The 57,671-nt window shown below is 62.2% G+C and carries 38 protein-coding genes and 1 pseudogene (1 of these 39 running past the window's edge); 18 read left to right on the top strand and 21 right to left on the bottom strand.

Going from position 1 to position 57,671, the window contains the following annotated elements; all coding sequences use genetic code 11:
- Positions 1-99: 99 nt before the first annotated feature.
- On the bottom strand, positions 100-2,382 hold the full coding sequence (locus ACTHNE_RS00840) for an NADP-dependent malic enzyme (RefSeq protein ID WP_440268326.1): 2,283 nt from the start codon (positions 2,380-2,382) through the stop codon (positions 100-102).
- Positions 2,383-2,676: 294 nt separating this feature from the next.
- On the opposite strand from ACTHNE_RS00840, the gene ACTHNE_RS00845 reads away from it, so the two are divergent.
- A complete protein-coding gene (locus ACTHNE_RS00845; protein WP_440268327.1) occupies positions 2,677-3,171 on the top strand; it encodes a DUF2165 family protein in 495 nt (164 codons plus the stop codon).
- A 121-nt stretch (positions 3,172-3,292) separates the two neighbouring features.
- On the opposite strand, the gene ACTHNE_RS00850 is transcribed toward ACTHNE_RS00845, so the two are convergent.
- Positions 3,293-4,570, bottom strand: a complete 1,278-nt coding sequence (locus ACTHNE_RS00850) for a flavohemoglobin expression-modulating QEGLA motif protein (protein ID WP_440268328.1) — start codon at positions 4,568-4,570, stop codon at positions 3,293-3,295.
- Positions 4,567-5,634: a ribosome small subunit-dependent GTPase A gene (rsgA, locus tag ACTHNE_RS00855; protein ID WP_324946615.1), complete on the bottom strand. Its 1,068-nt coding sequence runs from the start codon at positions 5,632-5,634 to the stop codon at positions 4,567-4,569. Before rsgA ends, ACTHNE_RS00850 begins: the two co-directional genes overlap by 4 nt.
- A gap of 189 nt (positions 5,635-5,823) precedes the next feature.
- Here rsgA and ACTHNE_RS00860 point away from each other — a divergent pair, with 189 nt between their 5' ends.
- The 4 genes from ACTHNE_RS00860 to ACTHNE_RS00875 all read left to right on the top strand — a co-directional run bounded on the left by ACTHNE_RS00860 (position 5,824) and on the right by ACTHNE_RS00875 (position 12,826).
- A complete protein-coding gene (locus ACTHNE_RS00860; protein WP_440268329.1) occupies positions 5,824-7,071 on the top strand; it encodes an aminotransferase class I/II-fold pyridoxal phosphate-dependent enzyme in 1,248 nt (415 codons plus the stop codon).
- Positions 7,072-7,073: 2 nt separating this feature from the next.
- Positions 7,074-7,688, top strand: a complete 615-nt coding sequence (locus ACTHNE_RS00865) for an SGNH/GDSL hydrolase family protein (RefSeq protein WP_440268330.1) — start codon at positions 7,074-7,076, stop codon at positions 7,686-7,688.
- Positions 7,689-8,007: 319 nt separating this feature from the next.
- Complete coding sequence (locus ACTHNE_RS00870; protein ID WP_324942228.1) at positions 8,008-10,893, top strand: TonB-dependent receptor plug domain-containing protein; 2,886 nt, start codon at positions 8,008-8,010, stop codon at positions 10,891-10,893.
- 52 nt (positions 10,894-10,945) lie between these two features.
- Positions 10,946-12,826, top strand: coding sequence for a tetratricopeptide repeat-containing sulfotransferase family protein (locus tag ACTHNE_RS00875; protein WP_440268331.1), 1,881 nt, complete (start codon positions 10,946-10,948; stop codon positions 12,824-12,826).
- 65 nt (positions 12,827-12,891) lie between these two features.
- Here the strand turns inward: ACTHNE_RS00875 and ACTHNE_RS00880 are convergent, their stop codons facing one another.
- Positions 12,892-14,097, bottom strand: coding sequence for an aspartyl/asparaginyl beta-hydroxylase domain-containing protein (locus ACTHNE_RS00880; RefSeq protein ID WP_324947757.1), 1,206 nt, complete (start codon positions 14,095-14,097; stop codon positions 12,892-12,894).
- 170 nt (positions 14,098-14,267) lie between these two features.
- On the opposite strand from ACTHNE_RS00880, the gene ACTHNE_RS00885 reads away from it, so the two are divergent.
- On the top strand, positions 14,268-15,128 hold the full coding sequence (locus tag ACTHNE_RS00885; protein ID WP_324947759.1) for a UDP-2,3-diacylglucosamine diphosphatase: 861 nt from the start codon (positions 14,268-14,270) through the stop codon (positions 15,126-15,128).
- Positions 15,129-15,284: 156 nt separating this feature from the next.
- Entirely contained in the window at positions 15,285-16,211 is a 927-nt protein-coding gene (gene grxD / locus ACTHNE_RS00890; RefSeq protein WP_324947762.1) for a Grx4 family monothiol glutaredoxin, read from the top strand.
- A 122-nt stretch (positions 16,212-16,333) separates the two neighbouring features.
- On the opposite strand, the gene ACTHNE_RS00895 is transcribed toward grxD, so the two are convergent.
- Complete coding sequence (locus ACTHNE_RS00895) at positions 16,334-17,041, bottom strand: Fe2+-dependent dioxygenase (RefSeq protein ID WP_440268332.1); 708 nt, start codon at positions 17,039-17,041, stop codon at positions 16,334-16,336.
- 100 nt (positions 17,042-17,141) lie between these two features.
- Here ACTHNE_RS00895 and ACTHNE_RS00900 point away from each other — a divergent pair, with 100 nt between their 5' ends.
- Positions 17,142-18,704 carry a tetratricopeptide repeat-containing sulfotransferase family protein gene (locus ACTHNE_RS00900; RefSeq protein ID WP_440268333.1) on the top strand — a complete coding sequence of 521 codons (1,563 nt, stop codon included), beginning with the start codon at positions 17,142-17,144 and terminating at the stop codon, positions 18,702-18,704.
- A gap of 89 nt (positions 18,705-18,793) precedes the next feature.
- Here ACTHNE_RS00900 and ACTHNE_RS00905 read toward each other — a convergent pair whose 3' ends face one another.
- Complete coding sequence (locus ACTHNE_RS00905; RefSeq protein WP_440268334.1) at positions 18,794-22,096, bottom strand: TonB-dependent receptor; 3,303 nt, start codon at positions 22,094-22,096, stop codon at positions 18,794-18,796.
- Positions 22,097-22,401: 305 nt separating this feature from the next.
- On the bottom strand, positions 22,402-23,190 hold the full coding sequence (locus ACTHNE_RS00910; protein WP_324945279.1) for an AMP nucleosidase: 789 nt from the start codon (positions 23,188-23,190) through the stop codon (positions 22,402-22,404).
- Positions 23,191-23,543: 353 nt separating this feature from the next.
- Between ACTHNE_RS00910 and ACTHNE_RS00915 the strand changes: the two genes are divergently transcribed.
- Positions 23,544-24,704: an alpha/beta fold hydrolase gene (locus ACTHNE_RS00915; protein WP_324945284.1), complete on the top strand. Its 1,161-nt coding sequence runs from the start codon at positions 23,544-23,546 to the stop codon at positions 24,702-24,704.
- Positions 24,705-24,765: 61 nt separating this feature from the next.
- On the opposite strand, the gene ACTHNE_RS00920 is transcribed toward ACTHNE_RS00915, so the two are convergent.
- Positions 24,766-26,082, bottom strand: coding sequence for an aspartyl/asparaginyl beta-hydroxylase domain-containing protein (locus tag ACTHNE_RS00920; protein ID WP_324945287.1), 1,317 nt, complete (start codon positions 26,080-26,082; stop codon positions 24,766-24,768).
- A gap of 113 nt (positions 26,083-26,195) precedes the next feature.
- On the opposite strand from ACTHNE_RS00920, the gene ACTHNE_RS00925 reads away from it, so the two are divergent.
- On the top strand, positions 26,196-27,767 hold the full coding sequence (locus ACTHNE_RS00925) for a sulfotransferase (protein WP_440268335.1): 1,572 nt from the start codon (positions 26,196-26,198) through the stop codon (positions 27,765-27,767).
- Complete coding sequence (locus ACTHNE_RS00930; protein ID WP_440268348.1) at positions 27,764-29,350, top strand: tetratricopeptide repeat-containing sulfotransferase family protein; 1,587 nt, start codon at positions 27,764-27,766, stop codon at positions 29,348-29,350. Before ACTHNE_RS00925 ends, ACTHNE_RS00930 begins: the two co-directional genes overlap by 4 nt.
- Positions 29,351-29,401: 51 nt before the next feature.
- Here the strand turns inward: ACTHNE_RS00930 and ACTHNE_RS00935 are convergent, their stop codons facing one another.
- The 3 genes from ACTHNE_RS00935 to ACTHNE_RS00945 all read right to left on the bottom strand — a co-directional run bounded on the left by ACTHNE_RS00935 (position 29,402) and on the right by ACTHNE_RS00945 (position 36,071).
- The gene (locus ACTHNE_RS00935) at positions 29,402-31,054 is read right to left on the bottom strand and encodes a M28 family metallopeptidase (protein ID WP_440268336.1); all 1,653 of its coding nucleotides are present in this window, start codon (positions 31,052-31,054) and stop codon (positions 29,402-29,404) included.
- A 157-nt stretch (positions 31,055-31,211) separates the two neighbouring features.
- Positions 31,212-33,029, bottom strand: coding sequence for a sulfotransferase (locus tag ACTHNE_RS00940; RefSeq protein WP_440268337.1), 1,818 nt, complete (start codon positions 33,027-33,029; stop codon positions 31,212-31,214).
- An 81-nt stretch (positions 33,030-33,110) separates the two neighbouring features.
- A complete protein-coding gene (locus ACTHNE_RS00945) occupies positions 33,111-36,071 on the bottom strand; it encodes a TonB-dependent receptor domain-containing protein (protein ID WP_324938198.1) in 2,961 nt (986 codons plus the stop codon).
- Positions 36,072-36,646: 575 nt separating this feature from the next.
- Between ACTHNE_RS00945 and ACTHNE_RS00950 the strand changes: the two genes are divergently transcribed.
- Complete coding sequence (locus ACTHNE_RS00950; protein WP_440268338.1) at positions 36,647-37,591, top strand: DegV family protein; 945 nt, start codon at positions 36,647-36,649, stop codon at positions 37,589-37,591.
- A gap of 51 nt (positions 37,592-37,642) precedes the next feature.
- On the top strand, positions 37,643-38,248 hold the full coding sequence (locus tag ACTHNE_RS00955) for a DUF4124 domain-containing protein (protein ID WP_324938190.1): 606 nt from the start codon (positions 37,643-37,645) through the stop codon (positions 38,246-38,248).
- A 109-nt stretch (positions 38,249-38,357) separates the two neighbouring features.
- Here ACTHNE_RS00955 and ACTHNE_RS00960 read toward each other — a convergent pair whose 3' ends face one another.
- A complete protein-coding gene (locus ACTHNE_RS00960; protein WP_324938187.1) occupies positions 38,358-39,140 on the bottom strand; it encodes an SDR family oxidoreductase in 783 nt (260 codons plus the stop codon).
- 112 nt (positions 39,141-39,252) lie between these two features.
- Here ACTHNE_RS00960 and ACTHNE_RS00965 point away from each other — a divergent pair, with 112 nt between their 5' ends.
- Together ACTHNE_RS00965 and ACTHNE_RS00970 are read left to right on the top strand one after the other, a co-directional pair.
- On the top strand, positions 39,253-39,465 hold the full coding sequence (locus ACTHNE_RS00965; RefSeq protein WP_324938184.1) for a hypothetical protein: 213 nt from the start codon (positions 39,253-39,255) through the stop codon (positions 39,463-39,465).
- Between the two features lie 81 nt (positions 39,466-39,546).
- Positions 39,547-40,371, top strand: a complete 825-nt coding sequence (locus ACTHNE_RS00970; protein WP_440268339.1) for an ABC transporter ATP-binding protein — start codon at positions 39,547-39,549, stop codon at positions 40,369-40,371.
- Between the two features lie 42 nt (positions 40,372-40,413).
- Here the strand turns inward: ACTHNE_RS00970 and sppA are convergent, their stop codons facing one another.
- A complete protein-coding gene (gene sppA, locus ACTHNE_RS00975) occupies positions 40,414-42,297 on the bottom strand; it encodes a signal peptide peptidase SppA (protein ID WP_440268340.1) in 1,884 nt (627 codons plus the stop codon).
- Between the two features lie 36 nt (positions 42,298-42,333).
- Positions 42,334-43,740 (bottom strand): MATE family efflux transporter, encoded by a 1,407-nt coding sequence (locus ACTHNE_RS00980; RefSeq protein WP_440268341.1) that lies wholly within the window; start codon positions 43,738-43,740, stop codon positions 42,334-42,336.
- Between the two features lie 377 nt (positions 43,741-44,117).
- On the opposite strand from ACTHNE_RS00980, the gene ACTHNE_RS00985 reads away from it, so the two are divergent.
- Together ACTHNE_RS00985 and ACTHNE_RS00990 are read left to right on the top strand one after the other, a co-directional pair.
- The gene (locus tag ACTHNE_RS00985; protein ID WP_440268342.1) at positions 44,118-45,275 is read left to right on the top strand and encodes a DUF3667 domain-containing protein; all 1,158 of its coding nucleotides are present in this window, start codon (positions 44,118-44,120) and stop codon (positions 45,273-45,275) included.
- Positions 45,276-45,676: 401 nt separating this feature from the next.
- A complete protein-coding gene (locus ACTHNE_RS00990) occupies positions 45,677-47,851 on the top strand; it encodes a primosomal protein N' (RefSeq protein WP_440268343.1) in 2,175 nt (724 codons plus the stop codon).
- 72 nt (positions 47,852-47,923) lie between these two features.
- Here the strand turns inward: ACTHNE_RS00990 and rpoH are convergent, their stop codons facing one another.
- From rpoH to maiA, 3 genes are all read right to left on the bottom strand, one after another.
- The gene (gene rpoH, locus ACTHNE_RS00995; protein ID WP_324943302.1) at positions 47,924-48,781 is read right to left on the bottom strand and encodes an RNA polymerase sigma factor RpoH; all 858 of its coding nucleotides are present in this window, start codon (positions 48,779-48,781) and stop codon (positions 47,924-47,926) included.
- Between the two features lie 217 nt (positions 48,782-48,998).
- On the bottom strand, positions 48,999-49,712 hold the full coding sequence (gene ung / locus ACTHNE_RS01000; protein ID WP_324943305.1) for a uracil-DNA glycosylase: 714 nt from the start codon (positions 49,710-49,712) through the stop codon (positions 48,999-49,001).
- A gap of 66 nt (positions 49,713-49,778) precedes the next feature.
- Entirely contained in the window at positions 49,779-50,438 is a 660-nt protein-coding gene (gene maiA / locus ACTHNE_RS01005; protein ID WP_324943311.1) for a maleylacetoacetate isomerase, read from the bottom strand.
- A gap of 126 nt (positions 50,439-50,564) precedes the next feature.
- Between maiA and ACTHNE_RS01010 the strand changes: the two genes are divergently transcribed.
- Positions 50,565-51,743, top strand: a complete 1,179-nt coding sequence (locus ACTHNE_RS01010; RefSeq protein WP_440268344.1) for a phosphoglycerate kinase — start codon at positions 50,565-50,567, stop codon at positions 51,741-51,743.
- Between the two features lie 94 nt (positions 51,744-51,837).
- Here ACTHNE_RS01010 and ACTHNE_RS01015 read toward each other — a convergent pair whose 3' ends face one another.
- From ACTHNE_RS01015 to imuA, 4 genes and pseudogenes are all read right to left on the bottom strand, one after another.
- Positions 51,838-52,431, bottom strand: coding sequence for an alpha-ketoglutarate-dependent dioxygenase AlkB (locus ACTHNE_RS01015; RefSeq protein WP_324943318.1), 594 nt, complete (start codon positions 52,429-52,431; stop codon positions 51,838-51,840).
- A gap of 6 nt (positions 52,432-52,437) precedes the next feature.
- Positions 52,438-55,515 carry an error-prone DNA polymerase gene (locus ACTHNE_RS01020; RefSeq protein WP_324943321.1) on the bottom strand — a complete coding sequence of 1,026 codons (3,078 nt, stop codon included), beginning with the start codon at positions 55,513-55,515 and terminating at the stop codon, positions 52,438-52,440.
- The gene (locus ACTHNE_RS01025; protein WP_440268345.1) at positions 55,512-56,912 is read right to left on the bottom strand and encodes a Y-family DNA polymerase; all 1,401 of its coding nucleotides are present in this window, start codon (positions 56,910-56,912) and stop codon (positions 55,512-55,514) included. The genes ACTHNE_RS01020 and ACTHNE_RS01025 overlap by 4 nt, the downstream gene beginning before the upstream one ends.
- 174 nt (positions 56,913-57,086) lie before the next feature.
- A pseudogene (gene imuA / locus ACTHNE_RS01030) lies at positions 57,087-57,671 on the bottom strand (translesion DNA synthesis-associated protein ImuA); its annotated part runs 27 nt beyond the window's last position; the annotation flags it as partial.

The following is a 57,671-nucleotide window of genomic DNA, read 5'->3' on the forward strand; positions in this document are numbered from 1 at the left end:
GGCCGCGGCAGGCCCCCAAGGCCCCGTTTGGGTGGGCCCAACCCCCAAACACCCCCCCCCCGGCAACCCCGTGGTGGGGGTGCCCACCCCAACCTACGGTTACCCGCCTTGCGATGCGCGGATCTGCGCGTCCACCACTGCGATCGCCGTCATGTTCACAACGCGGCGCACCGAGGACGAAGGGGTGAGGATGTGCGCCGGCTTGTCCACGCCCATCAGGATCGGGCCGACCGCAACGCCGTCGGTCATCACGCGCACCATGTTGTAGGCGATGTTGGCCGAGTCGAGATTGGGCATCACGAACAGGTTGGCGCGACCGCTCAAGGTGGTGTTAGGGAACACGCGCCGGCGCAGTTCTTCATCCCATGCGGTGTCGCCCTGCATTTCGCCGTCCATTTCCAGTTGCGGCGCGCGGGTGCGCAGGATCTTCCACACTTCGCGCATCTTCGCCGCGCTGGCGTTCTCGTGGCTGCCATAGTTGGAGTGCGACAGCAACGCCACCTTTGGCTCCACGCCGAACAGCTTCATGCGATAGCTCGCCTGCAGCGTGGCCGCGGCGATCTGTTCGGCGGTGGGATCGCATTGCACGTGTGTGTCGAGGAAGAACCAGGTGCCCTTGTCGTTGATCACCGCCGTCATTGCGGAGGTGCACTGCACGCCCGGATCGAGCCCGAACACACTGCGCACGTAGCCCAGCTTCTTGTGGTAACGACCGACCAGGCCGCAGATCAGTGCATCGGCTTCGCCGCGCTTGACCATCATCGAGGCGATCAGCGTAGGGCGCGAACGCATCAGGTTCTTCGCCGCAGCCGGCGTCACGCCGCGGCGCTCGGTGATGGCGTGATATTGCTGCCAGTATTCGTTGAAACGCGGGTCGTCGTTGATGTTGGTGAGTTCGAAATCCACACCCGGGCGCAGGCGCAGGCCCAGGCGCTCGATGCGCGTCTGGATCACGTCCGGACGGCCGATCAGGATCGGGTAGGCCAGTTTTTCGTCCACCACCGTCTGGATGGCGCGCAGTACGGTTTCTTCTTCGCCTTCGGCGTAGACCACGCGCTTGCGGTCGCTGCGCGCGCGATCGTAGACCGGCTTCATGATCAGGCCGGTGCGGTAAATGAACTGGCTGAGCTTCTCGATATAGGCTTCCATGTCCTCGATCGGCCGCGTGGCGATGCCCGAATCCATCGCGGCCTGCGCCACGGCGGGCGCCAGCATCACCAGCAGGCGCGGATCGAACGGACGCGGAATGAGATATTCGGCGCCGAAAGTGGGGGCGTCGCCGCCGTAGGCGCCGGCGAGATCGCCCGCTTCCATCTGCGCCAGCGCGGCGATCGCGCGCACGCACGCGAGCTTCATCGCTTCATTGTTGCCGGTCGCGCCCACGTCCAGCGCGCCGCGGAAGATGTACGGGAAGCACACCGCATTGTTGACCTGGTTCGGGTAGTCCGAACGACCGGTGGCAATGATGCAATCCGGACGCACCCGCTTGGCATCTTCCGGCAGGATTTCCGGATTCGGATTGGCCAGCGCCAGGATGATCGGCTGCTTGGCCATGGTGGCGACCATCTCCGGCTTCAGGATGCCGCCTGCGGAGAGACCCAGGAAGACGTCGGCGCCTTCCACGATTTCCGCCAGCGTGCGTGCCTTGGTGTCGCGCGCATAGCGCTGCTTGTCCGGGTCCATCTGGTCGCGCCCGGTATACAGCACGCCCTCGCGATCGAACGCCAGGATGTGTTCGGGCTTCACGCCCAGCGCGACAAGCATGTCCAGGCAGGCGATGCCTGCTGCGCCGACGCCGGTGGTGGCGACCTTCACGTCTTCGATGTTCTTGCCGACGACCTTCAGCGCGTTGCTCACCGCCGCGCCGACGATGATGGCGGTGCCATGCTGATCGTCGTGGAAGACCGGAATCTTCATCCTTTCACGCAGTTTGCGCTCGACGATGAAGCATTCCGGCGCCTTGATGTCTTCCAGGTTGATACCGCCGAAGGTGGGCTCCATCGCGGCGATGATGTCCACCAGCTTGTCCGGATCGCGCTCGTTGAGCTCGATGTCGAACACGTCGATGCCGGCGAATTTCTGGAACAGCACACCTTTGCCTTCCATCACCGGCTTGCCGGCGAGCGGCCCGATGTCGCCCAGGCCCAGCACCGCGGTGCCATTGGTGATCACCGCCACCAGGTTCGCACGCGCGGTGTACTGGCTGGCGTTCTGCGGATTGGCGACGATCGCCTCACAGGCATACGCAACGCCGGGCGAGTAGGCCAGCGACAGATCGCGCTGCGTCACCAGCGGCGTGGTGGGCGTGACCTTGATCTTGCCGGGACGCGGCAGGCGGTGATACTCGAGGGCGGCTTGGCGGAAGTCGTCGGAATGAGCCATGAGAGTACTTGGGACGAATGAGGATGGGAAAAGAGTGCAGCCTGACGGCATGCCGCGCATGGTAGCACCCGCCTGCTTTCCTACGGTTCTTCGCAACACGAAGGTACAGGCTACCCACGATGCGTGATGGGCGCGATTACTACTTTCGTATTAATCCGCAGCGTGGGATGCCGTGAAGAGTACCGGGTTCATGCTTATCGCAAGCTTGCGCCGCGTCATGGCACGGTCGGCGGCATGTCAAGGCCATGCCCATCGCATGCTATACATCACGCTTCCGGCCAGCCCAGGCTTATCATGATCAATCGCCTCGCCAAGATCCTTCTGCCGCTCGTGCTGGCGGCGTTCGCCTTCATCGTGACGTACGACAACATCGTCGACTACGGTTCCAACTTGCTGTTCGTGCAGCACGTGTTGTCGATGGATACGACTTTTCAGGGCAATGCGCTGATGGATCGCGCCATCACCCGGCCGGCGCTATGGCGCGCGGGCTACGGGCTGATCATTGCCGGCGAAGGCATTACCTGCCTTTTGCTGCTGGGTGGCACCTACGCACTGTGGCGAGCTCGCCGCAAGGACGCTGCAAGCTTCCATGCGGCCAAAGGCCTGGTCATCGCAGGATGCGTGGTCGGCTTCCTGGTGTGGTTCTTCGGTTTCATGGTAGTGGGCGGGGAATGGTTCGCCATGTGGCAGTCGAAAACCTGGAACGGGCAGGATGCCGCGTTCAGGTTCTACATGGCGATCCTGGGCGTGCTGATCTTCGTCAACCAGCCCGATGCGGAGTTGACGTAACCCTTGGTCATTCCCGCAGAAGCGGAGGCGCTTTACAACAGCGAACCTGGTCAACCCATTTTGACCCGATGTAAAAAGCGAAGATGGATGCCCACCCTCGCAGGAATCGCTGTCATGCAGGTTACACACCCGCCGACAGCGTGCCCGCTTCCACCTTCGACATGCGCACGCGATTGATGAACAGCGAAAACGCCAGCTTGCCCGCCAGGCCATGCACGTGCTGCATCCACGGCGGCAGCCAGCGCGGTGACGCCAATGCGCCGGATTGGAAGTAAGGCTCCAGGCTGATCACGTCGCCCAGCGTCAGCTTGCCGGCGAACAGATAACGCAAAAGGTCCATGCGCCTTTCCTTCAGCGCCCAACGAAAAAAGGTATGCACGTCGAGCAGGCCGGACAGATAGACGTTGTCCTTCGCGAAGGCGAAGCCGCCGGTCAGCGGCACGCCGCGGAACACGCGCTGCGTGGAATGAAAACTATCGGCCACCGATTGCCCGCAACGGTTGAAGAAGCGGTACACCTCGACGAAATCCGCACCGTTGAGCGCCATGTCCAGCGCCAGGATGCGCAGGCTGATGCGCTTGAGCCGGGCGATGTCGATCGCGCCGGACATCAGCTCGGCAAACACCGCCAGCCCCTCCTGCGTGGCGGTAACCCGCGGCGAAGTGCGTGCCAGCGAAGCCAGCACCGGCTGCTCGCGTCCGTTCAAGGCGGTGAGCGAGTGCACGAAAGCTTCGTGATTGAGCAATTGGTGGCGATCGTACTGGCTGAAGCGCGTGCCGCCGCGCAAGCGGATGCGCGTGGCGCCGGCCGCCGCCTTGGCGGTGAGATCCGGATCCACTTCCACCGCGATCACGCCTTGGCCGAAGAAACCATCCAGTTCCTTGGACAGGTCTTTGCGTAGCACTTCGGACGAAATATTGGTGAGGATGTCGCTATCGGCCAGGTCCGCGCCCAGCTCGTCGGACAACTCCGCGAAATAATGGGCCGCATCGAGATTGCTGTAATGGCTGCCGGGGATCGCATCGCCCGGGCGTCCGTACAACTGGATGGACGGCGCAGTCACGCCTTCGGTGCCGACCGCTTCGAGCATTTCGGCGGCGATGCGCCAGGATTCGGCGGTGCGGCGCAGGTAGTCGCGCATCGGATCGCCATCGCCGGCTTCGCGCTCGATCGCGGCCAGTTCCTCGCGCACCTCGGAGTGGTCCGGCTTTTTGTAGCTCACTTCCGGCAAGGTGTATTGCCCTTTGCCGTAAGCCTCGATCATGCGGTCTTCCAGCGAGGCCGGCCAGCTCACTGTCGAAAGAATGTTGATGCCTTTCACTGCCGCCAGCAGCCGCTTGTCGAGCGCGGCATAGGCTTCCAGACCAGCAGGAATCACCTTCTCGGCAGACGTACTCACCACCCTTCCTTCTCGCGCGAACCGCGCGGACCATGCGGATGCGGCTTGCTGGCCGGCCGCCCGCCACGCTGGCGGCGCAGGCGCGATTCGAGCATGGTGGCCTGTTCTTCGCGTTCGTCGCGCAGCTTCAGGTAATTGCGCCAGCGCTCGGGCGTCAGTTCGCCGTCGTGCAGCGCCTCCTGCACCGCGCAGCCCGGTTCGCTGCCGTGGCCGCAGTCGGCGAAGCGGCAGTTTTCGGCCAGTACTTCGATATCGGCGAACAGGTCGAGGTTTTCCTCGCCGGTGAGCTTGAGCTCGCGCATGCCTGGGGTATCGATCAGGCAACCGCCGCTGGGCAACTGCAGCAGGGCGCGATAGGTGGTGGTATGGCGGCCGCGGCTGTCATGACTGCGCACATCGCCGATGGCCATGTGCTGGCTGCCCAGCAGGGTATTGGTGAGGGTGGATTTGCCGGCGCCGGAAGAACCCACCAGCACCGCGCTATCCCCCGGTTTGAGGTAGCCCGCCAGCACCGCGGCGCTGGCCGGGTCCTTGCCGTTGACGGCGTGGATCGGCGTGCCCTCCGGCAGGCGCGCCTTGAGTTCGGCCATGCGGATGTCAGCGCCATCGGTACGGTCCGGCTTGCTGAGCACAACCACCGGCTGCGCCCCGGACCCTTCCACCAGCGACAGATAGCGCTCGATGCGGGCCGGATTGAAATCGCCGTCCAGGCCGGTCAGCACCAGCACATAGTCGATATTGGTGGCGATCACCTGCCGCTCGTAGCGCTCGCCGGCCGCCGCGCGCGACAGCACGGTACGGCGCGGCTGTACCAGCACGATATGCGGCGGCTTGCCCGCTTCGATCTCGACGAAATCGCCCACCGCCGGGCGCTCGGCCGGGTCCAGTCCGCGCTTGAGGAAATGGCCCGCCGGCTGGGCGCCGAAGACCTGTTCCCCATCGTGCAATTCGTAGCCGGCCCGATGCTGCGCCACCACGCGGGCAATGCGTCGCCCTTCCTCAGGCAAGACCTGGCCCCGCCAGCCGATGTGGCGGAGCCGTTCGATGGTCTGGGTCTCGCTCATGGGGCGGATTATGCCCATCTTCGCCGGGCGCCGGGAAAGGCCCGGAGCCAGAAAGCCATATGCCATGAAGTGCAAACGCTTTTCCGTTTTTTGCCTTATTCCATCCCCACGTTGCCCTAACTCGCTGTTAGGATCGTGAAAACCGGCGGCAGGCCGGCTTTTTTTCCATCCGAAAAGGACGAGAGACCGTTGTTCCCGATCAAGCCCAGCGCGCACCTGGCCGAAGTGCGCTATGAAATCCGTGGTGCGCTGACCCGCCGTGCGCGCGAACTGGAAGCGGCGGGCACGCCGATCATCAAGCTCAACATCGGCAACCCGGCCCGCTATGGTTTTTCCGTGCCGGCCCATCTGCGCGAGGCGATCGCCGCGCACCTGCACGAAAGCGAAGCCTACGGTCACGAACAAGGTCTGGAAGAAGCCCGCGAAGCCATCGCCGCCCAGCAGCGCGCCCGCGGCGCGCGTCATGTGCAGGTGGAACGCATCTTCATCGGCAACGGCGTCAGCGAACTGATCGACCTGAGCCTGCGCGCCCTGCTGCAACCGGGCGACGAAGTGCTGCTGCCCAGCCCCGATTACCCGCTGTGGAGCGCCGCCACCATCCTCAACGGCGGCGTGCCGCGTTATTACCGCTGCCTGGCCGAGAACCGGCACATGCCGGATCCGGAAGAAATGGAAGCCCTGATCAGCCCGCGCACGCGCGCGCTGGTGCTGGTCAATCCGAACAATCCCACCGGCGCGGTGTATCCGCGCGCCTTGCTGGAGCAGATCGTCGAGATCGCAGCGCGGCATCGCCTGCTGCTGTTGTGCGATGAAATCTACGACCAGATCCTCTACGACGGCGCCGCGTTCCAGCCGCTGGCCGAAATCGCCGGCAACACGCCATGCCTCAGCTTCGGCGGCTTGAGCAAAGTGCATCGCGCTTGCGGTTATCGCGTGGGCTGGCTCAGCCTTTCCGGCGATCCGGCGCGCACGCACGAATACCGCGATGCGCTGCAATTGCTTGCGGCCTTGCGCTTGTGCGCCAACGTGACTGCGCAATGGGCGGTGATTCCTGCGCTACAGGATGCCCCGACCATCCATGCGCTCACCGCGCCCGGCGGCCGCCTGCATCAGGCGCGGCAAGCCGTGCTCGATGGCGTCGCCGCCAGCCGGTTCCTGGACGTGGTCGCTCCGGAAGGTGCGATCTACGCCTTCCCGCGTGTACGCAGCGACGGCATCGCCAATTTCGACGACAACGCTTTTGCCTTGCGCCTGCTGGAAGAGGAATCCGTGCTGCTCGTGCCTGGTACCAGCTTCAACGTACCCAACAGCCGCCACATGCGCCTCACCCTGCTGCCGCAACCGGCGCAATTGCGCGAAGTGTTCGTGCGCATGGAGCGCGTGCTGGAACGCATGGCGGCCGAGGAAACGCCGCGAGCCGCCGTCGCTTCGGCCTGACCATGCCGCTGCGCTACCTCGCCCTGGGCGACTCCTACACCATTGGCGAGGACGTGCCCGCCCAGGCGCGTTGGCCGATGCAACTGGTGGAAAAGCTGCGCAAGCAGGGCACCGCCATCGACGATCCGCAGATCGTCGCCGTCACCGGCTGGACCACCGACGAACTGTCGGTCGGCATGGACCAGGCCGCATTCGCGCCCGGCTACGATCTCGTGACGCTGCTGATCGGCGTCAACAATCAATATCGCGGTCGTCCGGCAGCGGAATACCGCGAACAGTTCCGCGCCTTGCTGATGCGCGCCGTGGCCTTGGCCGACCACCGCGCCGAACGCGTGGTGGCGGTGTCCATTCCCGATTGGGGCGTCACGCCGTTCGGCTATGCCAGCGGACGCGACCGCGGGCAGATCGCCCATGAGCTGGATGGTTTCAATGCGATCGCGCACGACGAAGCGAGCGCAGCTGGCGCGCCGTTCGTGAACATCACCGGCATTTCGCGCGAGCACGCGGGGCTGGTTGCCTCGGACGGATTGCACCCCTCTGGCGCGCAATATGCATTGTGGACGGAAGCCATCGAACCGGTGGTGGCCGAGGCGTTGCAGCGCGCTGCCGTGCCCTAAGCAAGTCCTGATCTAACCGGCGAGACCTTCGTCTGGCCGTAGTTGGGGTGCAAACCCCAACGTTTCCATGTGCCTATGCATCACATGTTGGGGTTTGCACCCCAACCTGCACGTATTTGCACCGCTTTGGGCGCAGGAAATGACGAACGGCATCCTTTACTCTTCGTTAAAATTTTGAAACAGTTGTACCGGGAGAACACTGGGGCAACATCGCGAGGGATGTCCAGACGTTCGCGCGTCTAGCCGTATGGAGGGAAAAAACGGCAGGCATTTCCCCGTTGCGCCGGTGCTCTCTATCGCCACTATTCGGGGAGTCACCATGCAAGCCCATTACAATCGCCTGTCCATTGCAGTCCGCCTGGCATTGTCCGTCGGCATCGCTTCAACGGCCGCCATCGCCCACGCCCAGGACACCAGCACCCAACAGAACAATCCGGCGCCGCAGAGCACCGCGCAAAACGCCAACGAACAACCGCAGGCGTCGAAGGCCAAATCACTGCAGGCCGTCACGGTCACCGGCTCGCTGATTCGCCGCGTCGATACCGAAACCGCCAGCCCGGTGATCACACTGGACCGCACCGCGCTCACCGCCAACGGCGCACCGACGCTGGGCAACGTGCTGCAACAATTGCCCAGCGTTTCCGGCTACGCCACCAACCCCGCCAACAACAGCAACGGCGGCGGCGGCGCCAGCCCCACGCTGGAGGGGGGCGACGGCGCTTCGCGCGTATCGCTGCGCGGCATGGGCGCCAACCGCACCCTGGTGCTGGTGGATGGCCAGCGCATGGCCAACCAGGATCTCAACATGATTCCGCAGAACATGATCCAGAGCGTGGACGTGTTGGCGGAAGGCGCATCCACGGCTTATGGTTCGGATGCGGTCGGCGGCGTGGTGAACCTGCATCTGCGCAAGGATTTCAAGGGCGCCGAATTCAGCATCAATGACGGCATCTCCAGCCATGGCGACAGCCAGCGGCGCGGCTTCAACTTCACCACCGGCGCCAGCGGCGAGGCCGGCAACATCGTGGCGGGCATCGACTGGAATAAGTACACCCCGACGCTGGCTCCGCGGCGCGGCTTCTCTCAGCGCGCGTTGTATCTGTCCAGCGGCGTCGCCGTACCGCAAGGTTCGGGCACCATTCCCACCGGCCGCGTCCTGGTTCCGGCCGCGCTCACACCTGGCGGCTGCCATGTGAACGCTGCGGGCAACGCTTACGTCACCCTGGCCAGCGGCAACGGCAGCAGCCTCGGCGACTACCGCTGTTATGGCGGCTCCAACGACACCTTCAACTACAACGCCTACAACTACATCCAGACCGAGCAGAAGCGCGTGAACTTCTTCGTGCTCGGCAACTACAACATCACGCCGAACCTCACCGCGTTCGCCAACGTGTTCTACAACCGCACCAATTCCTCCGGCCAGGACGCCCCGGCGCCCACCAGCACCAACGACGGCTGGTACGTGGCGGCGAACAATCCGATCAATCCGTTCGGCGTCACCTTCGGCGCACCTCCGGGCTACACCGGCACCAGCTACGTGATAAGCGAGCGCCTCACCGGCCTTGGCACGCGCCTGCACACCTTCGACACCGATAACTTCCAGCTCAACACCGGCCTGCGCGGCCACTTCGGCCAGACCAGTTGGCTGTGGGACGCGAGCCTCAACTACGGCTACTCGAACCGCAAGCAGACCAACTACAACGAAGTGAACATCGCCGACCTGCAAGCGGTGATCAATGGCGGCGGCAACATCTTCAACCAGGCCGATCCTGCGGTGTCGTCGCAATTGGTCAAGGGCGTGGATGCGCCGGTCTACACGCTCACCAACACGATGAAGCAGGTGCAGTTCAACGCCTCTGGCGAACTGTGGGATCTGCCTGCAGGCGCGATCCAGCTTTCCACCGGCGCGTTGTATCGCTGGAACTCGATGAACTACACGGTGACGCCGGACGCGATTCTCAATCCGGGCACCGCCACCTGCGCCGTGCTGGCCGAAGCCTGCGGCTCGCCCGGCCGCGGCAGCATCAACGTGAAGGAGCTTTACGCCGAATCGCTGATCCCGCTGCTGTCGGAAAAGCCCGGCGCTTACTCCTTGAACCTGGATGTGGGCATCCGCGCCTCCGACTACAGCACTTCCGGCACCACCACCAACAAGAAGATCGCGCTGGAATACAAGCCGATCGCCGATCTGTTGATACGTGCCACCGCCACCCAGGTATTCCGCGCACCCAACCTCAACGAGCTGGACGATGGCCTCACCATTGGTGGGCCCACGGTCAACGATCCCTGCGTAGGCCTCAGTGCCGCCACGCTAGCGGCGCATCCTAACGCCTGCCAGTTCGTGCCGCCGAATTGGGCGGGCAATCCTATCCCGCAGATCACCTCCTATTCTTCAGGCGGCAAACCTGCCGGCGTCAACCTGAAGCCCGAACATGGCAATTCGTTCGACTTGGGATTGGTGTACTCGCCAAGCTGGCTGGAGGGTTTCTCCACCACCGTGGACGCGTGGCGCATCAACCTGCACGACATGCTGACGCCGCTGGCCGCGCAGACGGTGTTTAACGCCTGCTTTGCCAACGACAGCAGCCCGTATTGCAGCTTCATCCACCGCTACCCCACCAGCAATGCACTCGCCGGTGCGATCTATTACATGAGCACGCCGGTAGTGAACCTGGGCAACCTGAGCACCAGCGGCATCGATTTCAGCACCAGCTACGCCATCCCGCATTTCGATGTGGGCAGCTTCAACCCTGGCAACTTCAAGGTGGGGCTCAACACCACCTACACGAGCTCGTTCTACAACGACGCCACGCCAGGCCAGCCGGGTCAGAAGACGATCGACTATGCCGGCACATACACGCAACAGTTCGGCAGCATCCCCCGCTGGCGCGGTACGCTGACGCTCAACTGGTCGCTGGGCAACTGGAGTGCGCAGTGGCAGACGCGCTACATCCATCGCATGACGAACCTCAGTGCCGACTACGTTACGGGTGCGCCCGCACCGGTGGCATCAGTCCTGTACCACTCGGCACAGATCGCCTACACCGTGCCGGCGATCAAGACACGCTTCGAGTTCGGCGTGGACAACATCGCCGACAAGGTACCGCCGCTGATCTACCAGAACGGTCCGAACTACAACGTCGATACGTCGACCTATGACGTGCTGGGCCGCTACTACTGGGCCAGGGCCACGGTGAAGTTCTAATTGCGGAACCAGGCAAGCAAGACGCTCCCTCCCTTGCACAGGGGAGGGAGCCATGCACCACGCAGTACGCACAGCGCGGATACACCCCCTGAGCATTCCCGATCGCGAACGAGAAGCCGCCCTGCTCACCGCCTTCAATCAGGGCGACATGGACCGCGTGCTCGCCTTGAGCGAAGCGCTGCCTGAAACCGAAACCACGCTGCTGCTGCGCGCATTGGCGTTGCGTGCGGCCAACAGGTTGCACGAAGCACGCTCCCTGCTCACGCGCCTCACTCAACTGGCGCCACGCACTTTCGAATACTGGAACAACCTAGGCCTGGTCGCGCGCGAATCCGGCGATGTTGAAACTGCCGCCCAAGCCTTGCAGCAGGCCTTGACACTCGCGCCGCAAAGCGCCGATGCGCACTACAATCTGGGCCTGCTCCATCTGCAACTTAAGAACTGGCCGGCCGCCCGCGAATCGCTGCTGGGGGCCGTGCAGCTCGCGCCGGATTTCATCGAGGCGCGCCTGTATGCCGCGCATGCCAGCCATCTATGCGGCGACAATTTCGCCGAAGAAGCGATGCTGGAGAATGCCGCCAGCTGGCCGCCGCTACCTGCGGAGCAGGCATTGATGCTGGCGAGCATGCTGTCCACGTTAGGCCAGCAAGAAACCGCCTTGCACGCGCTGGACCAGGCGGCGCTGCCCCAGGACGACACGGCTCAAGCGCTGCGTGGACGCATCATTGCCATGCGTGCCCTGCTGCATGAACGCGGCAACCGGCTCGACCAAGCCGAACGCGAGCTGGCGCAACTGCCGTTGGACGATGTATCGACACAGCAACCGGAACTGGCGTGCGCCGCGTGGCTGGCCCATGCCGCCGTCGCCGCGCGTCGTGGCGACCGGGAACGCGCAGCAGTGCTGTACGAACGCATCCTTGCTCTTGCCGGCGATACGGAAGTGCGCATCCAAGCCGCCTTCGGTTTGGCCGCCGCACGCGACAAGCAGGCGCGCCACAGCGACGCATGGAAGGCCCTGCAACACGCGCATGCCACACAACTCACCGTGGCGCGCGCCATCGTTCCCGAACTGATGGCCCACGATAGCGAGCCGCTGGCGATGGCCGATCTTTGCGTCAGCCGCATCGAGCACGATCGCTGGAAACCCCTGGCATCGCCGCGCGCCGACCAGAGCCCGGTGTTCGTGGTCGGCTTTCCGCGTTCGGGCACCACGCTGCTGGAGCAGATGCTGGATGCGCACCCCGATTTCTGCGCGATGGACGAGCGCGCCTTTATCCACGAACTGACCGAGCGCATGAACTTCGCCGGGCAGCCCTATCCTGCTGCCCTTGCCGGGCTCACCCAGATCGAAGCCGATCAGTTGCGCGAGGTGTATGCGGCGATGGTGCGCAAGACCGTTCCCAACCTTGGAACGCGACGGCTGGTCGACAAAAACCCGCTCAACATGCTGTGCCTGCCGATGATCGCGCGGCTGTTTCCGGAAGCGCGCATCATCCTGTGCCTGCGCCACCCGTGCGACGTGTTGCTGAGCTGCTACATGCAACCGTTCCGCTCGCCGGCCTTCATGGTGCTGTGCAGTTCACTGGAGCGCCTGGCGCGCAGCTATGTGCGCGCATTCGAGCATTGGTTCAATCAGGCAGAAATATTTGCACCACGCGTGCTGGAATGGCGCTACGAATCCGTGGTCACCCGTTTCGACGAACACGTGCAAAGGCTCGGCCATTTCCTCGATGTCGAAGATGCTGCGCCGATGGCGCGCTTCGCCGAACACGCGCGCAGCAAGGGCTACATCAGCACGCCAAGCTATGCACAGGTGACGCAAGGCATCCACGGCCGCGCGGTGCATCGCTGGCATGCGTACCGCGAGATGTTCGAGCCAGTGTTGCCGATCCTGCGCCCGATGATGGAGCGCCTGGGTTACACCGATTCGTAGGTTGGGGTGCAAACCCCAACATCACCATGCATGTTGGAGCGGAATGTTGGGGTTTGCACCCCAACCTACACGGCTGCCGCGTTGAAATCGCCAATCGCTTCGATCAACGCGCTGACCGCCTCGCGTTCGGCTTCCGTCAAATCCGGATTCCAACTGTCCAGAATCAACACCGCGCGCGTTTCGCTACTGCGATTCCAGGCCTCGTGCTCGAACGTGTCATCGAATGTGACGCAGCGCCCTTCCTGCCACGCATGCGTCTCGCCACCCACGCGCAAGGCGCAGTCGGGCGGCACGATCAACGGCAGATGGGTGACCAGGCGCACGTTGGTCACGCCGGTGTGCGGCAGGATGTGCGTGCCGGGGCTGAGCACGGAGAACAGCGTTTCCGGCGCGTGCTCGCGGATGTGCGTGAGCGGCAGACTGTCCAGCAGCGCCGCGGTGCGCGGGCACGCCGCCGCGTGTTCATCATAGCGCTCGCCGTGCCGATAGAAGAAATACGCATCCCAGGCGGCAGGTTGCGGCCCGGAGGATTGCAGCATCGCCTGCTGCGATTGGCCCGGTGGCGCCGCGCCGAGAAACGCTTCCAGGTTTTGCTCCTGCGCCAGCACGACCCGCAGTTCGTCGCGTACCTCGTCAGCGGCGGCTTCCAGCGCGTCATGCCAGGGAAAGCGTTCGCGCGGGTAATAGGGTCGACTGGGGATGTCCGGAAAGTACAGAAATTTCGGCCGCTGGCGCGGATCGGCCATGGCGACGGCGCGCTCGCCCAGATAGCCGTCCAGGCAATGCTGCACCCGTCGCATCTCGCTGGCGCCATAGCGTTGCAGCAAAGGCTCCAGCACGCGATGGAACCAGGCCAGCCGCCCGGCATCGACATAATGCATGGCGTGCTTCACCGCCTCGCGCAGGCCGGGTGCGGTAGTGTCGTCGCTCAGCCAGCGCCCTTGGGCTTGCGCAGTGCGCAAGGCGCCGAAATACGCCGTCAATGCCTCGTGCGGCTGGCCCAGGCGTTCCAGCGCGATGCCCAAGCGCAGGCGCACCACGAACAACCCCGGCGCCACGCGCAAGGCACGACGCAGGGTATGGGCGGCAGCGGAAAAGTCGGCGTCGACCAATTGCGCCGTGCCGAGTACCTGCAAGGCCTCCACGTCATCCGGCGCTTCTTCCAGCACGCGCTTGAACAGCTGCGCGGCCTGCTCCAGATCGTCACGTTCCAGGCACGCACGCGCGGCATCCCGCCATTGCGCAAGCGGCGTTGCAGTGGGCGTGTTCATACTATCGTTCCCCTCCCCGGCCTGGCCTTTATCGCATACCAGCGGGCGCTTTCCCATCGTATTCGAGAGGAAAAATGGCCACGGCAATCGTTCTGCAACGATTTCGCCATGGCTCGGTGACCTTGCCGCATCAGACTGCACTCCCGGCGACCAAACCGGGGAGCGATGCCATGGCTATTCTTCGTTGCCGAAGCGCCTTCATTTCCGACGTCCATCTGGGCACACCGGACTGCAAAGCAGCCTACCTGCTGGATTTCCTGCGCAGCCTGCAATGTGAAAAGCTGTACCTGGTCGGCGACATCATCGACCTGGAAGCCTTGAGCCGCCGCCGCTGGTGGCATCCGGACCACGGCACGGTGATCGCCGAGGTGCTGGACATGGCGCGCCGTGGGATCGAGGTGACCTACATTCCCGGCAACCACGACTGCGCCTTGCGCGGCCTGGTGGGCCAATCCATCTGCGGCGTGCGCATCGAGTTGAACGCCATCCACGTGGGCGCCGACGGCCGCCGCTACCGCGTAAGCCACGGCGACGAATACGATCCCGAACAGATCGGCCGCAGCTGGATGCTGCACCTGGGCGAGGCGATGCATCGCTTCGTGTGCTGGGGCAACCGCCGCATCAACGCCTGGCGCCGCCGCATGGCGATGCCGTACCTGCCGCTGTCGATCATCGTGAAATCGCACGTCGGCAAGGCGCTGGCCTATATCCGCGCCTATGAGGAACGCGTGGCCGCCGGCGCGCGCGAACACGGCGTGGATGGCCATATCTGCGGCCATATCCATTTCGGCCAGGTGCGCACCATCGACGGCGTGGTCTATCTCAACGACGGTGACTGGGTCGAGCACTGCACCGCGCTGGTCGAGGACGAACACGGCGCGATGGAGCTGATCCACTGGAGCGAGCAGCCAACCGCCTTGGGCCACGCCAGCCTGGAGCAGGTGCAGCCTTCGCCGATGGCAGCATTGGCGCTGGCGCCGCTGGCGCGACGCAAGAAACCACAAGACATCGAGCTGCCGTCCGCCGCCTGAGCCGTAGGTTGGGGTGCAAACCCCAACATCGGAATGTATGGGGTGCGGGAAGTTGGGGTTCGCACCCCAACCTACGAAAGGGCCTTGATCCCCGCCGCGTCGCCTGCATTTCGGAAGGGCTACAATTGCCCCTTCTTTGCCGGAGTTCCCTTCCCCATGTCCCTCGAAACCGCCACCCGCGACCGCATCGAAACCCTGCTGAAAGACCACCGCGTGGTGCTGTTCATGAAGGGCACGCGCCACCAGCCCATGTGCGGCTTCTCCGCCGCCGCCGTCAACACGCTCAACGAGCTGCTGCCCGACTATCACACCGTGAACGTGCTGGAAGACCAGGACATCCGCGAAGGCATCAAGGCGTTCGGCAACTGGCCGACCATTCCGCAACTGTATGTGGAAGGCGAGCTGGTCGGCGGCGCCGACATCATTCGCCAGATGTACGGCAGCGGCGAACTGCACCAGTTGTTCGGCGCCACGCCGCCGGATCGCACGCCACCGGAAATCACCATCACCGACAAAGCCGCCGAGGCCATCCGTTCCGGCACCGCCAACGCCCAGGGCATGGCGCTGCATCTTGAAATCGGCCCCGACCACAGTGCCGGCTTCCAGCTTGCCCCGGCCGGCGACCACGACATCGTGGTCACCGCCAACGGCATCGAGGTCCATTTCGACCCCGCCAGCGCCCAGCGCGCCAAGGGCATCGTGATCGACTGGGTCTCCACCATGCAGGGCGAAGGCCTGAGCCTGAAGTTTCCCGGCGCCGGCGGCAGCGTCCAGTCGATGAGCGTGCAGGAGCTCAAGAACCGCCTGGCCGCCGGCAATATCGCCCTGATCGATACCCGCCCCGCCCAGGGCCGCGCCATCGCCAAACCCTTGCCGCAAGCGCGCATCCTGGAAGAAGAAGGCTACGCCGCACTCGCCAACCTGCCCAAGGAAACCCCGATCGCATTCATGTGCCATCACGGCATCTCCAGCCGCGGCGTAGCGGAGCAGTTCGTGGCGCATGGGTTTACGCAGGTGTACAGCGTAGATGGCGGTATCGATGCGTGGGCGGCGGAAGTCGATACGAGCGTGCCGCGGTATTGATCCGGCCGCACGCATCGCGGATCAAAGGCAAGCTCCCGGCAAATCCACCGGAAACCACCATTGCGCGGTCGATGCCGCGCAATGTGAGGACAAACCCAGGCGCTTTAATGCATGGGCGCCTGTCAAACCTCCGCCCACATGCGGACCAGGTTCGCACGGGATTTACTGATCAGATCGAACGTCGCGCTCTTGCCCTCGCGTTTGAAGGTCAGATGCTTGGCGTTCTCCATATCCCACAGGATCTCCCGCTGCGCAGGGTCGCGGATCTGGCTTTGCACCCACAGGACCGCCGCATCGCGCACGCCGCGGGTAACCGGCGTTACGTGATGCAACGTATGGGCAGGATAGGCAATTGCCGCACCCGCCTCGAGCTTGAACTGGCTGCCGACGCCATTCATGAATACGGTCAACTCGCCGCCGTCGTAGCTGCGGGGATCGGAGAGAAAAATGGTGATGGCAATATCGCTGCGTACCGCATTGCTCATACTGCCCATCACCGGCGTATCCACGTGCGGGCCGTATTCCATGCCTTGCGCATAACGGTTGAACAATACCGGAGTCGCCATGGCCGGCAGCAAGGCCGTCTGCAATTCACCGCTGCGCATGAACGCTTCGCGCACGATGCGAGCCACCTGCTCATATTCGGGCATACCCGGCGTTACTTGCAGATTCCGCTTGACCTCGCGCGCGGACCAGCCGGCGGTACTGGCGCCATCAGCAAAAGCTGCATTCTGCAGTTTGGATTGAATAGCCGCCAGCTCATCCGGACCGAGAATTGCGGGGATGCAGTGAATCAAGGCACTAGCCCTCTGTGGCGCAACGCCATCCATGGTAATCGCCCACCCCAGGGAGTGAAATGCCCGCTAGCTCTTTATCGCGAAGAACATGCAAGACTAGGCACCGGCACTAAAAAACAGTATCGGGTAACCCATGTCGTCACCGGCCCTCTCCCCCGCAGCACAGCAATGGCTGAGTGAAGCAGGAAAGGCGTTATCCCAGGGACGCGCGGATTTGGCCGAGCCACCGTTGAAACGCGTGCTGGCCGAGGCACCTGACTTTGCTAACGCGCAATTCCTGTACGGCATAGCCTGTCAGATGCGGGGCGACAGTCATACCGCCGCCCAATACATGCGCAAAGCCGCCCAGCAACGTCCGAATGACGTGAACATTCTCACCAATCTAGGGGGCGCGCTCTACGATTCGGGCGCAACCGATGAAGCATTCATCCATCTACGCCGCGCAACCGAACTGGCTCCCACGCAAGCATCAAACTGGTACAACCTTGGCAAAGCGCTGAAGCTGCATTGGCAACTGGACGAGGCTGCGGACGCTTTGCGACGCACGCTTGAGCTGGACGGGGGACATGTCAATGCACGCACGACGCTTGCCGATATTTTTACGATACGCGGCGATATACCCGCCGCGATTGCGCTATACCGCAAAGTGCTGGAGCTGCGGCCAGATCACGCGCTTGCCTGGCATTCGTTGGCCAACCTGAAAACGGTACCACTCACCCCGGACGACGCCAGGCAGATTCGGCACATTCTGCAAACCCGACAGCTTGCGCCCGATGATCGCGTATCGCTCGGCTTCAGCCTTTACAAGGCCTTGGAAGACCAGCACCAATACAGCGATGCGTTTCAGGCATTGCGCGAGGCCAATGCACTCAAACGACGCTTGGTGCAATGGGACGCCGCAGAGACACACGCGCATATCCAGGCCATCATCGAAGCATCCCGCCGCCCGCTAGCGGCACCGGTCGACCCCAACCTCGGAAACGAGGTGATTTTCATCGCCAGCCTTCCACGCTCCGGATCGACACTGGTTGAGCATATTCTTGCCTCTCACCCTCAGGTGGAGGGCGCCAACGAGATCGGCGATCTGCCACAGGTGCTCGACGAAGAGTCGAAACGGCGCGGTAAAGATTTTCCGCAATGGGTGGTTGATGCGACCCCTGGGGATTGGGCGCGCCTGGGTAAAAACTATCTTGCCCGCACTGCATGCTGGCGCAACAGACGCCCTTATTTCACCGACAAAGGCTTGCAGAACTGGCAATGGATCGGCGCCATTCGCGCCATGCTGCCGGGCGCCAGGATCATCAATTGCCATCGCGATCCGCTTGAGACTTGTTTTGCTTGCTATCGGCAGTTGTTCAGCGAAGGCGCTTACTTCAGCTATGACCTGAAAGATCTCGCCAGTTATTACAACGACTACCAAAAGCTCAGTGACTTTTGGCAAGGACATTATCCAGGCAAAGTGTTCGACCTCGCTTACGAGCAACTGGTGCAAGAGCCCGAAGCGCAGATTCGACGGCTTCTTGCGTTCTGCCAATTGCCGTTCGACGTAGCGTGCCTCTCACCACATCAAACGCAACGCGATGTGCACAGCACAGCCAGCGCGGCGCAAGTACGCCAGCCCATACGTGGCGATACCGCACGCAGCCCGCACTATCGGAACTTCCTGGCACCGCTGATGGAGCATCTCGACCATTGAAATGAAGACGGCCGCCGGTTGCCCGGCGGCCTTCTTGATTAGTCCGACAACCGACACCTTCCATGGCGCCGGTACATCGTCTTTCGCTGTTACCAATCGTACTTCACGCTGAAATCCATATAGCGCGGCATTTCCGTCGCCTGCGCGGTGTGATAGACCGGGCTCCAGTAACCCGTACCCTGGTTGCCACCATTCGCGCCTGGGCCAATACCAATAGCGTATTCGGTGTAGTAAAGGGTTGCGGCCTGCTCGTTGAACACGTTGTGGATTTCCCACTGCATGGTGAGGTGCTTGTTCGCCCAGGCCGGGGTGTAGGTCAACGCCAGGTTGAGCTGATGCGTCCACGGCGTATGGCCGCTCGTGCCCGGAGGAGACGGCTGGCCGCCGGCGCCAACCAAGGAGTACTGACTGCCCACAGGCTGGGTTGGATCAAACTTGACAATAGTCCCGTTGTTGGCCGGCGTACCACCGCAGAAATGCTGATACGGACCGGTGTACAAGCTCGGACTAATCTCGCTGCCGTAGCCGCTCAAGCAGACATTCGGCGCGCCCGACTGGATGATATACGTGCCGCTGATCATCCATTCCGGCGTGATGGCGTAGGAGCCGAACGCCTTCAAAGTGTGGCGATGGCTATTGGCCTGCTCACCGTTGGCGTATTGCATCAGGTCAGGGAAGTCCCACTGCGCCGTGGTCGAACCGGAGGCAGCGTTAATGCGTTGGTTCGTGATCTGTCCGATCGGCGTATCGGTGGGACCTTCGGTGCTGCCGTACGACTTGGAGAACACGTAGTCCACCTTGGCGTACCACTTGCCGTCCCAGCTGTGTTCCAGATAGCTCTCCAGCGCGTAGTAGTCACGCGACGGTTTCGGCATCGAGCAGTTCGATGACGTACCGGCAATACCGCCGCAGACAAGACCTGCACCCGTGTTCGGATTCCAGATGGCGTAACCGTCTGGTTGCGGGATGTAGTTGGTCTTGCCTGGATTGACCAGCCCCGGAATGATGCCACCTTCATAGAGAATGTCGGTATCGTCGACAAGATTGCCCGCCTTCTCCCAGGTCGCCTGCTCACCCCACACCAAGCCGGTATCGCCGAGCTGCTTCTGCATGCCCAGCACGTATTCGTCCTGATACTGCGGCTTGAGGTTGGTCGAGGCGTAGTTCTTGATGTTGCCGTGGGCACCGCCATTCTCGCCATCGGACGAGAAGAAACCGGGTACTGGACCACCGGTGTCCGCAACAGGAACCACACTCAACCCGGTCGGCTGGCCATTCGACGTGATGCCCGTGTAGGTATAGATAACGGAGCCGTTGATGGAACCGAATTGCGGGTTACGTCCGGCCAGACCCGCCGGCAACGCGAGATAGTAACGCCCTGCGTTACCGAAGATCTTGAAGGTGTTGTCGCCGAACACGTCCCAGCTTGCACCGATGCGCGGCGCCCATTGCGGGCTAGTTTCCTTCACGTAGGCTTCGCCACCGAAGCCGGTGTTTTTGAACTGGTCGTTGCGCAAACCAAGATCGAGCAACAGGTTGGGCATGACCTGCCAGCGGTCTTCGATGTACTGCGCTTTTTCGCGCAAACCAATCGAGACGTCCGTCTGCACGAGGGCTTGCTGAACGTAGTTGCCCGTAATGTTGCCCGCTCCATTGAGGAATGGCGCAGCAGAGATGCTCGATGGCGTACCGGTGAAGTAGTTCCAGGTGCCGCCACCAATGGTCGTGGCGCCGTCGTTGTCGTCGCGGTATTGGACGTTGTCGATACCGAACTTCAGATCGTGACTGTCGGTGACCTTCCAATCCAGGTCGATGCGCAGGTTCTCGGTCTTGGTGGTGTGTTGTGGATTGGGAAGGGTCTGAGTAACCAGTTGGGGAGCGGCAACACCCGGCGGCACGACAAACCCGGTGCCGAACGTGACGGGAGAAACATTGCCACCCGCGAAGCTGCTGTAGTAATCCGCACCCATCAGGCCGTACATCACTTCGAGCGTGAGGCTGTCGGTGATGTAGGAGGTGTACTTCAGGATTCCGATGTTGTAGGTATTCTTGAACAGCACATTCGGGGAGTAGTAATTGCCAACCGACTGGTTCGAGTAGTTGTACTGGTAGAAATTGCTGCTGGTTTCATTTTGCTGGCTTCTGACGCCCGTCAATTCCAGCACGTTGCTGTCGTTGATGTTCCAGTCCAACTTGCCGTACAGCTTGGGACTGTTCGTGGCACTCGTTTCATAGTAGCCAGAAGGCGACACCATACCGAAGTTCCCCGCCGCACCAGTCACCCCAGCATGATTGTTGCTGTCGTGCTGCCACTCGGCCGTCAGGAAGAAGAACAGCTTGTCCTTGATCAGCGGACCGCTGATGTAGGCGTCATACACGTTTTCCCAGTCGCTATCCTGCTTGCGGCCCCTTTGGATCTGGCCGTAGCCGGGCTGATAGTTCGTGGTGCCTTGCGGCGCCATGTAAGGCGCGCCGGGACTGACAACGCCGGTGCGCGGGTCGACGGTATAACCAAGCGCGCCTACCGGCGTCAGCGGATTGCTGTAATAAATGTTGTCGTATCGGCTTTCAGCAAAGGACGGAGCCCAGGATACGTACACACCAGCGTGCCACTGGTTACCACCGCGCTGGCCGACCTGGCTGATCACGCCGCCGGTCGAACGCCCGTATTCCGGGCCGTAACCGCTGGTGATGGTCTGTTGCTCGGCAATGGCGAAGTACGGCAGCCCAATGCCACCTGCGCCACCGATCGGATCGGTGGTGTTGAAACCATTGAGGTAATAGGCGTTTTCCACAACGCTGTTGCCGCCCATCGAAACCAGCGGCGAACCGGTCGGACCGGTACCGAGGCTGGAGCCGCCCGTGGCCACTCCGGGGGCCAGCAGCGCAATGGCTTCAGCACTGTGAGCGATCGGCAAGTTCTTCAGCTGCGACGCGGTGAGCACCTGCGTCTGGCGGGTGGAGGACACGTCGATCGCCGGCACCGAGTTGGCTGTCACCGTGACGGTCGCGAGGTTCTTCGTGTTCTCGGCAGAAGCCGCCGTAAATGGCACTGCCGTACCACCAGACACCGTAACTTGCACATGGTCCTGCTTGGACACCACGTTGCCGCCCTGCATCAGCGACACCGTGTAGTCGCCCGTCGGCAATTGATTGGCACCGAAGCGACCATCGCTGCCGACCGCTACTACGCGAGTCAAGCCAGTCTGGTTGTTGACGATACGAACCGTCTCGCCCGCCGCCACAGGTGCGGTACCAAACACCGAACCGGTAGTGGCCTGCGCAAGCAATTGCCCAGAAAAGCCGAACCCCATCGCCACTGCAACAGCCAACGCAGTGTGGCGCACGGGTGCTCTGTTCGACGCACGCGTGAACTTATTGCTCATACTCATTGAATGCTCCCCAGCAGCTAGAGTCAAAAAAAAAGCAAAAACCGCCAACAAACGTCCTGTCCCGGCGAGGTCCCACCCTGGCCAGATCACGAACGGACGGTTTTTTCCTCCCCATCCCCGACAAATACCCAAGCCAGAAGCAACACTTAACGGCTCTTTAGCATTTGTTATCCCGAAATTAAGGGCTCGAACGACTGAAAGTCAACGACAAATAATTACGGATGAAATCAAATAACTTGCGCTTCGCAAGTTATTGCGAAGCTGGGAGTCCAAACAGTATTTTTGCGCGGCCAGAAAGCCTGCACTCACTCTCCCAACTCATCCTCGAACCGAAGATGCTTCACGCTCCGTCCGTTCCTGCGCACCAACTTCAGTGCCTCGATGCCTATCCGGATATGCGCTTGGACATAGTCCGCAGTGATCTTGCGATCGCTCAATTCAGTCTTGACGCCTTCCGGAATCATGGGCTGATCGGAAACCAGCAATAGCGCACCGCAAGGGATGTGGTTGGCGAAACCGGCGGCAAAGATGGTGGCGGTTTCCATATCCACTGCCATGCAACGCGTGCGCCGCAAATATTCCTTGAAGGTTTCGTCGTGTTCCCACACACGCCTATTGGTGGTGTAGACGGTACCGGTCCAGTAGTCATGGCCAAGATCGCGAATCATGGTCGAGACGCCGCGTTGCAACTGGAACGCCGGCAGTGCCGGCACTTCGACAGGCAGGTAATCATTGCTGGTGCCTTCGCCACGGATGGCGGCAATCGGCAAGACCAGATCCCCAAGCTGGTTTTTCTTCTTCACGCCCCCGCACTTGCCCAGGAACAGCACTGCGCTTGGCTGTATCGCGCCAAGCAGATCCATTACGGTGGCGGCATTGGGACTGCCCATGCCGAAATTGATGAGAGTGATGCCGTCAGCCGTGGCGCTGGGCATGGGCCGGTCGCGTCCCTGTACCTCCACCCCGTGCCATTGCGCAAACAGGTCTACGTAATGGCCGAAGTTGGTCAACAGAATATGGGAGCCGAATTGCTCCAGCGGCACACCGGTGTAGCGCGGCAGCCAGTTGGTGACGATGTCGTGTTTGGTCTTCATGGATGCTCTTGGTTTCGGCACAGCTTATCTTTGCTGCGCGTGACCGGCGACGCCACGCCGGCAGAATGCCAAATCTCAAGCGCGTCTATCTTATCGGGCTTTTGGCGATGCACGACAACGAAATATGCATGGCACTCATAGGAACGCTCGCAAACCGGCATCGGTACTTGCTTTGACGACTCGGCCTGATTGAAATGCATGATTGAAATGCACGCCCGGACGTCCGCGCCCCTGTCCGCGGACTATGGTGTGCCGTCATACGCTTGTCCAAGCCTTTGATTTGCAGCGCCATCACGCTGGCACGCGATTTGCTGACCAATTCGCCGTGACATCACCAACCAGGGAGAACCCTTTTGAGTACGTTTCGCACGACGCTAGTTTTCATGCTCGCGATGATGGGATACATCGCCATTCCCCATGCATATGCGGCGGAGGAAGCGCAAGGCAAGTCATCATCACTCTCGCGCGAACAAGTCACTCACATCCTCGACAGCAACCGCATGATCAACACACCGCAAGGCGTGGACGAACAGATCAAAGTGCATATCGGAGGCATCGATCAATGGATATCCGTCCGCGGCAAGGATCGCCGCAATCCCATCCTGTTGTTCCTGCATGGTGGCCCGGCATCACCCGCCATGCCAGAGGCCTATACGTTCCAGACGCCCTGGGAAGATTACTTCACCGTGGTGCAGTGGGATCAGCGCGGCGCGGGCAAGACATATCGCGCCAATCCGGAAGCTGCCATGGAACCGGGCATGAGCGTTGATGGCATGACCAACGACGCGGCTGAACTGGTGCAGTACCTGCGCCAGCGCTATGGCAAGCAAAAGATCTTCCTGCTCGGCCATTCCTGGGGTTCGATCCTGGGCGTCACCCTTGCGCAGCGGCATCCGGAGTGGTTCTACGCGTACATCTCCACCGGCCAGGTGGTGAACGGCCGCCACAATGAAGAGCTGGGCTACGGCTTCGCTCTGCGTCGCGCCAAGGAGGAAAACAACCAGGCGGCCATCCGTGAACTGGAAGCCCTGGCGCCTTACCCGGGCCCCGGCAAAATGACGATCGAACGCGTCGGAATCCGCAGCAAATGGGAGATGTATTACGGCGGGCTCGCATGGGGCCGCAAGGATTATCAGTTCGAAGACGATGCCGAATCACTGTCACCCGACTACAGTCGCGAAGACCTCGATGCCATCGGCAAGGGCAGCCTGTTCTCGCTCAATCATCTACTGCCGGCGTTGCTCGATACGAATTTCGACAACGTCACGCACTTCGGTTGCCCCGTGATCGTCTATGTCGGCGCACACGACTACACCACCTCACATGAACTGGCCGAGGCGTGGTTCACGCACATCCAGGCACCGTCGAAAAAATTGGTGGTATTCGCCGACTCCGCACACATGATGATGCAGGAGCAACCCGGCCGCTTCCTGATGCATCTGGTAACGGATGCGTTGCCGCTGGCGCAAAAGGCAGCCGATGCAGCGCCGCCCGAGCTCGTGCGCACGAATTGAAACGACGAGCATGCCCGGCTGATGGTTTTCCGCCGGGCAGCTCCTGTGACCACAAGGACATCTACGTGGAAGCGGGTTCACATTCCCGGTTGAAGTCGCCGATGGCAACTACAAGATCGGTTACCGCTGCGCGCTCAGCCTCGGTCAGGTCAGGGTTCCAGCAGTCGAGAATCAACACCACTCGCGTATGCTCGCTGCGGTTCCACGCTTCATGCTCGAACGTATCGTCAAAGGTGACGCATCGGCCCTTCTGCCACGAATGCACCTCGCCACCCACGCGCAGCGCGCAATCGGAAGGCACGATCAAGGGAAGATGCGTGACCAGGCGTGTATTGGTGACCCCGGTATGCGTAAGGATGTGCGTGCCCGGCTGCAACACCGAAAACAGCGCCTCGGGAGCGTGCTCCCGAATGCGGGACAAGGGCAGCTTATCCAGCAGCGACGACGTACGCGGGCATCTCAGGCAATGCTCGTCGTAGCGTTCGCCATGCCGATAAAAGAAATAAGCCTCCCACGCGGCCGGCTGAGTGCCCGATGCGCGCAGTATCTCCTGAGTATTGTCCTCGGAGGTTTTGCCCAAAAAAGCTTCGAGGCTCGGCTCGGTTGCCAATACGGCACGCAGTTCCTCGCACACATCTTCAGTAGCCGATTCCAGCGCCTCGTACCAGGGAAAACGTTCCCGCGGGTAGTAGGGCTGGCTCGGGATGTCTGGAAAGTAGAGAAATTTCGGCTTTTGGCGCGGATCGGAAATACCTGCAGGCTGTAGTCCCAGATAGATATCCAGGCAGCGATCCACGCGGCGCAGCTCGGCTGCACCATAGCGTTGCCGCAACGGCTCCAGCGTCTGCTGGAACAATTCTTTGCGGCCGGCAATGGCATAGCGCATGGCGTGCTTCACCGCATCGCGCAGGCCGGGCGCCGTGCTTTCGTCGTTGAGCCAGCGCCCGTGTGCCTGCGCCGTGCGAACCGCGGTGAAGTAGGCCATGGTCGCTTCGCGCGAGCGGCCCAGTTGCTCCAGCGCCAAGCCCAGGCGCAAGCGCGCCTGGAACATGGACGGTTCAATCTGCAGCGCACGATGCAGGTTGTCGGCGGCAGCTGCGAAATCCGCCAAGTCCAGTTGCACTGTACCAAGCAACTGAATCGTGGTCGCATTGGAAACCTCAAGCTTTGCCGTGGCCTGCAGATGAGCAAGCGCCTGCACCAACTCACCGCGAGAAAGGTGGCAGCCAGCCAGAAACTTCAGCGCTTCCAGGTCATCCGGTGCGCGTTGCAATATTTCGTTGAATGCGCGCTCCGCTTGCGGCAACTCTTGCCGATGCAAATGCGCGTGCGCAGCCTCGCGCCAGCGCGCGAGATCCGCCCCCCACGGTACGTTCATCTTTTCTACCCTCCCCAGGGTCGGGGCGCCCGCTTCGCAACGCGAATGAATCCAGGCGCCCTTGGTGCATACTAACTGTAAAATTTTTCCGCACAAATCCGGGGGAATGGTTGGTGGAACGGTTGAAAGCCTTGGATGCACGCACCGCCCAGTCCGTACGGGCCGCTGGCGCGGCGCTGGACGTGGGCAAAGCGGATGAAGCGGCCCGTCATCTGGCCGATGCGGCAATCCGCCACCCGCTGCATCCGGAAGTGCTGCGCATGCGCGCCGGCCTGCTCAGCATGCGCGGCGAGCACCCGCAAGCGCTGCAGTGCATGCGCCAGGCGCTTGAACAGCGGCCTGACGACGCGCTCTATCACAATACCCTCGGCACACTGCTGGGCCAGGCCGGGGATTACGACGGCGCCGTTCAAGCCCTGCGCCAGGCCTGCACCATGCAGCCGGACTTGGCCGACGCCTGGTACAACCTTGGCATCATGCTGACGCGAAGTGTACGCAACGAGGAAGCCGCCGAAGCGCTGCAACGCGCCGTGACACTCGCGCCGCAATACATGACAGCGCGCGCGCAGCTCGCCGATCTGCTGCGCATGCAAGGCCATAGTGCGCAGGCCGTCGAACACTATCGCTGCATCCTTGCCGAAGCGCCCTGGGCGGGCATGGCGTGGTGGGGTCTGGCGGATATGAAAACCCTGCGCATGACGGAGGACGACATCCGGCAAATGCAAGGCGCGCTCAGCGCCCCGCAGGCCACCGACGACGACAAAATGGCCATCGGCTTCGCGCTCGCCAAGGCGTTCGATGACCAGGGCCGCTACGCACAAGCGCTTGATGCACTGGCCGGCGCCAACGCCATTGCGCGCCGGCGCTACAGATGGCCGCGCGAAGCATTTTCCACTGGCATCTCCATGGTGCTGCAAGCCTTCGAAACGCCGATGGCCAGCGCGCCCGAATCGCTTGGGCGTGAAGCCGTCTTCGTCGTAGGCATGCCGCGCTCCGGCACGACGCTGGTCGAACAGATCCTGGCGTCCCATTCGATGGTCGAGGGCGCCGGCGAGCTGGCGGATTTGCCCACCGTGCTGGCCGAGCAATCCAGGCAAAGCGGGCTGCCGTTTCCCAGATGGGCGGCATCCATGACATCGGCCGATTGGACGCGTCTTGGGGAGCGCTACCTGCAGCGCACTGCACATTGGCGAAAGGCACGCCCGATTTGCATCGACAAGATGCCCGGCAACTGGATGTATATCGGCGCCATCCGCGCCATGCTGCCCGCAGCGAGGATCATAGGCTGCCGACGGGATCCGTTGGAAAACTGCTTCGCCTGCTATCGCCAGCGCCTGAACAACAACGAGTACACCCGCGACTTCGACGACTTGGCAGGTTTCTGGCGGGACTACGACCGCAGCCTTTCCTTCTGGCATGCGCGCGCTCCCGAACGCGTGCTCAAGCACGATTACGAAGCGTTGCTTTCCCAGCCGGAAACGCAGATCCGCGACCTACTGGCATTCTGCGATCTTCCGTTTGAGCCGCAATGCCTGCGCTTTCACGAAACCCAACGTGAAGTACGCTCACCCAGCGCCAACCAGGTACGACAGCCGCTGCGCGCCGACACCGCGCGAGCGCCGCAATACGGCGCACTGCTCGATCCGCTGCGGCGCGCCCTGGGATTGTCGCCGTGGCAGGCATGACCGATCCGGCCGTGCATCCGTACATCGCAAACCTCACAGGCGCCGTGGAATCGGAATGGCTGGCCTGCGCGCGCATGCTGGTCTCGCAGAAGAAGATGGCTGATGCGTTGGCGGTGTTGCGGGCAGGCATCCAGGCATATCCTTCGTCCGCGGAATTGCGGCTTGCCCTGGCCGGCTCGCTGCTGGAGCAAGACCTGCCGCGCGAAGCCGAAAGCATCTTGCACGCCTTGCTGGCCGAGCATCCCGGACACGCTGCAGCCGCGTTTCTGCTGGCGCGGCTGCTGCATGGCGAGGGCCGCATGCGTGCGGTGGCGGAGACCTTGCGCGCTCTTTTCGCGCAGCCCGGACAGGACATAGAACATCGCATCCAGGCGATCGAGCTGCTGGACGACTGCGGACGGCCGCAGGAGGCACTCGCGCTATGCGAAGAAAGCATCGCGGCCGGCTGCAACGATTCACGCCTGCATGTACATGCCGGCAGGCTTGCATCCCAGCTCGGTCAATTCGAACTGGCCCGGCGCCGACATTCGTTCGTACTGGAGCATAGCGAGCAAGCACTAGCCTGGCATGTTCCGCTGGCGCTGGCCGAGCTGCAGCGCTACGCCGACCGCACGCATCCGGATTTTGCGCGCTTTTCTGCATTGCTGCAGCGTACGGATGCCAATACGCCGGAGCGTGCCGGCGTGCTGTTTGCGCTGGCCAAGGCATACGACGACACTGGCGATTACGCGGAAGCCGCCGGCTACCTGCGGGATGCAAACGCGATTCGCCATGCCAGCGTGCGCTGGTCGCGCAAACTATGGCGCCGGAGCGTCGAGGCGCGCTTGCAGCGCGCTCCGCCCGCTTACCAACATGCAGCCTCCACCGCGTGGACACCCATCTTCATCGTTGGTGCACCGCGCTCGGGCACCACGCTGATCGCGGAGCGACTGGCGCGCCATCCACTAGTCTGCCTGCGCGGAGAACAGAACTGGTTTCCCCAGCTGGCGAGCGCGTTGGACGACGAGGCCCGCCCCAGTCGTGCCTTGATCGATCAGGCAGCGAACATTTACGCCAGGCAATTGCATCAGGATGACTCGGATGCGCAATGGTTCATCGACAAGCAGCCCTTCAATTTCATGCATGTCGATCGCATACTCGCGCTCTTTCCTAACGCCCGCATCATCTACTGCGTGCGGCACGCGCGCGACAACGCGCTGTCCTTATGGATGCAATCGTTCCCCGCAGGCGTTCAGGACTTCGCCTACGATCTCAACGACATTGCAGCGGTCATTCATGATGCACAACGCTTGTGTGTGCATTGGATGCAACGGTATGCAGCATCCATCCATGTACTCCGTTACGAGGATATGGTTGCCGACGCGGGTGCATGCCTTGCCAGCATTTCCGCATGGCTGAATCTTCCGCCGCACGATTTGCTGGCCACATCGGCCAGCACAAGCACCCTGCGCACTGCCAGCCTGTGGCAGGCGCGCCAACCCGTTCACAATCGCTCGGTAGGCCGATGGAAACATTACGCACCGTTCCTGCCGGAGCTTGGACGAATACGGGATCTCGCTCCCTTTTCGTCCCCTCTCCCCTGAAGGAAAGGGGATTGCGGTTTCAACATTCCCGATGCCGATTCGGCAACGGAATTACTTCCGATCCGTCGCCGTCGCATCGCGGGCAGCGCGGAATTCGGAATCCTTGGCCCAATTCGGCCACTGCTCGCTGTTGGCCAGCTCGTTACCGAGCGCGTAGAGAATCTGCAGGTCGTGCGCCATGCCGGTAAACGGCCAATTTGACTCCCACTTGTCGGAAGGCTGGTGGTAATGCTTGGCGACGTAGAGATCCTCGTAGGCTTTGCCAGCGGCCAGGCCACCGTTTATCCAATCGTCGCCAGACTGAAACGAGATGGCGGGCACGCCACGTTTGGCGAAGGAAAAATGATCGGAACGGAAAAAGTGCCCAGCCTCCGGTTTCGGGTCGGCCGAGTACGTAACGTTCCAGCGTTTGGCGGTAGCGATCAGGTCATCGAGCAAATCCAGCTTCGCGCTGCCGGAAATGGTGAAGTTGCGTGTGGGACCATAGGGATCAAGCGCATCCATATTGATGACGCCTACGGTTTTGCTCAGCGGATACAGTGGATTGGCCGCGTAGTATTCGGAACCGAGCAGCCCCTTCTCTTCCGCGGTGAAATTGAGGAACACCACCGAACGTTCCGGCTTCGGCCCCTTCGCAAAGACGCGCGCCAATTCCAGCACCGCAGCGGTGCCGGTGCCATTGTCGACGGCGCCGTGATAGATGCGGTCACCGCTGGCATCGGGCTGACCCACGCCAAGATGATCCCAGTGCGCGCTGTAGATCACGGTTTCGTCCGGACGTTTGCTGCCGGGCACACGCGCGACGACGTTGTAGCTGGTAATGGTCTTGCGATTGACGTTGAAGTGCGCGGAAAAAGATTCGCCGTTCAACACGACCGGCTTGAACTCGCGCGTCTGCGCCAGCTTCTTTTGCGCTTCGAAATCCAACCCTGCACGTTTGAACAAGTCGACGGCCACGTCACGCTGGATCCAAGCTTCCAGTGCCGGGTGCACATCGCCGGGCTTTGCACGCACGACGTCGAACATCGCATTCGTGTTGGAATTCTTCACCGTATCCCAGCCGTAGGACGCAGGACCGGATTCATGCACGATCAATATGCCGGCGGCACCCTGGCGCGCCGCCTCTTCGTATTTGTAGGTCCAGCGACCGTAATAGGTCATCGCCTTGCCGCCAAAATCACCGACGCCGGTTTCGTAATCGGGATCGTTGATCAGCACCACCGCGATCTTGCCGTGCAGATCCACGCCCTTGAAATCGTCCCAGTTCCGCTCCGGCGCCTTGACGCCATAACCGACGAAAACCAGCGGTGCATTTGCGATGTTCACCGATTGAGCGCCATTGAGCGCGGCGCGCGCAGCGATCTGCTCGCCCTGCTTCCAGCTCTCCGCCTTGCCGTTGATCGTAACCTTGAACGTCGGCGTGCCTTCGATCTCCGAACGCAACAACGGCACCGCTTGGGTCCAACCGCGCTTGCCGTCCTTGAGATCACCACCGGGCTGCAGGCCGGCCGCCTTATATTGCGCAATGAGAAAATCCAGCGTCTTCGTTTCCCCGGCCGTAGCGGGGCCACGGCCTTCAAAGGCATCCGAGGACAGGGTTTTCACATCGGCGGACAGATGCGCGGGATTGAATGTTGATGTGTCAGCGGCCGCAACGGCCATGGTGACGGCGAGAGCAAGCGCAGAAATAACAAGTCGTTTCACTGGCGATTCCCTATGGCTGGGGATATGTCGATGGTATGGGGCAGAGCGAGGCAAGTCCATGCGTTTCAGACATCCCTATTAGTGCCAGTCCACCGATTGCTGCTCATGGACTTGGCGTGCGCATATTTGGTCGCCCAGCATCAAAGCCAGCGCCTTTCTAGACGTCAACCGAATACCCCCAATGGTCCAGCATCGGTTTCAGTATTGGAAAAACAGGCTCCAATGCATCGCGGTAACGTAGCCAGCGATTCAAACCTTTTTTGTTTACCGGCTGGATCACCTGCGAATAGCTTGGCGTTGCGATGAAACCCTTGTTGCGCGCATGCTGGTCGAACTGCATGAGCGGGGCCGCATCGTCCAGGCCGAGGAACGCAGCAATCTTGCGTGTCTGCCCTTCCGGATCGGCCACCAGGTCCTCGTAACACGAAACGAACACGTTCGGCTTGAACACTTCCACGTGATGAAGCCAGTGCTCCATGGCAGAAACGTAAGCTGTTGCCAGGCGATCCAGTGACGTACATGCTGATGCCAATACGGCTGCGCGGAAATTTTGCATGTAGTTGCTGATCATCACATCACATGGATGGCGGAGCGCCAGGATGAACTTTGCGTTCGGGAACAAACGATAGATCAACGGCAGCCAAGACATGTTCAAGGGATTCTTGTCTACCAGGCGAGCATCCCAGCGACGGGTGATCTTCGAGCGCACCAGGCTCAAATAGCCTTTGCGGAGCTCATCGCAAATGTACTGGTCGAGCTTGTGCAAATCGCCCGGCAATTCGAAACCATGATCCTCGAGCTGATCATCGAGGATATTGAAAAACGGCCGCTCGTCCATGGATTGCAACGCCGGATGTGCATCCAGCATCTGTTCCAATAGTGTGGTCCCCGAGCGAGGAAAGCCCACGATAAAAATAGGCGAATCGGCGGCAGCGGGCGCGTCCAGCACGGGCCAACGCTGATATTCCTCAAGGCTGACGCGCGATGCCGTCAAAGGCAGCACGGGGGCATCGGGCTGGAAACGCTCTGCCACCGTCGTCTTCAATTCATCCAATTTCAACGCATGGCCGTGCCTGAGCGCATCGAGAGCGCGCTTGGTATCGCCCAGCTTGTCATACATCTCCGCCAGCACGAAATAGTGCGCGAAACCGTCATTCCAACGCGGCCCTGCCTCCTCCAACAGGACGCGGGCTTCGGCGACATTGCCGGCACGCATATACAACAATGCGCGTTGACGCGTAATTTCCAGGCGCGCGCTTTCATCCGAAGGGTCACAGGCTGCGTCGATATCGTTTAGCAACGCCCTGGCCGCATCCAGGCGATTCATCCGCTCGAGCGCGGCGGCCAGCGCCAGCTTGGCCGGCATCCACGTCGGCGAGCGAGCAACGATATCCTGCAATAGTTCGCATGCAATGGCTGCTTCGCCGTCCAGCTGAAACAGGTCGGCCAACTCCATTTGCTGCGCGTCATCCAGGGGCAGCCACTCGCGCCACGGACGCAGCAGTTGTCCGACACGGTGATCGCGACAGGTCGCGCACGCGCGCGCAGCCAACATCCGGGCCATCATCGATGAGGGTTCCAGATGGCAGGCGTACAGCAGGGTTTCCCGCGCTTCGTGGTACCGCTTCAATTGCAATTGAAGCTGGCCGAAGTTGATCAATTGATCCACATTGTCCGGTTGTAGCTCCAACGCCCTGGCGTAGGCCTGCGCCGATTCGTCCAGGCGACCGAGGTCGCGCAGAATCGTGGCGTAATTACCCCAGTGCAGGCTGCTGTCGGAGTGCCTCTGCGCAAGCTCTGCATAAACGGAAAGCGCCTCGTCCAACCGTCCCTGCCGATGCAGGCTCATAGCGAGCAGCAGCGCAAAGTCATCGTTCGCAGGCGTGCCCTGCCAGGCCGCTCGGCTCCATTGCTCCGCCTCGGTCAACTGTCCTGCCTGCAACGCCATCAGGATGTCTTGGATCGAACGAGTCATGCAACACCAGTAAAGAAAAGGGCCGCGCGGAAAAATCCCGCGCGGCCCTTGAGTTGAACACACCTACATGCTTGACGTCGATCAGAAGGTCAGCGTGACGCGGGCGTAGTAATAACGGCCGATCAAGTCGAAGTCTGTCGGGTCGGTGTTGGCGTTGAGCGTGTTGTTCGCATACAGGAACGGCGGCTGCTTGTCGCTCAGGTTGTTGACGCCGACGTCCACACGAGTGTGGTACGGCTCGAAGTTATAGCCGAACGAGATATCGTGGTACACCGTGGCGCCGTACTTGAACACCTGGCCCGGAATCGGCGAACCGCCGCCGTTGTTGGCGACCGGGTGGGTATCCTGGCTCGGGCTCAGCGAACCGTTCTGGAAGCGCCCGATGTAGCGCGTACGCCACGATGCCGACCAGTTGCCCATCGTCCAGTTGACAAAGGTCTGACCGCGCCAGCGCGGGAACAGGCAGATGCCGCCACCGCTTGGGCAAGTAGCCGCCTGCGGAGAACCATACGGCGCAAGATGCCCAGCGTCGTAGAAGGTGACGTTGGCGGCCGTACCCGGTGCGGTCTGCTGGTTGTAGTACTTCAGGTAGGTGGCATCGATACCGACGACGAAATCACCGAAGCTGAAATGCGGCACTTTGTAGCGGGTCGAGAAGTCGATGCCGCCGGTGGTGGTGGTGCCCAGGTTGGCGGTCGGCTCGATGATCTGATTGATCTGGCCGGCGTTGACGCCACTGGTGAAACGCGAGATCAGCGGACAGAACTGCGTGAGGCCGTCATAGCAGCTGTTGAGCACGGTCTGCGCGCCCACTGCCGAAATCGTATCGTTGATGTAGATGTGCCAGAAGTCGGCACTGAGCGACAGGCCATCCACGTAGCTGGGCGAGTACACGAGGCCGAAATCGAACGACTTGCCTTTCTCCGGCTTGAGTGCGAGGCCCGCATACTGCGCACCAGTGGCCAAGGCTTTGATCTGCTGACCCAGCGCCACGTCGGTGTTCACGAAGCTGCCGTTCAGAGGCACGCCTACGCAGGCCGGATTGGCGGCGGTGGCGCCGTTGCAGGGGTCATTCTTGAGCAAGGGTGCGTCGCTGATCGGCGAACCGAATACGTCGGCGACGTTCGGCGCACGGAATACCGTGGCCACCGTGCCGCGCAACAGCAGGTCGGAGATCGGATGGTATTCGATCGCAAACTTGGTGTTGTTGGTGTTGCCGATGCGGCTGCTGCCAAGGCTGCTGTACGAGGAGTAACGGTCGCCGACAGTGACGTTCAGCGACTGCACACCAGGCAGATTGGCCAACACCGGTACGAACAGCTCGAAGTAACCTTCCTTCACGTTGTAGCTGCCGGACAGCGGCGAACTACACTGACTGCCGAGGATACAGTTGCCGGTGCTCGGATCGATGGTAAGCAGCGGGTCGATATGGCTGCTGACTGTTTCCCTGCGGTAGTCCATGCCTGCAGCAAGCTGCACCGTACCGGCTGGCAGGTCGAACAGACCGCCGTTGGCCTCAAGCGTGTAAACCTGCTGGGTGTTGAGCGTACGGCTGTACGCCGGCCGTGCAGCTTCCCTCAGCGTCTTGGACGAGGCAGGGTCGAACTGGTTGAAGATGTTCAGCGGAGTACAGCCATTGCTGGCCGAGGTACAGGCCAGGTCCGCATTGATCACGTTCATGTTCGGCAAGTTCAACGTGGTGAGATCCTGCGCCGAACGACCGTAGTCGATGTTCAGGTCCCAGGTCCAGTTCTGGTTGAAAAGGCCAAAATCGCCCTTCAAGCCGCCGTCCCACTGATCAGTAGTGTTCTTGGAATCGGCCTGGCGATTGCCAATCGACACGGCACGCAGGCGGAAATCGTTGTGCGTGGGATCGAATGCGACGCCGAAAATGTTGTACGGGTTGTTCTGCGGGATCACCAGGCCGTAAGCGACACCCAGCAAGGCCGGCGCCAACTGGAAGCTGGCGGTGGTCTTGTTGTGGTAACCCTCGACATAGGCGGTCAAATGATCGTTGAACTTGTAATCGCCCTTCAACCAGACGCTGGTGCGCTTCTGCGGGGTATCGATCAGGTTGACCGAGGCGTAGTTGTATTTGTCGCTGTTGCCGAAGCAGTGGTAGTCGCTGCCGCTCGCACCAGAGGCCCCGGCGTTCAATGCAACGTTGCCGCAGCTTGGGAAGCCATTCGTTCCCTGCAGTGATTTTGGTACCTGGATGTGGCCGTACTGGCCAAAGCTTGAACCGCCGACAAACGAATGCACCGGCGTGTAGCTGCCACTGGACGTCGGACCGCCGCTGATCGACACCGAATTCTTGGAGAACTTGCGTCGGCTGGCCAGGATGCCGTCCGTCTGGTTGTAGGCGACGCCGCCCATGATGTCCCAGCTGTCCGAAGTATGGCCGAAGGCTGCGCTATAGGACTTCGAAGCACCATCGCCATGGCCGGACTGGCCATATTGCGCCGAGAGCATGGCGCCGTTGTAGTTCTTCTTCAGAATGACGTTGATGACGCCGCCGATCGCATCCGAACCGTAGATGGCCGAAGCGCCGTCGGTCAGCACTTCGATGCGGTCGACCATGTCGGTCGGGATCGAGTTGATGTCGACCAGGTTGTTGCTGGCGTTGTTGACGATACGACGACCGTCGATCAGCACCAGGGTGCGCTGCGCGCCGAGGCCGCGCAGGCCGACCGTGGTACCGCCGGTACCGCCGCCGTTGTTCACCTGCGGGTTGACGTTGCCGCCGGTCACCGCAGGAAGCGACTGCACCAGGTCACCCAAGGTCAGCTTGCCGCTGGCCCGGATGGCGGTCGAATCGATGGTGACCACCGGGTTGGACGTTTCCACGTCCACGCGGCGGATGTGCGAACCGGTCACCGTGATGGTTTCCAGTTGCTTGGCCTTGCTCTGGTCCGCCTGCTGGCTCTGTGCGCTGGTGTCCTGGGCAAATGCGACGGTGGCCGTCGAACCTACCGCGATGACGGCGCCCAGAGAAAGCGCGAGGCGAACCGCAGAAGAAAGTTTGCTGGTTCCATACTTCATTTTTGTAACCCCTCTCCCCGAATAAGAACTTTGAACAAAGGAGGTGAACTTCCCCTCCTACACAAACGCAGAAAATCGAACTTCTTTGCCCTTGGATGACAAGCAGGCGGTCACGTAGAGGCTGGTGCGCCTATGCTCGTGTTCGGATTGGCTCCCCACTTGACGGATGCTGCGATCCGTACACCCTTACGCCACAATTGCTCTCTTACAAAAAAATTACGATCCTCACAGGCCTGAGGATAACAGTCTTCTAACACAAAGGACAAGATTTCCCCACGATTCCGGTCGGTCGGCCAGGTTAGACTGCGCCTTGGTTTTCCGGACGAGCCCAAGCGCGCATTATCTTGCATGCTGGGATAGGCCAACATGGCTCGTTTTTTGCTCGCAGCGTTTCTCGGGACACCGGGAATCGCCAGGGAATCATCTTGACAGCGCGCTGGAGCCCGCCTGGCGCACACCTGGCATCGAAAAACTCCCCATATGACCGTCCCTCGCAGCCTTCCCGCATCGCGGCAAGGTCGTCAGATAGGTGCGTGCTATGTTGAGCACGCCATGCACTGAAGGGGGTTGGCGACATGCGAATGGGCCTGGCTATCGATGCATCCTGCGATCTGCCACAGGACTTTCTGCAGCAACACGACATCGCGGTCATGCCCATCGCGGTAAAGGTCGACAAGTCCACCTTCAAGGACGATCGCGATCCGGCTGAAATCGAGCGTTTTTTGAAGCTCGACCTGGGTAGCCGCAGTCACTCGGCGGAAACCGAGCCCTGTTCGGTGGACGATGTGCAGAAGCTGTTTCTGGACAAGCTGGTGCTGGAGAAGGATTGCGTGTTCTGCCTCACCATCACCGCCGGGCGCAGCGCGATTTACGACAACGTGGTCAAGGCCAGCTTTGCGGTGTTGAAGAACTATCGCAAGGTGCGCGAGCCGGCGGGCATCACCGGGCCGTTCCTGATGCGCGTACTGGATACGCGTAGCCTGTTCGTGGGTTCCGCGCCATGCGTGGTCGAAGCGGTGCGACTGATCCAGGCCAACGAGACGCCGGCCGCGATACGCGAACGGCTGGCGTACGTCGCCGAGAACTCCTACGGCTACATGCTGCCACGCGACCTGTATTACCTGCGCGCGCGCGCCAAGAAGAAGGGTGACCGCAGCGTGGGGCTGCTCAGTGCGGTGCTGGGTTCCACGCTGGACATCAAGCCACTGCTGCGTGGCTACCGCGGCGAGACCACGCCTGTCGGCAAGGTGCGCGGGTGGGAGCATGGTTGCGAGACGCTGTTCAGCTATGCGGCCGACCGCGTCCGCGCCGGACTGCTGGTGCCGGTGATGTGCACGGCCTACGGCGGCGATCTGAACGAGCTGCCCAAGCTGCCCGGTTATCAGCAACTGGCCGATGCGTGCCGGGAATGCAACGTGATGCTGATGCAGGCGCCGATGAGCATCACCGGCATGGTCAATGTGGGCGAAGGCGCGGTGACGGTCGGTTTCGCTGCCGAAGAGCACCACGTCGAATTCTGATTCCTCGGTCAAGCGTAGAATCGCGGCATGACCCGCTCATGCGCAATCGTCATGTCGATGGCTTTCCTCGTTATTGCGCTGGGAATGCCGTCACCTGCGCCGATACGGGCGGAAACGCTTACCGTATATAAGTGTCGTGCAGCGAACGGGCAACTGATTTACCAGGGCACGCCTTGCGCACGCGACCAGCAGCAGCAAACCATGGAGCTGGACGATCGCGGACCGGCTGCTTCGCCGCTGCCAACACCGCCGAGCTCGCCGCCCGCGCATGTAGCTGCTACGCCGGCACCACCTCCCGCCGCGCCACGTACACCGCCCTCCACCATGTACCGATGCGCGCGCGCCACGGATCGCAGCACCTATCTGAGCAGCAACGGGAATCCTCAGCCCTATTACGCACCGATCGCGATGACCGGCATGCTCCCTACCCCGCTCGGGCACGTCGCGCCGCGTGCGTCGCCGAACGCGGCGATGGTCGCCAGCAACTACGTGCTGGTGCAGGACCAGTGCGAACCGCTTACGCCGCAAGACACCTGCGCCACCTTACGCGATCAATATGATGAGAACGAACGCAAACTGTCGCGCGCATTCAAGGCCGATCAGCCGGCCCTGCTTCAACGCGAGAAAGAGCTGTCCGCCGAATTGAGCCATTGCTGAGCAAAAGCTGCGCAATGTCATGCAAGTGATTGCCGCATAAGCATCGCGAGCGCTTATCCACAGGGTTGCCACCAGCCTTTCCCCAAGTGTTGTGGAAAAGTGCAGACGCTCAGAAGCCGTAGTTCAAAAACCCACCATCCACCGCCAGCACCTGTCCGGTGATGTAGCTTGCGGCCGGCAGGCACAGAAACGCGATGGCGGCGGCTACCTCTTCCGGTTCGCCGATGCGGCGCAGCGGTGTGCGGTCCAGCACTTCGTCAAGATAATCGGCATCGGCCAGCGCCGGTTCGGAACGCTGGGTGCGGATATACCATGGAGCCACCGCGTTGACGCGAATGCCGTCGATGGCCCATTCGGCCGCAAGGTTGCGCGTAAGCTGATGCAGCGCCGCCTTGCTCATGCCATACGGCGAACCCGTACGCACGTGAGTCACTCCGGATACTGAGCCCACGTTCACGATCGCCCCGTTGGCGTGCTGCGCCAGATGCGGATGCGCCAGCCGGCACATTTCGTAGGCGGAAAACAGGTTTTGCTCGAAAATCGCGCGATATTCGGCGTCCTCGTAGTCCAGCGTGGCCTTCGGCGCGTTGCCGCCTGCGTTGTTGACAAGGATGGAAAGCGGCGTGCCGAGGTCGGCGATCCAATCGAACACGGCCAGCCGATCCTCGGGCTCGCTGACATCGGCGGCGAACGCCAGCACTTCCACGCCAGGGTAATCGTCCGTCAATTCCACGCGGACCTGCTCCAGATAGTCGTCATCGCGCGCGACCAGCAGCAGGTCCGCGCCCAGCCCGGCGAGCTCGCGCGCGGTGGCATAACCAATGCCTTTGCTGGCGCCGGTGATCAGCGCGGTGTGTTCCTGCAGTTGCCAAGCATCGATGCGGCTGTTCATGGGCGGAGCTTAGAACCTCTGTTCGGTTTCTGCATAGGTTGCCCGGCCGGGGGCGGCTTGTTCTCGCTGCCGTGTGGCGAGACACTTGCCACTTGCTGATCGAGGTGGCGCCATGAAAACCGCAACCGTGTTGCTCTGCCTGCTGGCACTCAGTGCCTGCCACAACAAACCGCCGCAACCGCAATCCGATCCCAAGGCCGCCGCGCAGCCCAGTGCGCCATGGGACGCCATGAAACACGACGAACAACGGGCGAAGGACGTGCAGAAAGTGGTCGACAAGCAGGCTTCCGAGCAGGACAAACAGGTCGATCAGCAGACGCAATAATGCGCGTCCTCGTACGGACGTTTAGGCGTCCGTACACGTTCAACGCTTGCCATCGTTCCGCGTTGCAGGCAAGGTTCGGGCATGAGTCCCGACGCCACACATCCCCAATCCATCCCCCTGCTCGACATCCACGAAGCCAGCGTGCAGCGTGGCGAGCGCCTGATCCTTGACCGACTCAGCCTGCGCCTTGCCAGCGGCCAGCATACGGCCATTCTCGGCGCCAACGGCTCGGGCAAATCCACGCTGATCCGTCTGATTGCACGGCAGATCTATCCGCTTGCACGTGAAGACGGTCAGCCGGCGATCCGCATTTTCGGGCGTGATCGCTGGAACGTGAGCGAGTTGCGCAGCTTGATCGGCATCGTCTCGCCCGCCTTGCAAGGCGACTACACCAGCGAGGAATCGCCGCTGGAAGTATTCGATGCGGTGGTGTCCAGTTTCTTTGCGGCGCGCGGCTTGTGGGTCAACCATCAGGTGACCGAGTCCATGCGCGAGCGCGCGCTGAAAGCACTGGATCAAGTGCAAGCGTTACCGTTGATTGGCCGCGAGATGGCCAGCCTGTCCACGGGCGAGGCGCGACGCGTGTTGATTGCACGTGCGCTGGTGCATCGTCCGCGAGCATTGTTGCTGGACGAACCGTGCACCGGCCTGGACCCGGCCAGCCGTCGCCGCTTTCTGGAGAATCTGCGCCAGCTTGCGCAAAGCGGCATGACCTTGCTGCTGGTGACGCATCACGTCGAGGAAATCCTGCCGGAAATCGATCACGTGGTCGTGCTGCGCAATGGGCAATTGCTGCGGCAAGGCAGCAAGGCGAACACCCTGACCGACGAGGTGTTGAGCGCCGCATTCGACATGCCCGTAAGCGTGGAGCGGCGTGGCGATTATTTCCACGCCAGCGTGGGTTGATCCGTAGCTGCAGGCAGGCTGGGATGCCATCCCAGCCTACATCTACTGCGGCGAGCAGAAGCAATATGCGTAAACGTTGGGATGCCCCGCCTGCGCCGTGCGCAGCATTTCCAGTTCTGGCGCCATCGTCTGCAATTGCGCAAACCAGCTGGGCAATTTCAGACCATAACTCTGCAGCGACGACGCCATGGCCGATTGATTGAGACTGACCACAAAGCGCTCGAACGCACCCTTCGGCTGTTCCTGGTAGCGCACCGCGTAATGCTTGCCGAGCTTCGCCAGATCCGCCGCTTTCTGGATGGCGGCATCGAGCCCGCCAAGCTGGTCGACCAGTCCGCGTTGCTGCGCCTGGCTACCGGTCCACACACGGCCCTGCGCGATGGCGTCGATCGCGGAGTAGTCCTTGCCGCGCGCCTTCGCTACGCCGCCGACGAAATCGCGATACCCCTTGTCGATGATCGACTGGATCACCGTGCCGACCTTCGGATCGAGCGGCCGGGTGATGTTGAACGCACCGGCCAGCGGCGCGGTGCTCACGCCGTCGCTGGTGATGCCGAGTTTGCCCAGCGTGCCCGGCACGGTGAAGAACATGCCGAAGATACCGATCGAGCCGGTGATGGTGTTAGGTTCGGCGTAGATCTGGTCCGCATTCATCGAGATCCAGTAGCCGCCGCTGGCCGCTACGTCGCCCATCGATACCACCACCGGAATGCCGGCTTTGCGCGTCAGCGCCACTTCGCGGCGAATTTGCTCCGCGGCATATACTTCGCCGCCAGGTGAATTCACGCGCAACACCAGCGCCTTGGTGCGCTTGTTTTCGCGCGCGCTGCGCACCAGCGCGGCGGTCGATTCGCCGCCGATCGAGCCGGCCGACTGCTGCCCGCCGGAAATCTCGCCCTCCGCCACCACCACTGTGACGGCGGAAGCGCCGGGCTTGTCGCGATCGGGCACCACGGCCGAATAGCGGTCCAGGCTCACGCCTCGAATACCGTGGCCATCCTTGCCCGCCGGCACGCCTTGCGAACGCAACGTGTCGATCAGTTCCTCACGCGTGGCAAGGCCATCGATCAAATGTTCGTCGAGCGCCAGCTTGGCCAGATCACCCTGCATTGCCTGCAGGCGATCGGGCAAGCCATCGATGCCTGCGCGCACGGTAGCGGGATCGAGCTTGCGCAGCTTGGCGACGTCGGCGATATAGCCGTCCCAGAGCCCGCCCATCCAATAACTGTCGGCCTCCTTGGATTCCGGCGAGGCATGGTCGAGCACGAACGGTTCGGCCGCGCTCTTGAACTGGCCCACGCGGAACAGGTAGACGTTCACGCCCAGCTTGTCGAGCAGGTCCTTGTAGAACAGGCGATAGTTCGCCAGCCCCGTGATGAACAGGCTGCCTTGCGGATCGAGCAGCACACGGTCGGCGTGCGCAGCCAGGTAGTACTGGTATTGATCCAGGTCCGAGCCCCACGCGATCACCGGCTTGCCGGCGGCGCGGAAGCGATCCAGCGCCGCGCCCACTTCGGTCAGCGCCGCAAAACCGCCGGCGTGCATATGCCCCGGATCGAGCACGATGCGCGTGATGCGCGAATCGGTCGCCGCCGCGTCGATCGCATCGACCAGGTCGCGTACCTGCACTTCCTTGGCTTCGTCGCCCGAGAGCTTGGACATCAGACGCTGCAGCGGGCTGACGCTGTATTGCTCCACCAGCCGCCCTTCCGGCCGCAGCACCAGCACGCTGCTGTCCTGGATGTCGTTGACGTGCTTGGCCGCGCCCACCGCCAGCAGCATCAGCACGAACAGTCCGAGGAACGTGAAGAACAGCACGTTGAGGATGATCAGCCGCACGATGTTGAGGCCGCGCCCGAAGACACGCAGGAAGGCCCAGAATCCGTTCGGTTGCCGCGGGCGGCCGATGGGCGGAGGTGTGCTCATAAATGCTTCGAAATCCTTGGCCGCATGCCATGCAGCTTACGAAGAGATGGTCGCATCCGCGACGCTTGGCGCAACAGGGCCAAACGTCCCGACTCGATGCCGGCGAGCGCTGCGCCAGAAGCGCACGAACAGCAGCACGGCCGCCATGCTGAGGCCGGCGATCAGGCCCATCCAGATGCCGCGCGCACCCAGGCCGGCATGGAACGCCAGCCACCAGCCTACCGGCATGCCGATCATCCAATAGGCGAACAGGGTGATCGCCATCGGCACGCGCGTGTCCTTGAGGCCGCGCAGCGCGCCGTTGGACGCCACCTGGATGCCGTCGGAAAACTGGAACAAGCCCGCCAGCGCCAGCAGCTGCGCCGCCAGCGCAATCACTGTCTGGTCATGCGTATAGAGCGACGCGATCAGGTGTGGAAAGCCCAGCATCAGGCAGGCCGACGTCGCCTGCGTCACCAGCGTCAGCCCGATGCCGCAGAATCCGGCATAGCGGATGCCGGAGGCATCGCCGCGCCCGACCGCATTGCCCACGCGCACGGTGATCGCCATCGCCAACCCCAGCGGCACCATGAAGAACAGCGCCGCCACATTCAATGCAACCTGGTGGCTGGCCACCATGTGCTCGCCCATGGTGCCGATCAACAGCGCCGCCGCCACGAACAGGCCGCCTTCGGCCAGCAGCGTGATCGCCATCGGCAAGCCGATGTGCACCAGCGCGCCGATGCGTTTGAGGTTCGGCCATTCGAAATGGGTGAAGACGCCCAGCCCCTTATAGTTGCGATGGAAATACACGTAGGTGCCGAACGACAACATCTCGATCCACAACACGGTGGCGGTGGCGATACCGCAACCGCGCGCGCCCATCGGCGGCAACCCCAGCTTGCCGAACATGAAGACGTAGCCAAGCGGCAGCAACAGCGCCAGGCCGCCGAAACTGAAGTACATCGACGGACGCGTCAGCGACAAGCCTTCGGACAAGCCACGCAACGCGAAATAACAGGTCAACGCCGGCGTACCCCAGCTGATCGCACGCAGGAATTCGCCTACGTCGCTGTACAGGCTGGGCGAGACGCCGATCAGCCTGATCAGCGGTTCGGCGTGCCTTATGAACAGCCACAGCAGCACGCCCATGGCCAGCGCCAGCCAGATCGCCTGGTGGAACACCTGCCCCGCTTCGTGCCGGCGACCGGCACCGTCCAGCTGCGAGACCGACGGCGGCACCGACATCATCATGCCGATGCCACTGACGATCGCCAGCGACCAGATGTTGGTACCTATTGCCACCGCCCCCAGTACATGCGCGCCGACGTGACCGGATAGCACCGCATCGATCACATTGCTGCCGATCGCGGCGAGCTGGGTGAGGATCAACGGCAGGGCCAGCCGCACAGTGGCGACGATCTCCCGCGCGACCCGGGCTCGGTCGATATGGATGGGTTTCATGGATGGGTACTCCAGGGCCGATCATTCTACCCCGTTCCTTGTTTCCCGCTCTCCTGCCAAGATTTAAGGCAACACTGACCAAGTATCGCCGTCGTCATGATGCCTGGAAGGCTCGCAGGGTGTGTTGCGTGGCGCCGGGAAGACTGGCCGTCTTGCCAAGCCGCGCGGCGCAGCCTGCGGGCCTTCCAGGCATCACCCCATCATTTACATGCAATACGTGGGGCCAGCCCTGTCTGTCCGCATGCCTTCGGTCCGCCGTCTCGACAGACCACCAGTCTGCCTTCGCCGACGGCCCTATGGCCTGCGAACAGACAGGGCTGGTGACGACGGCGATACTTGATCAGTGTTGCCTTAACGCTACACCAGGGGATACGCGCATGAAGGAACTGACCATCCACAAAGGCGCGCTCTGCGCCAATTGCCAGACGCCGCTGGAAGGCGAGTATTGCCATCACTGCGGCCAGTCGGTGCACAGCGTGCTGCGCCCGGTGCACGGCCTGTTCGAAGAATTCTTCGAAACCTTCCTGCACGTGGACGGACGTATCCTGCATACGCTGCCGGCGCTGTTCCTCAAGCCCGGCTTTCTTACGCTGGAATATTTCAGCGGCCGGCGGGTGCGGTATATCGCCCCGTTCCGCTTGATGTTCGTGCTGTGCCTACTGTCGTTTTTCGCATTGCACCTGGCCACGGACGTGATTGCGCATCGTGTGCAGCAGCGTCACCAGCATGCCGTGCTGGTCGATCAGGGCGAGGATTTCTCGCAAGCGCAGACCGCGAAGCAAGTTCAGCATCAGCTCGATCGCAAGCTGGCGGCGCTCGAAGCCACTCGCACCATCGGCAATACCGCCATCGCCAGCCAGGTGGACCAGGCCGAACAGAAGCTGCGCGAACAGGCGAACGCGCGCCTGATCGAGCTCGGCGCGCCACCCAGCACGTCGACCGCGAGCAAGCCCGATGACGACGCCACCGAACAGTTGGATACGCCCATCAAGCCGGTCCACATCCGCTGGCTACCGGATTTCGCCAATCAGCGCCTGACCGATGCGCTGGACCATATGAAGAAGAACGGCAAGGCGCTTGCCCATCACGGCACGCCCGCACAGCGCCAGGAAGCCTGGGATCACCTGGCCGCCGGTATCTACGGCGCACTGCCCGGCACCATGCTAGTGCTGGTGCCGGTGTTCGCCCTGCTGCTGAAACTGTTCTACCTGTTCAAGCGCAGGCTCTACATGGAGCACTTGATCGTCTCGCTGCACAGCCATGCGTTCCTGTTCCTGAGCCTGTTGCTGATCGTCATCACCGGCCTGCTTTCCACCTGGCTCAAGTCGTACGCGGTCTGGGCCGGTTCCATCGTGGGCTGGCTGCAGGCCCCGCTCATCCTGTGGATACCGGCCTACCTGCTGATCATGCAGAAGCGGATCTACCGTCAAGGCTGGGTGATGACGGTGGTGAAATACGCCTTCGTGGGCTGGTGCTACTTCTGGCTGCTGCTGCTGTTCCTGGCGGTCGACTTGATCCTTGGCCTAGCCCACTGATTGTTACTTCCGGAAGGCCAAAAGCCTGGTTTTGCACAGCGTCAAGGTATTGACATACAAACCTGTCAAGCCCGTGAAGGCCCCTAGGACGACCTCGAAGCGCTCTTTCAACACATTGAAACCCTTAGGGATTTTTAGCTGGTCAAAAGTTGAACAGCCTGTCACAAGACCCGCTCTGATGCGCGAAACGGGCTCCTCTCAACGGCACATCCACAGACTTATCCACAACTCTTGTGGATAAGGGGAAAACCCAGGCTTTGTGAGCCACTTAGCGGTTTTTCCTAGATGACAGGGCAGCAATCGCCGGCAAGCATCCAGCGTGGCTTCCCTGTCGGATTTTCGTGAGTGCGTACCCGCCGAGCGCGATACACTCCCGCCCACGCCGGACTCCCTCGGACGTCATGTCTCTCGTTCTTCGCATCGCCCTGCCGGTTCCGCTAGCTACCCTGTTCGACTACCTGCCGCCCGCGTCGGGAACGGCGGTGGCGGGCAGCCGGGTGCTCGTACCCTTTGGCCGCAGCAAGGTCGTGGGTGTCGTGGTGGAAACCGACGTGCCCGCGCAGGTAGGCAACACCCGGCTGAAACGCGTGCTGCGCATGCTGGATGACGAGCCGTTGCTCGATGCCGAACTGATGCAGACGCTGGCGTGGGCCGCCGACTACTGGCTCGGCGCACCCGGCGAAGCCTACGCCAACGCGCTTCCCTTGCTGCTGCGCGAAGACAAGGCGCTGCCGGAAACCCGGGAACCGAGTTGGCAGTTGACGATAGCCGGACGCAGCGCACTGGATGCCGGTAGCCGGCGCGGCGGCAGTCGTGCTTTGTTGCAGACCCTGCTTGCCGGCCCGTTGTCCGCGACGGAGCTGGATGCAACCCTGCCCGACTGGCGCGCTGCCGCACGTCGGCTCGCCGAAGCGGGCCTGATCGAACGCGCCGAACCCGCGCCTTCGGCAACATTCTTTCCCGCCGCGCCTGCGCATGCATTGCATGCGGAGCAGGATGCCGCGGTGGCCGCGGTCACCGAAGCCTTCGGCTGCTTCCAGCCGTTTCTGCTCGATGGCATCACCGGCAGCGGCAAGACCGAGGTGTATCTGTCGCTGATCGAACGCACGCTTGCGCAAGGCAGACAGGCGCTGCTGCTGGTGCCGGAGATCGGCTTGGCGCCTCAGACCGTGCGCCGGCTGCGCGACCGGCTGGGCGTGCCGGTGGAAGTGTTGCACTCCAACCTTGCCGAAGGCGAACGCGCGCGCGCGTGGCTACGCATGCGTTCGGGCGAAGCGCGCGTCGTACTGGGCACACGCTCGGCGGTGTTCACGCCGCTGCCGCATGCGGGTTTGATCATCGTCGACGAAGAACACGACAGCGCGTACAAGCAGCAGGAAGGCTTTCGCTATCACGCGCGTGATCTGGCGCTGGTGCGCGGACGCGCCTTGCAAGTGCCGGTGCTGCTCGGTTCGGCCACGCCGTCCCTGGAAAGCCTGGCGAACGTCGAAGCCGGCCGTTATCGCGCGCTGCATCTGCGTTCGCGTCCTGCCGCCACGCAGTCGCCGCAGGTGCAGATCGTCGACATGCGCGCTCAGCGCCTGGAGCACGGCCTTTCGCCCGCGTTGCTGCATGTGGTCGGCGAAACCGTAGCGCGCGGCGAGCAGGTACTGGTGTTCCGCAATCGTCGCGGCTATGCGCCGGTGCTGCTCTGCCATAACTGCGGCTGGCATGCTGAATGCCCGCGCTGCGAACACCCGCTTACCTTGCATGCCGCATGGCGCAAGCTAGCGTGTCACCACTGTGATCTGCAGGCGCCGGTGCCATCCGCTTGCCCCGCTTGCGGCAGCCAGGAGCTGAAACCACAAGGCCAAGGTACCGAGCGCCTGGAAGAGACGCTCACCGCACATTTTCCGCAGACGCCAGTGCTGCGCATCGATCGCGAAACCACGCGCCGCCGCGATGCGTTCGAGCAATTGCTGGACAACCTGGCGCAGGATGCTCCGGCCATCCTGGTCGGCACGCAGATGCTGGCGAAGGGTCACGATCTGCCTAATCTCACTCTCGTAGCCATCGTCGGCGTGGACGAAGGCCTGCTCAGCGTGGATTTTCGTTCAAGCGAACGTCTCGCCCAGCTGGTGGTGCAAGTGGCCGGACGCGCAGGACGCGCGCGTAAGCCCGGGCGCGTGCTGTTGCAGACGCATCATCCCGATCATCCGCTGCTGCGCACCTTGCTCTCGCAAGGTTATGCCTCCGCGGTGAAAGAACTGCTTGCCGAACGCAAGCAGACCGGATTGCCGCCTTATGGACACCAGGTGCTTCTGCGTTGTGAAGCGCATCAGCGTGCGGCAGTCGATGCGTTTCTTGCCGAAGCGTGCGCGGCCTTGCCCGATACGAGCAAGTTACAGATCGCCGGTCCCATGCCTGCACCGATGCCGCTGCGCGCCGGACGCCAGCGCGGGCAATTGCTGATCGAAGCGACCAACCGGCGCGATCTGCATGCCGCAGTGCGGCCGTGGTCGATGCAGCTTGCGCAGTTGCCGAGTGCGCGCAAGGTGCGCTGGTCCTTGGATGTGGATCCGATCGATCTGTATTGATCGCGCGCGCAACGCATAAACGAAAACGGCCTCCGCGAGGGAGGCCGTTTGCACGAGCGTGTGAATGCCGGCTCAGGCCGCAAACAACGCGCGCATCTTCTTCATCGCGTTGGCTTCGACCTGGCGGATGCGTTCGGCGGAAACACCGTACTCATCGGCAAGATCCTGCAGCGTGGCCTTTTCTTCATTGAGCCAGCGGCGCTGGATGATGTCGCGCGAGCGTTCGTCCAGTTTTTCCAACGCGCTGGAAAGGGTTTCCAGCTGGTTGTCGGTCTGGTCGGCGTCGGCGACGTTCTGGTAGGGATCGGCGCCATCGTCGATCAGGAACGCTTCCGGTGCCGGCTTGGCGTCTTCTTCGGCATCCGCCGGCGCCTCGAAGCCGATGTCGCGGCCGGACAGGCGCGATTCCATCTCGCGCACGGTAGCTTCCGGCACACCGAGATCCTTCGCGACCATGCGTACTTCCTCGGCGTTCATCCAGCCCAGGCGCTTCTTGCTCTTGCGCAGGTTGAAGAACAACTTGCGCTGCGCTTTGGTGGTGGCCACCTTCACAATGCGCCAGTTGCGCAAGATGAATTCGTGCATCTCCGCGCGAATCCAATGTACGGCAAAGCTGACCAGGCGCACGCCCTGGTCCGGGTCAAAACGCTTGACCGCCTTCATCAGGCCGATGTTGCCCTCCTGGATGAGGTCGGAGAGCTGCAAACCGTAGCCGTTATAGCCACGCGCCACGTGGACCACGAAACGCAGGTGCGACATCACCAGTTTGCGGGCGGAAGCCAGATCGCTCCCCTCAAGGTATCGGCGTGACAGGTCCTGTTCTTCTTCCTGGCTGAGCACCGGGATGCGGTGCACCGCCGAGATGTAGGCATCCAGGCTGCCAACGACGCTAGGAACCGGCAAATTGGCCGTCACCAAGGCTTGGGACATGTTGGAACCTCCTAAAGATGGGGTGGAGCTTAGCACTCTGGCACTTGGAGTGCTAAAGGCACCGGCGAGTTCCGGCGCCTTTTATGTACCGAATAGTACACGAATCCCGGGCGCTTGTCCATGTGGGGTGGATGCCCGGCGAAGGGGTTTCAAGCATGACTTCCGGGGAGTGAATACGCGGTCTCGAAATTGCCAGCATCCCGTGGGCGGCCCGCGGCTAGCCAGCCGCCTCCAGTTGCGCTCGGGGCGGCAGGGACCAGTCGACAGGCGCCTGCCCGTGCGCCTGCAGGTACCGGTTGGCGGCCGAAAAATGCCCGCAGCCGAGAAACCCCCGATGCGCCGACAGCGGCGAGGGATGCACCGCTTTCAATACGGCATGCCGGCGAGTATCGATGAGCTGACCTTTGCGCTGCGCATAGGAACCCCACAACATGAAAACGATGCCCTCACGCTCGCGGTTGAGCGCATCGATGGCCGCATCGGTAAAACCCTCCCAACCTTTGCCCTGGTGCGAGGCGGCCAGCCCGCGCTCCACGGTGAGCACCGCGTTGAGCAGCAGCACGCCGCGGTCGGCCCACGGCGTCAGGCAGCCGTGGTCGGGCGGCGCAATGCCCAGGTCACGCGCGATTTCCTTGAAGATGTTCACCAGCGACGGCGGCGCAGGTACACCCGGGCGTACCGAGAAGCACAAGCCATGCGCTTGCCCCGGGCCGTGGTACGGATCCTGTCCCAGGATCACCACCCGCACCGCATCGAACGGCGTGTGCTGGAACGCATTGAAGATTTCCGGCCCCGGCGGATAGATCACCTTGCCCGTGCGTTTCTCCGCACGCAGGAATTCGGACAACGCCCGCATCTCGGGGCGTTGCAGGTAATCGCCGATACGGTTTTTCCAGGAAGGCTCGAGCCTGATCCGCTCTTCGTCGCTCATCGGGACAGCATGCTGTTCGGTAGCCATCTATGCATGATAACGAGTGGGTGGAGCGCCGTATGCGACTTATCTCGGCGCGTCGGGCTGCTGCTCCGGCATCGCCTGCTGGAATGCTTCCAGCTCCGCACAGGCGGCATCGATGCGCCGGATCGTCGGATAGTCGTCCGGCGACATATTCCAGCGCCGCGCGTTGTACACCTGCGGCACCAGGCACAGATCGGCCAGGCCCGGCGTATCGCCGTGGCAATAGCGGCCGGTGTGCTTGCTGCTCGCCAGCATCGTTTCCAGTGCCTGGAAGCCGACGCTGATCCAATGCCGCATCCAGCTGCCTTTGCGTTCGTCATCGGCATCGAATTGCGCGCCGATGTGTTGCAGTACGCGCAGATTGCCGAGCGGATGGATGTCGCAGGCGACCATCTGCGCCAGTCCACGCACGCGAGCGCGCCCCGCCGCGTCGGCCGGCAGCAGCGCCGGCTGCGGATGGGTTTCATCGAGGTATTCGACGATGGCCATGGATTGCGTGATCACGCGATCTCCATCGACCAGGGCCGGCACCAGTTCCTGTGGATTGATCGCCACGTAGCCGGGCGAATGTTGCTCGCCGCCGTTGTGCAGCAAATGCACTGCCCGCGTTTCGTAACGCAAACCCTTTAGATTCAGCGCAATGCGTACGCGGAAGGCGGCACTGGATCGCCAGTAACTATAGAGAACGAGGCTGGAGGACATGAGCCGATCCGTGGAAAGGAAGCCTAAGTTTATTCCCTTCACTGTTTGCATCGCCGCAGGGCGGGCGGGAAAATACGCAGTTCCGGCCTTTGTGCCCACCTTGTCCAAGCTGCCAGGAGTTTTCCCGTGACCATCACCCGCATGAGCGACCTCGACCTGCGCGGCAAGCGCGTGCTGATCCGCGAAGACTTGAACGTGCCGATCGAAAACGGTCGCATCACCTCCACGCAGCGCCTGGACGCCTCGCTGCCCACCATCAAGGCCGCACTCGCCGCCGGCGCCAAGGTGATGGTGATGTCGCACCTGGGTCGTCCGAAGGAAGGCCAGTTCGATGCCGAATCCTCGCTCGAACCGGTGGCCAAGTGGCTGGGCGAACACCTCGGCAAGCCGGTGCGCCTGGTTGCCGATTATCTCGGTGGCGTGGAGGTGGCCGAAGGCGAAGTGGTGGTGCTGGAAAATTGCCGCATGAATGTCGGCGAAGGCAAGGATGACGAAGCGCTGGCCAAGCAGTACGCCGCGCTGTGCGACGTCTTCGTCATGGATGCCTTCGGCACCGCCCATCGCGCGCAGGCGTCCACGCATGGCGTGATCAAGTTCGCGCCGGCCGCCGCGGCAGGCCCCTTGCTCTGCGCGGAACTGGATGCACTCGGCAAAGCGCTGGAACATCCCGCGCATCCGCTGCTGGCGATCGTCGCTGGCTCCAAGGTGTCGACCAAGCTGACGTTGCTGGAAAACCTGATCGGCAAGGTCGACCAGCTTATCGTCGGCGGCGGCATCGCCAATACGTTCATTGCGGCGATGGGCCATTCGGTCGGCAACTCGCTGTACGAGCCCGACCTGCTGCCCGCTGCCAAGAAAGTGCTGGCCGACGCCAAGCGTCGCGGCGCCGAAGTGCCGATGCCGGTGGACGTGGTGGTGGCGCCGGAATTTTCCGCGCACGCACCGGCGACGGTCAAGGCGGTGGATCAGGTGAAGGACGACGAGATGATCCTGGATATCGGTCCTGAAACCGCCAGGTTGTACGCCGAACTGATCGCCAAGGCCGGCACGGTGGTGTGGAACGGCCCGGTCGGCGTATTCGAATTCGATGCATTCGGCAAAGGCACGGAAGTGCTCGCGCATGCGGTGGCCGACTCCAAGGCGTTCTCCATCGCCGGCGGCGGCGACACCCTGGCCGCGGTGGACAAATACGGGATCGAGGACAAGGTGTCCTACATCTCCACCGGCGGCGGCGCGTTCCTGGAATTCCTGGAAGGCAAGGAGCTGCCGGCGGTGGCGGCGTTGAAGGCGCGGGCGGCGAAGTAATTTCGCGAAGCGGCGATGATGACGATATAGGTTGGGGTGCAAACCCCAACGTCGTCATGCACGCATGTTTCGGTGTTGGGGTTCGCACCCCAACCTACCATTTTTTATTCTCGCGCTCCGGCCGCACCCGAAACGCCACGCTGATCCGCATTCCCACCGGATGATGCAATTTCGGAATGCTGTGGTCGTAATGCAGCTGCGCGTTCCAGCCCATCAACAGCAGGCTGCCGGCTTCCAGTTCCAGCTCCGTCTTCAGCCGCGGTGGTTTCTTGCGCTGGATCACCATGGTGCGCGTCGCGCCCAATGACAGCAGCACGATCGGCTGGTGCGGGATCAGCTCATGCAGCTTGTCGTTATGCGGCGCCACACTGTCGTGCTCATCGCGATAGCAGTTGAGGCCAATGCTGTTGAACGGCGCATCGACGTGCTGCTTCACCACCGCCAGCGCATCGCGCAGCACGTTCGGCAAACCTGGTTTGGCGATGGCGTAGTGGCAATGCAGGCGTGGCACGCCCACCAGGCGCTCGTACATCATGCGCGTGCTTTCGTGCCAATCGCCCTCCTCCCGCAAGCTGTTGAACCAGGATGCCGCCAATGCGGGCGTTATGACTTCCGGAAAATAGGTGATCGGTCCGGTAACGTCATCGGCAATCCTTTGCACGCCTTGTTCGAAAAGTAGCGTTTGCATAGTGCCTCAATGAAAGTCGCGCGAACGCGCATCCAGATCCGCCAGCAGGTGGCTGAGATCGCGCAGCCGTCGCGCAATCAGGTGGCTTACGCCGTCGACAGCCTCCCAGCGCCCCTCGATCGCCAGCAGGCGCGCCTCCAGATAGGGGCGGCGCTGGGTTTGCGCGATGTGACTCCACACCACGACGTTTACGTTGCCGAATTCATCCTCGAGGGTAATGAAGGTGACGCCGCTCGCCGTCTGCGGCTGCTGGCGTTGCGTCACCAGACCGACGGTACGCACCTGCGATGCATGCGGCCGCTTTTGCAGGCTGCGCGAATCGAGATATTTTTCCGCGCGCAGGCGACTGCGCAGCAGCTTCAATGGATGCGGCCCGAGACTCAGTCCACTATGCGCGTAATCGGCCGTCATGTTTTCGACCGTCGTCGGTAGCGGCAGTGCGACATCCTGCTCGCGCGGACTGGCGCGACCGAACAACGGCAGTTGCGCTTCCACGCCCGAGGTGAGCCATAGCGCGCGATGGCGATGACCGGCCAGGCCACGCAAGGCGCCTGCATCGGCCAGCAGATCCTGATGACGCCGGTCCAGTTCGGCGCGTGTGCAAAGATCGACTACGTCGTGGAAAGGCGCGAGCTTGCGTGCATCGGAAATACGCAGCGCGACCTTCTCGCTGCAACCCCGCAATAGGCGCAGGCCCAAACGCAAGGCCAATCCTTCCTTGCTGTGCTCGTCGGCCTCCAGCGTGCAATCCCATTCGCTGTAGCGCACATCCACCGGACGTACGCGAACCTTGTGGCGTTGCGCATCCTGCACGATCTGACTGGGACCGTAAAAACCCATTGGCTGGGCATTGAGCAAGGCGCACGCAAAGATGCCCGGCTCGTGGCATTTCAGCCAACTGCTGGCATAGGCGAGATTGGCGAAGCTGGCGGCGTGGCTTTCGGGGAAGCCATAACTGCCGAAGCCTTGTATCTGCTTGAAGATCTGTTCGGCGAATGCTTCCGTGTAGCCGTTTTTCAGCATGCCACTGATGAGCTTGTCGCGATGTTTTTCCATGCCACCGTGGCGCTTCCATGCCGCCATCGCGCGGCGTAACTGATCGGCTTCGCCTCCCGTATAGCCCGCGGCCACCATGGCCAGTTTCATCACCTGCTCCTGGAACAGCGGCACGCCCATGGTGCGCTCAAGCACCGGGCGCAAGGCTTCGGATGGGTAGGTGATGTCCTCTTTTCCATGCCGACGCTGCAAGTAGGGATGCACCATGTCGCCCTGGATCGGTCCTGGACGCACGATCGCAATCTGGATCACCAAGTCGTAGTAACTGGCCGGCTTGAGCCGCGGAAGCATCGCCATCTGCGCGCGGCTTTCGATTTGGAAGACGCCGATGGTGTCCGCGCGCTGGATCATCTTGTACGTTGCATCATCATCCGGATCGATCGTCGCGATATCCACCGTTCTGTGACGATGCTTCGCCATAAGATCGAAACATTTGCGCAGGCAGGTCAGCATACCGAGCGCCAGGCAATCGACCTTGAGCAGACCCAGGGTGTCCAGGTCATCCTTGTCCCACTGGATAATGGTGCGATCGGGCATGGCGGCGTTTTCCACCGGCACCAGTTCGTGCAGCGGCGCGTCGTGGATCACGAAGCCGCCCACGTGCTGGCTCAGATGGCGTGGCTTGCCGAGCAGCTGCACGGTCAGCGACAGAAGCTTGCGCATCACGGGCGCATCCGGATCGAAACCTTGCTCACGCAGGCGGTCATGCAGGGAAGCATCGCCGAGGCGGAAGTAGCAGCGGCCGAGTTTTTCGATCTGGTCTTCGGGCAATCCCAACGCCTTGGCCACGTCGCGCACGGCGCTCTTGCTGCGATAGCTGATCACCGTGGCGGCAATTGCGGCACGCTCGCGGCCGTATTTGTTGTAGACGTACTGGATGACCTCTTCGCGCCGTTCGTGTTCGAAATCGACATCGATATCGGGCGGCTCGTCGCGTTCCACCGAAATGAAACGTTCCACCAGCAATTTCACCTTCGCGGGGTCAGCATCCGTCACGCCCAACGCGAAACATACGATGGAATTGGCCGCGGAGCCGCGACCCTGGCAGAGAATGCGTTGGCTTCGTGCGTAACGCACGATGTCGTGCACGGTAAGGAAAAACGCTTCGTATTCCTTTTTCTCGATCAGTCTCAGCTCGTGCTCGATGGTGGTTTGGATCTCCGCCGGCACGCCTTGCGGCCAGCGCCATCTGGAACCTTCAGCCACCAGCTGACGCAGCCATTGCATGGCCGTGCAGCCTTCCGGCACCAGCTCGGCGGGATAGCGGTAATGCAGATCCCTTTTCAGATCGAACGTGCACCGCTTGGCGATACGCACGCTTTCGTCCAGCAACGCTTTCGGATAGATCGTTTCCAGCGTGGCGCGCCGTCGCAAGTGACGTTCGCCATTGCGGAACAATAGATCGCCTGCCTCGGCGATGGTCTTGCGATAACGGATTGCCGTCATCGTGTGCTGCAGCGGCAGGCAGCGGCGGATATGCATATGCACGTCGCCGCTTGCCACGCGAGGCAGATGCAAGGATTCGCCCAGGATTTCGAGCTCGGCCAGGCGCGCATCGTCATCGCCATCGCGATGCAGCTCCACCGCCAGCCAGGCGCGATCGCCGAATATGTGCTTCACCCATGCGCCCTGTTCGCGATCCGGTTTGCGCACGGGAATCCATAGCGCCAGCGTGCCAGGTGCCCCATCGGCGAGGTCTGTTCTGAGCAGGCGATATTCGCCTTTCTCGGATGCGCGTCGTCCCTTGGTGATCAGGCGGCACAGCGAAACATAGCCTTGCTTGTTTTCCGCCAGCAACACCAGCTTGGGGCCATCTTCAAGCTGGATTTCCGTGCCGACGATCAATGGCACTTTGCTATCGCGCGATGCCTCCCAGGCGCGCACGATGCCGGCGAGCGAGCACTCGTCGGTGATCGCCAGTGCGGTGTAGCCGCAATCGTTGGCGCGTTCGAACAGTTCGCGCGCGCTGGAGGCCCCGCGCTGGAACGAGAAATCCGACAGGCAGTGCAGTTCGGCGTAGTCGCTCATGCAAACCACCCGTGCAGCATCCAGCCGCTCTGCTCGCCCGGTGCGCAATAGACCCACGCGCGCTGGCCTTGTTCCGTTTCGACGATGTAGTAGTCGCGGCGCACCGTATCGTCGTCCCACCAACCGGTTTCCATGCGCTCGGGACCGGCGAGGATGCGCAGCGCACCGCGTAAAGGGATGGGCTGATCCAGCAGCCACGTGGGGCGAGCGCGTGGCTCGATAAAGCCTTCATCCTGCTCGGCGATGCGTTGCGAATGCTCAGGGCGTGGGTCGATGGTGATGCCCAGGCGATAGACGGCGCGATCACCGAGCCGCGCGCGCAGGCGTTCGCGCAACTGCTCCAAAGGCAGCGCGTTGGCGGGGCGTTCGTCGAACAGGTCGCGGCCGGCCGGTACGAAGCCGGGCAAGTCATGGGCGATCAGGCGCAGCGACAATACCGGCGCGGAAAGTTGTATTTGCTCGAGGCGACCGCGCGCCGCTTCGAACAGCACGTTGGCATCGCGCTCGGGCGAAAGCATGCCGACCGGCACCTCGGTGGCCGCGTTGTCGCGATGCTCCAACCGCAAGGCAAAACGCTGCACGCCACCATCGCGGCCGGAGAGATACGCCGCGAGGTCGCCGGTCATGCGCTTCAACGGAAACACCAGGGCGGCGATGTTTTCCACTTCGTGCGACAGTTCGATGCGCCAATCCACCGTATCGGGCGGCATATACAGATCCAGCCCCGCAGGTATACGGCCCAGCAGGCGATCGATGGCTTGCAGCAGTTCCGCACCGAAACGCCGCTGCAAACCATCGCGCGGCATGCGCAGCAATGGCCCCACCTGGCGGATGCCCATGCGCGGCAGCGCATCCACCGCCTGCTCGGGCAAATGGCTTTTCTGCAAGGGCACGGCATCGAGTGCGCGCTGCATGGTTTCTTGTGTAAGAACCGCCATGCCATCGCTCACGCCGGCAAGCACATGCGCGGCATGCGGCGTAGGTGCCGCGGCGATGCGATGACGGAAACCAAGCTCGGTAAGATCGCGGCGCAGGCTGCGTTCGATAGCCGGCCAGTCACCCAAAAGGCGGCGGCTGCGACTGATTTCCAGCACGATGGCATGCGGCAGCAGCGCCACTTGCGAGCTGTAGCGATAAGCGACACCCGCCAGGAAGCGTTGCCAGCGATCCGCATCAGCGGGGTCGTAGGGAATCGCTTCGAACTGCGCCAGCAAGGCTTGCGCGGCATTCAAGCGCTGACCGACATGCAAACCTGCGCGTTGTGCCGATGCATTCGCCGCCACCACGCAGCGTGCGTTCGCCGGGCCATCCACCAGCACCAGCGGACGGTCATCGTCGCGACGGCGGAGGACACCATCCAGTGCCAGGTACGGCAAGCTTATGCAGGTCCACAACATGCGCCGTCACCATCACTCCCCGCTCGTGCCGAGAGTGGGGAATTTCACTATGCCCTCGCCTGCTTGCAGGAGAGGACCAGGATGGAGTTCGTCGTGGACTTGGGAGGCTTCACCCCACCCCAGCCCTCCCCTGCTGCACGCAGGGGAGGGAGTTGTCTGCGGCGAGTCGTACATGCGCAGCAAGTCAATGGGCTGCGCGGGTGCGTTACCGCCGCGACATTTGCGTATCCATAGTGATGGCTGCGGTTTGGCGGTGAATTCCAAACGCAACGCCGCCGGCGAAGCATTCGCCAGATAGCGACTGTCGCGAAACACGAATGCCAAGGCACGCCCGGTATCTGCAGCGACTTGCAAGCGTCGCAGGCTGCGATCGTCCGCCTGTTGCGGCCATGCCAGTACGGCGGCGCAACTGCCGGATCGCAGGCATTGTTCGGCCGCCCACAGCACGTGTTTTTCGTCCGCCTCGACGATGTCCACGCGCTGCAGATCCACGCCCTGCTGCCGCCAGCCCATCGCGCATGGCGCATACGGCGGCGCGATCAGCATGATGGGACGCTGCCCTTGCGTGAGCCGTGCAAGCGTCGGCAACAGCAGGCGCAGTTCACCGATGCCATCGGCAGGCAGCAGGATTTCGGTCAGCGAGGCTTCCGGCCAACCGCGCGCCGGCAAGGCGGCATCCAGCAGCGGCCAGCCGGTGGAGTGCCCGCCTTCGGTCGGCGGCTGCGCCCGACCGCGCCAGACCTGCCGGGCATCCAGCAG

This window comes from Dyella sp. (genome assembly GCF_051954575.1).
GTDB lineage: Bacteria > Pseudomonadota > Gammaproteobacteria > Xanthomonadales > Rhodanobacteraceae > Dyella_B.

Coding starts and splice junctions, on each gene's coding strand:
- ACTHNE_RS00870 (WP_324942228.1), top strand. CDS start 8,008: ATGCAAGCCCATTACAATCGCCTGTCCATTGCAGTCCGCCTGGCATTG.
- ACTHNE_RS00940 (WP_440268337.1), bottom strand. CDS start 33,029: ATGACTCGTTCGATCCAAGACATCCTGATGGCGTTGCAGGCAGGACAG.
- ACTHNE_RS00880 (WP_324947757.1), bottom strand. CDS start 14,097: ATGAACACGCCCACTGCAACGCCGCTTGCGCAATGGCGGGATGCCGCG.
- sppA (WP_440268340.1), bottom strand. CDS start 42,297: ATGAGCACACCTCCGCCCATCGGCCGCCCGCGGCAACCGAACGGATTC.
- ACTHNE_RS00990 (WP_440268343.1), top strand. CDS start 45,677: ATGTCTCTCGTTCTTCGCATCGCCCTGCCGGTTCCGCTAGCTACCCTG.
- ACTHNE_RS00950 (WP_440268338.1), top strand. CDS start 36,647: ATGCGAATGGGCCTGGCTATCGATGCATCCTGCGATCTGCCACAGGAC.
- ACTHNE_RS00970 (WP_440268339.1), top strand. CDS start 39,547: ATGAGTCCCGACGCCACACATCCCCAATCCATCCCCCTGCTCGACATC.
- ACTHNE_RS00920 (WP_324945287.1), bottom strand. CDS start 26,082: ATGAACGTACCGTGGGGGGCGGATCTCGCGCGCTGGCGCGAGGCTGCG.
- ACTHNE_RS00875 (WP_440268331.1), top strand. CDS start 10,946: ATGCACCACGCAGTACGCACAGCGCGGATACACCCCCTGAGCATTCCC.
- ACTHNE_RS01020 (WP_324943321.1), bottom strand. CDS start 55,515: ATGAGCGACTACGCCGAACTGCACTGCCTGTCGGATTTCTCGTTCCAG.
- ACTHNE_RS00930 (WP_440268348.1), top strand. CDS start 27,764: ATGACCGATCCGGCCGTGCATCCGTACATCGCAAACCTCACAGGCGCC.
- ung (WP_324943305.1), bottom strand. CDS start 49,712: ATGAGCGACGAAGAGCGGATCAGGCTCGAGCCTTCCTGGAAAAACCGT.
- ACTHNE_RS00900 (WP_440268333.1), top strand. CDS start 17,142: ATGTCGTCACCGGCCCTCTCCCCCGCAGCACAGCAATGGCTGAGTGAA.
- maiA (WP_324943311.1), bottom strand. CDS start 50,438: ATGTCCTCCAGCCTCGTTCTCTATAGTTACTGGCGATCCAGTGCCGCC.
- ACTHNE_RS00960 (WP_324938187.1), bottom strand. CDS start 39,140: ATGAACAGCCGCATCGATGCTTGGCAACTGCAGGAACACACCGCGCTG.
- rpoH (WP_324943302.1), bottom strand. CDS start 48,781: ATGTCCCAAGCCTTGGTGACGGCCAATTTGCCGGTTCCTAGCGTCGTT.
- ACTHNE_RS00845 (WP_440268327.1), top strand. CDS start 2,677: ATGATCAATCGCCTCGCCAAGATCCTTCTGCCGCTCGTGCTGGCGGCG.
- ACTHNE_RS00905 (WP_440268334.1), bottom strand. CDS start 22,096: ATGAGTATGAGCAATAAGTTCACGCGTGCGTCGAACAGAGCACCCGTG.
- ACTHNE_RS00910 (WP_324945279.1), bottom strand. CDS start 23,190: ATGAAGACCAAACACGACATCGTCACCAACTGGCTGCCGCGCTACACC.
- ACTHNE_RS00945 (WP_324938198.1), bottom strand. CDS start 36,071: ATGAAGTATGGAACCAGCAAACTTTCTTCTGCGGTTCGCCTCGCGCTT.
- ACTHNE_RS00955 (WP_324938190.1), top strand. CDS start 37,643: ATGTCGATGGCTTTCCTCGTTATTGCGCTGGGAATGCCGTCACCTGCG.
- ACTHNE_RS00840 (WP_440268326.1), bottom strand. CDS start 2,382: ATGGCTCATTCCGACGACTTCCGCCAAGCCGCCCTCGAGTATCACCGC.
- ACTHNE_RS00980 (WP_440268341.1), bottom strand. CDS start 43,740: ATGAAACCCATCCATATCGACCGAGCCCGGGTCGCGCGGGAGATCGTC.
- ACTHNE_RS00865 (WP_440268330.1), top strand. CDS start 7,074: ATGCCGCTGCGCTACCTCGCCCTGGGCGACTCCTACACCATTGGCGAG.
- ACTHNE_RS00985 (WP_440268342.1), top strand. CDS start 44,118: ATGAAGGAACTGACCATCCACAAAGGCGCGCTCTGCGCCAATTGCCAG.
- rsgA (WP_324946615.1), bottom strand. CDS start 5,634: ATGAGCGAGACCCAGACCATCGAACGGCTCCGCCACATCGGCTGGCGG.
- ACTHNE_RS00895 (WP_440268332.1), bottom strand. CDS start 17,041: ATGGATGGCGTTGCGCCACAGAGGGCTAGTGCCTTGATTCACTGCATC.
- ACTHNE_RS00965 (WP_324938184.1), top strand. CDS start 39,253: ATGAAAACCGCAACCGTGTTGCTCTGCCTGCTGGCACTCAGTGCCTGC.
- ACTHNE_RS01025 (WP_440268345.1), bottom strand. CDS start 56,912: ATGTTGTGGACCTGCATAAGCTTGCCGTACCTGGCACTGGATGGTGTC.
- grxD (WP_324947762.1), top strand. CDS start 15,285: ATGTCCCTCGAAACCGCCACCCGCGACCGCATCGAAACCCTGCTGAAA.
- ACTHNE_RS01015 (WP_324943318.1), bottom strand. CDS start 52,431: ATGCAAACGCTACTTTTCGAACAAGGCGTGCAAAGGATTGCCGATGAC.
- ACTHNE_RS00885 (WP_324947759.1), top strand. CDS start 14,268: ATGGCTATTCTTCGTTGCCGAAGCGCCTTCATTTCCGACGTCCATCTG.